Raw genomic sequence first — 52,826 nt, forward strand, 5'->3', positions numbered from 1 at the left:
AAACATCAGCTATTAGGCTGGTGTTTTTTTGTATGTAATTATGTATCCTTAATTTCGATTCAATTGTAGAGTTTAATAGTTTTCCTTTAATAAGACTTATCAAATTCTGTTTGCCGGATAACAAAGACATAAATCAAGATGAGTAAAAGGAAAGTAAATCATATTATAATGGATGTTTAAATTTGGCAGGTCACGCTACCAAGAGAACACACCATACTAAATGTATTTGAAATAGTTTAAGCAAGTAAAGGAGTGGCTGATGAATTATGAATGATAACACCTTTTATAGTTTCGACTTTTTCACGAGTTACTTATGTACTAAAATGACTGCATTTATTCGAAATTTAAGAATGCTCACTAAAGGATCGCTTTTTTTTTTAGCTTTGCCCATTACTGTTCAGAGTAATATTTCTTCTAATAAGGCTTTACGACTCAAATACAAGCGCCAGCGCCGAAAAATCAAGCTTTATGGACTTTGTCTATACACTGAGACTACATTTACTTGTAGTCCTTTTTTAGTGGTTTAAAGAGAAAACCTTAAAATCTAGGAAAAAAATCTTTTTTAGTAAAGCACAAAATTAGAACTATTTTCATATATTACAAAAAAATAGGCACTAAATTGTATAAAAAGTTTTTAATTTGCAAAACTAAATAATAAATGAAATTGTTTAATCAATATGAAAATTAAGTCGTAACTATATTTAGAGGAGGAAATACAATGAAATCTTCAAAGTGTATAGTTTGTGAAGAGAAAAAAGAGCAAGGAATTCATATTATCGAGGCATTTGTATGTGAAGAATGTGAAAAGAAAATCGTAACAACAGAAACAGATGCACCTCTATACAATTCCTTTGTAGAGAAGTTAAGAAGTATTATTACGGTGAAAGAAGAAATTGCAAATTAAAGATTAACATAAACATAGTAGACTAATAGTAGTTTTATAAGTTGTTGTAAGATAAAATAAAGTATAAAATGAAGGACCGATTACTGTATACAAGGACCTCTGCCATAATAAATTACTGTTTGGTTACTCTTAAGTGACTAGACTTTTTAAGTAATGGAGAGAGCTTGTAAATGTAATCGGTTTTTATATTGCGTATTTATTAAAACTTAGTGATTAAGTGCTGTTAAGAAGTGGTTTGGAATCAATTGATTGTCTTTAAATGTTGGACAGCATTTTGATTATTTTTATTTTAAATTATCACTAAAAAAATATATTAATATAACGATATATAAATAACTTGTGTAATCAAAGGAAGCGTTAATCATGAATAAAATGCCATTACTAAATGCATTGAAAGAGTTTGTTACTAAAGAAACAATATCTCTACATGTACCAGGACATAAAAATGGAAAGCATACATACATAAAGGATTTAGAATTACCAAATATATTAAGTTATGATGTGACAGAATTAAACGGACTGGATGACTTACATTATCCTTCAGAGGCAATTAGTGAGGCTCAAAACATTTTAGCCGAAGTTTATAATGCAGAAGAGAGTTTCTTTTTAGTGAATGGATCAACTGTAGGTAACTTAGCCGCTATTTTAGCTTTATGTAGTGAAAATGAGGAAGTATTTGTTCAACGTAATTGTCATAAGTCGATTTTTCATGGTCTATTACTTGCTGGAGCAAAGCCTATATTCTTGCCTTTAGATATTGATGAAGAGTTAGGACAACCGCTTGGAATTAACATTGAACAATCACTGGAAGTAATAAAAGACTTTCCCAATGCCAAGGCAATGATTTTAACGAATCCTAACTACTATGGAATGTCTCAGTCTTTAGGAAATATAATTGAATTCGCCCATAGTATGGGAATCCCTACGATAGTTGATGAAGCCCATGGAGCACATTTTATCATTGGAGCACCATTTCCAGAAGACGCGCTTTCTATGGGTGCGGATATCGTCATTCAGTCAGCGCATAAAACCTTACCTGCAATGACAATGGGCTCATATCTACACATAAAATCAAATCTTGTTTGTAAAGAAAAGATTAAAGAAATGCTGAGAATGCTACAAAGCAGTAGCCCTTCTTATCCAATCATGGCTTCTTTAGACTACGCAAGGAACTTTGTCGAAACATTTTCTTCTAGTAAAGTGATAAAGCTTCAGAAGAAAATTGAACAGTTTATTGAAGGTGTAAATGAGTTAGCTAGTTTAAAAATTGTTACTACAGATCATTTAAACTATAAGAAGGATTTATTAAAATTAATCGTAAAAAGCGAAAAAGGACATACCGGTAAGCAATTACAGGATCTATTTGAAACTGAGGGGATCTATACGGAGCTTTCTGATTGGGGACATGTTCTATTTATTTTACCTCTAGACGAAAAATATGATTTTAGTGACCTGATTTATCGTATAAAAAAAGTAACTGATGACATTGATTTTATTGAAAATAAAGTGCCTAAGCTTACCGTACCTAATTTTTCTAGTACAGTTTCTTATAGTTATTCCGGTTTAAAGAAAAAAAGAAAGATGGTAAAAGATTTAGCAGATTCTGTTGGAGATATTTCGGCAGAAAATATTGTTCCATATCCACCAGGAGTACCAATTTTATTAAAAGGTGAACTGATCACGACTAAGCATGTTGATTATATTTACGATATACACCAATATGGAATGACAATTCATAGCTTAATTGAAAATAAAAATTTACAAATTGAAGTATTGATTTAGGAGGAAATAGGTTGAAATCTTTATTTATTACATTTGAGGGACCAGAGGGTGCTGGTAAAACAACGATTATTAATATGGTATCAGAAGAACTTCGAAATAAGGGCGTAAATTTTATATCTACTCGTGAACCTGGTGGTATCCGAATAGCTGAAAGTATAAGAAATATTATTTTAAACACTGAAAATGTTGAAATGGATAAGCGTACGGAGGCGTTGTTATACGCAGCAGCGAGGAGACAGCATTTGGCGGAAAAGGTAATTCCGGCATTAGAAGAAGGAAAAATTGTATTATGCGATCGATTCGTAGATAGCTCACTTGCATATCAAGGAGTCGGTAGAGGGATCGGTATAGATGAAATTTATAATATAAATCAGTTTGCAATCGATGGGTTAATGCCGGATTTAACAATTTATTTTGATTTAGATCCTAAAGTTGGGCTGAACAGAGTTCACCAAGCGGATGAGAGAGAAGTTAATAGACTCGATTTAGAAGAGCTAGATTTTCATTTAAAGGTTCAAAGCGGATATGCTGAAATAATGAAAAGGGAACCAGGACGTTTCAAAAAAATTGATGCATCGAACTCAATCGATCAAGTATTTAAGGACACATTAGAAGTCGTTTTAGAAAAGATTGAACAAATTTAATTATTAACAAGAGTTGATTCCATGACCAATAAATTTACTGAACTGGTATAATAGAATGAGAATAAGTTTTGTAAATTTACTGGAACTTGCATATGAACTTAATAAATTGTATTTATAAGATTATGGTTAAGTAATTTAGAACACGAAACATTCGGAAACAAAGAAGCGTTTTTATTCAATTTATAGATATGAGAAGGTGTAAACATGAGCACATCTTGGGAGGAATTAACCGAGCGTCAGCCAGTTGCTACAAAAATGTTAAAAAATGCCGTTATTAAGAACAGGGTGGTTCATGCTTACTTATTTGAGGGCCCAAGAGGAACCGGTAAACGAGAACTTGCATTATATTACACAAAAGTATTACTATGTGAGAATGTAAGTGACGCTACACCTTGTGGAACTTGTCGTAATTGTAAGCGTGTCGATTCCGGTAATCACCCAAATGTTTACTTAATCGAACCTGAGGAAACCTCTATAAAAAAGCAACAAATTCAACAACTACAAGAGGAATTCTCTAAAACGGCTGTTGAATCGAATCGAAAAATTTATATAATAGACCACGCTGATCGAATGACTACGAATGCAGCAAATTCATTATTAAAATTTTTAGAGGAGCCTGTTTCAATTACAACCGCGTTTTTATTAACTGAGCAAGTACAACAAATTTTGCCAACAATACAATCTAGATGCCAATCAATTCATTTTAATCCATTGCCAACAAAGTATTTTGAGGAACATTTAACAAAAATTGAACTACAATCAAATTTAATCCCTTTATTGGCAAGAATCACAAATAGTGAAACTGAGGCAGTTCAAATTGTTGAAGAAGAATGGTTTGCACAAGCTAGAGATTTAGTGATAGAATTATATGAAGCATTATTAACGACGAAAAAAGATAGTCTTTTGATTATACAGCAAAATGTTTCTCGTCATTTCAATACGAAGGAACAGTTACAAATGATGCTTGATATGCTTGTATTAGCCTTTAAAGATATGTTATATATATATGCTGAACAAGATCAAAACGTTGTTTTTAAAAATGAAGAATCATTAATGAGACAAGCAATAAACCGCATTTCATTAGAGAAAATAACTACTTGTTTAGAGATCATCCTTGATGCTAAAAAACGACTAACATCAAACGCAAATATGTTAATGGTTTTAGAGCAAATGACTATAGAGCTACAGGAGGGATTGTAGATTGTGTACGAAGTAGTCGGAGTACGTTTTAAAAAAGCTGGTAAAATCTATTATTTCGACCCAAATGGATTAGCAATCCCTAAAGATACATTTGTCATCGTTGAAACGGTGAGAGGGATTGAATTTGGAAAGGTAGTTGTTCCAAATAAAAAGGTCGGAGAAAATGACGTAGTCCTTCCATTAAAGAAAGTTATGCGATTAGCTGATGAGCATGATCGTACGATTGTTGAAGAGAATAAGCATTCAGCTAAAGAAGCTTATGAGGTTTGTTCTAGTAAAGTTATGCAACATGAACTAGATATGAAATTAGTTGATGTCGAATATACGTTTGACCGAAATAAAGTCATCTTTTATTTTACTGCAGATGGTAGAATAGACTTTAGAGAATTAGTTAAGGATTTAGCTGCAGTATTTCGTACTCGAATTGAATTAAGACAAATAGGTGTACGAGATGAAGCAAAAATGCTCGGTGGAATAGGCCCCTGTGGTAGAATGTTGTGTTGTTCTACATTTTTAGGAGATTTTGAACCTGTATCTATAAAAATGGCTAAAGATCAAAATCTTTCCCTTAACCCAGCAAAAATTTCAGGACTTTGTGGCCGTCTAATGTGCTGCTTAAAATATGAGAATGATGAATATGAGGCTGCAAAGGAACAACTTCCAGACTTAGAGGATATCATTCAAACAACAGAAGGTCCTGGAAAAGTAGTAGGATTGAACATCCTAGAACGAGTTATTCAAGTAGAATTGATCAAAAAAGAACGCGTTGTGGAGTATACCCTGGATGATTTAATTCATGAGGGAGTTGTGTCAATACAAACCACAGATTAAGAGGTGGTAAGATTGGACAAGAAGAATATATTCTTATCTCTTTCCAATATGGAAGAACAAATTCAAGATTTATCAACACAGCTTAGTGACTTAAAACAATATATTGCTGAGCTTCTAGAAGAAAACCACTATACGAAAATTGAAAATGACCACTTACGTGAACGATTAGGTCTAGAAAAGCGTGTAGAAGAAAAAGAACAAATAAAAGATTCAAAGAAGAAAAAGGTACAAAAGGATAAGGATCTTGGTGAAGGCTACGATAACCTAGCGAGACTTTACCAAGAAGGTTTCCATATTTGTAATCTACATTATGGAAGCGTGCGTCATGGTGAAGACTGTCTGTTTTGTTTATCCTTCTTTGATAAAAAGTAACGGTAGGCTATTCCCTAAGAAGCGAACGATTACCTTAGAAACAGCTATTATGTGAGCTGGTTTGAAAGGTAATATGACGTGATTTCAATGGGAATAGCTTCTTTTTATGCATTCATAGTTAATTAAAAGGCAATTAGGCAATGATAAGAGATACATATTGCCTAAGATATTTGAAAGGAAAAAAATATGCTTAAAGGTGACGAACGTTTAGATTACTTATTAACTGATGATATGAGGATTATTCAAAGTCCTTCAGTTTTTTCATTTTCATTAGATGCGGTTCTTTTATCAAACTTTACATATGTTCCAATTCAAAAAGGCACAATTGTTGACTTGTGCTCTGGAAATGGCGTTATTCCTTTGATGCTACATCGAAGATCAAAGGCAAATATTATTGGGGTAGAAATACAAGAACGATTGTACGATATGGCTAAAAGAAGTATTGAATACAACAAGCTAGAAGAAAAAATATCAATGATTCATGACGATTTAAAAAATGCACCAGACAAAATCGGGAGAGAATTCGTGGATGTTGTTACGTGTAATCCACCATATTTTCAAGATATTCCTACATCTGAACAGAATATTAATGAGCATTATGCAATTGCGAGACATGAAATCAAAACGAATTTAGAAGAAGTAATCATTGCAAGCAAACTGCTTTTGAAGCATGGAGGAAAATTGGCGATAGTTCATCGTCCGGGTCGAATGCTGGATATTGTTACTTTGATGCGAAAGCACGGCATTGAACCGAAGAGAATTCAATTCGTCTATCCGAAAGTAGGGAAGGAAGCAAATACACTTCTAATTGAAGGAATAAAAGGAGGCAAAGCAGACCTAAAGATTTTGCCACCGATTTATGTATATGAGGAAAATAATGAGTACACGCCAGCACTAAAGGAAATTCTATATGGAAAATAAGCATTATTTATATGTGTTAGAATGCGCTGATGCGACCTTTTATGCAGGCTATACAACTAATATTGAGCGTAGAATTAAGCAACATAATGATGGAAAAGGCGCAAAATATACTAGAGGCAGAGTACCTGTAAAATGCATATTCTTTAAGGAGTATTCAACTAAGCGAGAAGCAATGCAAGCTGAGTATGCGTTTAAGCAATTATCAAGAGAAAATAAAGTACGATATATGAGAGAAGGAACGTGCAATGATAAAAAGCCAAAAGAGCTTTTTAAATGAAGAATTAGGCTGTCTTTATTTAATACCTACGCCTATTGGTAATTTAGAAGATATGACCTTTAGGGCAGTTCGAATACTAAAAGAAGTAGATTATATTGCAGCGGAAGATACTCGGAACTCCAAAAAGCTCTGTAATCACTTTGAAATTCCTACACCATTAGTAAGCTATCATGAACATAACAAAGAAAAAGCGGGATTAAAAATCATTGAAGATCTAAAACAAGGGTTGAAAGTTGGGCTAGTTAGTGACGCGGGTATGCCATGTATTAACGATCCAGGTTATGAGCTTGTACAACTTTGTTTAGACGCAGGAATATCCGTTATACCTTTACCAGGTGCAAACGCTGCTTTAACTTCCTTAATTTCATCTGGACTCCCTACAGATTCATTTTTATATATAGGATTCTTAGCGCGTCAAAAAAGAGATAAGAAAAAACAACTTGAACCGCTAAAAGGTCAACGAAGTACAGTTATTCTATATGAGTCACCACATCGTTTAAAAGAAACATTACAAGTCATTCTCGAAATACTAGGCGACAGAAAAATTGTACTTTGCAGAGAGCTTACAAAGAAATTTGAAGAATTTTTGCGTGGAACTGTTAGTGATGCAATTGAGTGGTCAACTAATGAAGAAGTACGTGGAGAGTTTGTTGTTATTTTAGAAGGTGCCTCCGAGGAAGACGTGAAAAATAGTGAGGACTGTTGGTGGGAAGAACTGACTATAAACCAACATGTTGATTGGTACATAAATGAGAAAAAGGAAAAAAGTAAAGATGCAATAAAACTTGTTGCAAAAGATCGCTCATTAAATAAAAGAGATGTTTATGCAGAATATCACGAAATTTAATAAATATAAAGTTAGGCTGCCGTATTTAAATGTGAAATTCTCTAATCATGATTTTAATTAATTGATTAGTTAAAGAATGCAATTTAAATGGGCAGCCTCTTCTATTTAATTATGATCAGCTATAAATTGTTCAATTTCGAATTTTAAAAGCTCTGCGCCTTTTTTACTTAATACAATTTTGCCATCAGCAACCTCGAGATTATTTTTAGATATTTCTCCAGTCATCATACAAGTCATATTAGGCTCATATTTTTTTAGGATAATTCGATCATCTTGAACAAATATTTCAAGTGTGTCTCTTTCAGTGATGTTTAGTGTTCTTCTAAGTTCGATTGGGATTACTACGCGACCAAGCTCGTCTACCTTACGGACAATTCCTGTTGATTTCATCATTAATCCTCCTATTAATTGTTTATAAAAATAAAATGGTTAGATTGTTTTGGAACTACTCTAACTAAATGAGCTAATAAACGAGAAAATATATGTATATTTAAGAGAAATAATAGAAATAGATGTTACTATTGTGTAAAATTTAACTTGTAAAATAAGTGTGAAGTTGTAAAAGTAGATGGAATATGCAGATAACTCATTTTTCATTTTATAATGAAATGCAAAATCATGCGAATAATTTAGTGTCAATATTTAGAAATTTTTGAAGGAGGAGTATTGGTAAATGAGTAATAAAACTTTTTATATTACAACCCCAATTTATTATCCGAGCGGAAAACTACATATAGGTCATGCGTATACAACTGTTGCTGGGGATGCAATGGCTAGATATAAAAGACTTCAAGGCTTCGATGTTTTTTATTTAACGGGTACAGATGAACATGGTCAAAAAATTCAACGTAAAGCTGAGGAGTTAAATGTATCGCCTCAAGAATACTTGGATAATATCGTTGTTGGTATTAAAGACCTTTGGACTAAATTAGATATCTCATACGATGATTTTATTCGTACAACAGAAAACAGACATAAAGAAATTGTTGAAAAGATTTTCAAACAATTATTAGATCAAGGTGATATTTATTTGGACGAGTACGAAGGATGGTATTCAGTTCCAGATGAGACATTCTATACTGAGACACAAATAGTTGATCCTATTCATAATGAAGAAGGAAAAATTGTTGGTGGAAAGAGTCCTGATAGTGGCCATCCTGTAGAGTTAGTTAAGGAAGAGTCATACTTCTTTAAAATGAGTAAATATGCCGACCGATTATTGAAGTATTATGAAGAGAACCCAGAATTTATTCAACCTGAATCAAGAAAAAATGAAATGATCAATAATTTCATTAAACCAGGTTTAGAGGATTTAGCTGTTTCTCGTACGTCATTTGACTGGGGTGTAAAAGTACCTGGTAATGCTAAACATGTTATTTATGTTTGGATTGATGCGTTATCTAACTATATTACAGCACTAGGATATGGATCAGACCAAGAAGAAAACTATAAAAAGTATTGGCCAGCGAATGTACACTTAGTTGGTAAGGAGATTGTTCGTTTCCATACGATTTATTGGCCAATTATGCTAATGGCATTAGATTTACCATTACCTAAAAAGGTATTTGCTCATGGATGGTTATTAATGAAAGACGGTAAGATGAGTAAGTCAAAAGGGAATGTTGTAGACCCAGTAGTACTAATCGACCGATATGGATTAGATGCTTTAAGATATTACTTATTACGCGAAGTTCCTTTTGGATCAGATGGAATATTTACGCCGGAAGGTTTCGTTGACAGAATTAACTTTGACTTAGCGAATGACTTAGGTAACTTATTAAATAGAACAATTGCAATGATTGAAAAGTATTTTAATGGAAAGATTCCTTCATTAAATGGAACAGTTACGGAATTTGATGAGAGTCTTCAACAAATGGCGAAGAGCACAAGAGAATCTGTGGAAGCAGCAATGGATAACATGGAATTCTCAGTTGCGTTAACAAATATTTGGCAGTTTGTTAGCCGTACGAATAAATATATTGATGAGACGCAACCATGGGTGCTAGCAAAGGATGAAAGCCGTGTACAAGAGCTAGCTTCTGTAATGGCGCATTTAGCTGAATCTTTACGTCATGTTGGAATTTTATTAAAGCCTTTCTTAACTCAGACACCTACAAAAATATTCACTCAGTTAGGACTAACTGAAGAAGGAATATTATCATGGGATAGTCTAAATGAGTTTGGAGCAATTAGTGAAGGTACAAAAGTCCAAAAGGGTGACCCAATTTTCCCTCGTTTAGAAACAGAAGTTGAAGTTGCATATATTAAAGAGCAAATGCAAGGCACTGTTAAACCTGTGGAAGAAGTGAAAGTTGAAGAAGAAGCTATTCCTGAGATCACAATTGATGAATTCTTCAAAGTTCAACTAAAGGTTGCTGAAGTGAAAGAAGCTGGTTCAGTAAAAGGGGCAAAAAAACTTCTTAAACTTCAGTTAGATTTAGGAAATGAATCAAGACAAGTTGTTTCAGGTATAGCTGAACACTATAAACCAGAAGACTTAATTGGTAGAAAAGTGATTTGTGTAACGAATTTAAAACCTGTAAAGCTAAGAGGCGAACTTTCTGAAGGAATGATTCTTGCGGGAAGTATTGAAGGTAAACTATCACTTGCAACAATTGATCAATCATTACCGAACGGTACGATTATTAAATAATGTTACTAAGAAAAGTACTTCGTGTAAAAACTAGCATGAAGTACTTTTCTTTTTTTGTTTTATTTTACTGAAATAATTGTTGGATGATGCTGAAAATTGTAAAAATATCATAGAAATCACAAATATGATAATATTTTGTTGGATTATGGCATGTATTAACAAGACATTGTTAAAAAATGTCATTATATGAAGAAAATATTACAGATAGATTACAACGGTAAACTTAAAAAATTATCTGATTTTATTTTAAAGTGACAGAAAGTCCTGTTATTGCATGGGATTTATTTAAAAGACCTTTAAAAATTTATTAGAAATCACTTAAATTTGCCTGTTTCTTTTTGTAACGGAATTGTTAACTGCGCGTTAGGTAAGAAATTTTACGGTATGCTAGACTAAATCTCAGATGAGCAAAGGGGAAGTAAAAATGCTTTTTGATACACATGTACATTTAAATGCAGATCAATACAAAGAAGACCTTGAAGAAGTAATTAGTAGAGCTCTAGAAGCAGGAGTTGTTCATCAAGTAGTTGTTGGTTTTGATCGACCGACAATTACGAAGGCTATGGAATTAATTGAGAAATATGACTTTCTTTATGCGGCAATTGGTTGGCATCCAGTCGATGCGATTGATGCAACTGAAGAAGATTTTAATTGGATTAAAGAACTATCAAAGCATCCTAAAGTAGTAGCGATTGGTGAAACAGGATTAGATTATTACTGGGATAAGTCTCCAAAAGAAATTCAAAAAGAAGTATTTCGTAAACAAATTCAATTAGCAAAAGAATGCGGACTACCGATTGTTATTCACAATCGTGACGCAACAGAAGACATTGTAACTATTTTAAAAGAAGAAAATGCATCTGAAGTAGGCGGAATAATGCACTGCTTCGGCGGAAGTGTGGAAACAGCAAGAGAATGTATTAATATGAACTTCTATATTTCATTAGGAGGACCAGTTACATTTAAAAATGCAAAAAAACCTAAAGAAGTTGCGACAGAAATTCCGTTAGAAAATCTATTAATCGAAACGGATTGTCCATACTTAACACCACATCCGTATAGAGGAAAAAGAAACGAACCTAGCTATGTATCACTTGTTGCTGAGGAAATTGCACGTTTAAAGAATATATCAGTTGAGGAAGTTCAAAAAAGAACTTTTGAAAATGCGTGTAATATTTTTCAGATTAACAAATGATTTCATGAACTAGTACGAATACATATTATTCGTCACAGTTCGCGTATGAAGAGTTGAAGAATTTGTCGAAAGAAAACTCTTCTACTTCTAAATCTAGTAAACATACATTCAGTAGAGTAGAAGCACTAGTTAATAGGTTTGGAGCTAGTCAATCTTTTTTCTCAGGCAAAAAGGAGGAGTAAAATCGTGATAGACGCGAATAGGTTACTTTCTAGACTTGGGAGTAGTAAAAAACTAGCAGTACAACTTGCAGGAGCTTTAGTTTTCACTGGATCAGTAGGTACAGGAGCATATGAGGGACTTAAAGAACAAGTAACTCTTGAGGTAGACGGGAATAAACAGGTTATTCAAACACATGCAAGTACTGTGGCTGAATTATTGAAAGAACAAAATTTTAAAATTACAAATGAAGATGAAGTATATCCGTCAGCCAAAACGAAAATATCAGATGATATGGATATTACAGTACATCTAGCAAAACCTGTTAAACTTACGATCGACGGGCAGGAACAAGTCATTATGACAACTGCTCAAACAGTAAAAGAATTATTAAAAGAACAAAATATTAATATTAAGCCTGATGATGTAATAATGCCTGCACTTTCGACACCGTTAGAGGAAAATGGTAAGGTATCTTACGAGAAAGCATTCCCTATGGTTTTAAATGACGGAGGGGTTTCTAAAAAAGTTTTTGCAACTTCGACTACTGTCGCTGACTTTTTAGAAAAGCAGAACATTACTTTAAACGAATTTGACCGAGTTGAACCAGGTGCTGGAGAAATGATCAAACAAAACGATACAGTTCGAGTTATCCGTGTCGAAAAAGTCAACGATGTGGTGGAAGAGCCTGTAGATTTTAAAGAAAAACAAAAAGAGGATTCTTCTATGAATAAAGGTGAATCTTCGGTCATTTCAGAAGGTGTAAAAGGTCTTGTTAAACGTAACTTCGAATTAATTAAGGAAAATGGTAAAGTAGTTTCTAAAACACTTGTTGACGAAACTCTATTAAAGGATCCAGTTGATCGTGTAGTTGCAGTTGGTACAAAGACTGTACCGTCATCTAGTGCATTAGTAAAATCTAGTGCTCCAAAATCAAATAGTAAGGTAAAAGAAATGTATGTTGAAGCAACTGCATATTCGCCTTATGATGCTGGTATGTCAGGTACAACAGCTTTAGGTATTAATGTTCGCAAAAATCCTAATACGAAGCTAATTGCTGTCGATCCAAACGTTATTCCATTAGGATCTAAAGTTTGGGTTGAAGGATATGGTGTTGCGATTGCTGGTGATACTGGTGGTGCAATTAAAGGGAAAAGAATTGATATTTTAATGCCTACAAAAAATGAGTGTTTTAATTTTGGTCGACGTACTGTAAAAATTCGTATCATTCATTAATCATTTTAAAAATAATATAGAAGATAAAAGAAAAGTGGAAGGATAAATCCTTCTGCTTTTTTTCATATTAAGAAAATATAATTGGGAATGGTGAAGTTGTGGTAGATTCCAAATTTAGGTGCAGCTACAACTCTGTCTTCTCCAATGGGGAGTTTACTTTAAAACTATTTTTAACAGAGTATGAAGTTTTTTTATCCATATGGTATGATTACATATACTTGTAATGGTTGGAGGAACAAATGAAAATTAAAGAAATCATTGTTGTTGAAGGTAAAGATGATACAGCGGCTATTAAAAGAGCTGTGGATGCAGATACAATTGAAACAAGTGGTTCTGCTATAAATAAGGATACTTTAAAATTAATAAAGCATGCTCAGGAGACTAGGGGAGTAATCGTATTTACAGATCCCGATTATCCTGGCCAGCGTATACGTTCGATTATAAAAGAACATGTACCAGGATGTAAGCATGCATTTTTACCAAAGGAAGAAGCTGTTCGTTCAGGTAAAAAGGGATTAGGAATCGAGCACGCTACTAGAGAATCTATTCGAAATGCCTTAATTCATGTTAAGCAAGAATTTATCGAAGTTGAGTCTGAAATTACGAAAGAAGATTTAATCGATGCAGGATTAATTGGACATCCTTCATCAAGCATAAGACGAGATAAACTTGGTAAAATTCTTAATATAGGCTATACAAACGGAAAACAGCTAGAGAAAAGACTGCAAATGTTTCAAATTTCAAAAGACGAATTTGGACAAGCAGTAAAAAAAGTTTTAATGGAGGAAAAGTAATGAAGGATATCGCAACTCCTAGTCGTACGAAAGAGATATTAGCAAAGTACGATTTCTTCTTTAAGAAGAGTTTTGGACAAAATTTCCTAATTGATACAAATATACTTGAGAACATTGTAAGTTATGCAGATTTAACAGAAGAAAGTTGTGCAATTGAAATTGGACCGGGAATTGGAGCATTAACTGAGCAGATTGCTAAACGCGCTAAAAAAGTATTAGCCTTTGAAATAGATAATAGATTAATTCCAATCTTAGAAGATACTCTTTCACCGTACGATAATATACAAATCATTAACGAAGATGTATTGAAGGCGGATGTTGAAAAGGCAATCAATGAATATTTACCAAATGAGAATGATATTATGGTAGTCGCAAACTTGCCATATTATGTAACAACGCCAATTATCATGAAGCTATTAACAGAAGGTTTACCAATTAGAGGGATTGTATGTATGCTACAAAAAGAAGTAGCAGATCGTATCGCTGCAAAACCAGGAACAAAAGATTATGGCTCATTATCAATTGCGATTCAGTTCTATACACAAGCATCAACAGTTATGACTGTACCTAGAACGGTATTCATGCCACAGCCAAACGTTGATTCCGCTGTTATTAAGCTAATAAAACGTGACAAACCAGCAGCAGAGGTAGTAGATGAATCATTCTTTTTTGAGGTAGTCAGAGCGAGCTTTGCCCAAAGAAGAAAAACATTAAATAATAATTTATTAAATAATTTCTCTAAACTGAAGAAGGATAAATCAATTCTTGAAGTTTGCCTTTTAGAAGCCGGTATCGAAGGAACTAGAAGAGGGGAAACATTATCAATTCAAGAATTTGGTACTTTAAGTAATATTCTATACAAACACATAAAATAAAAAGATGGGGATTATGAACAATTATTTCTATTGTTTATAATCCTATTTTTTATGTAATGGTTTAAATTCGTTTCGTTTAATAAAGCTTCTTTTCACCCTTTTTTTTGTCCATACATAATCTAAAAAAAGAAAGCTAACTCGTGGTGTGTATTTAAGCAATTTTGGAGGGGAAGGCATGTGAATATTAATATAGGAGATATTGTAGAACGAGCATCTTATAAATATGACTTAGTTTTTCGAGTAGTAGAGGTAAAACAAATCGGAGATGAAGTCATTGCTGTTTTATATGGTGACGATTTTCGTTTAATAGCTGATGCGCCTTTATCCGACCTACGAGTAATTATTGAATCAGAATATCGAGAAAAAGGCAAAAGATCATCTGTTCAAATTGAAGAAAACTATAAATTGTTTAAGAAAGAAAACCAAGAACAAAACGAGAAAAGACGGTTTCAAGCAACTAATGGATTTCGAACAGATGTAAATCTTTTTCAAATTCCAGGTCGGGTTCTTCACATTGATGGAGATCCAGTTTACTTAAAAAAATGTCTTGAAATGTATAATAAGATGGGCGTTCCAGTTGAAGGGATCTATTGTAAGGAAACAGAATTACCGACGAAAATCGGTCATTATATAGATCATTATCGTCCTGATATTTTAGTTATTACTGGTCATGACGCATATACAAAGGCAAAAGGTGTTGTGACTGATTTAGAAGCTTACCGACATTCAAGATATTTTGTTGATGCTGTAAAAGAAGCAAGAAAAAAAGTACCTTCTTTAGATCACCTTGTTATTTTTGCTGGTGCGTGCCAATCGCATTTTGAAGCGATTATACGTGCTGGAGCAAACTTTGCAAGCTCACCAACTAGGGTCAATATACATGCTTTAGATCCAGTTTATGTAGTCGGAAAAATAAGCTTCACATCCTTTATGGATAGGGTAAATGTTTACGAAGTAGTACGTAATACAATTACGGGTGAAAAAGGTCTAGGAGGAGTAGAAACAAAAGGAATACTAAGAACTGGGCTTCCGTTTCAATCAATGGATGAGGAATAGAAAAGAGATTTTCTACATGAACGAAATGAATTGTTTCGTTTGTAGAAAATCTTTTTTTTATTATGATACATAAATTTCTATTTTCTACAAATAATAGACGAGTATTGCAAAAAAACGTTGACAGGTATCCTATATCGTTGGTATAATTTTATCTTTTTTGACTTAGTTTACATAAGATGGTATACTTGTCATAGTGAGGTGGTATGAAATGGCAAAAAAATTATCTGAAATAAAGGATACTTTAGATAGTCATGTTGGACAACGACTTACATTGAAGGCAAACAGCGGGCGCAGAAAGACTGTAGAACGTTCCGGTGTATTAGCAGAAACATATCCATCCATATTCGTAGTACAATTAGATCAAGAAGAGAACGCATTTGAACGCTTATCTTTTAGTTATGCAGATATTTTAACAGAAACAGTTGAATTGTTTTTCTGTGATGACCATACAAGTGGACTGATGGCGAATGGACAGTAGAATTATCTACTGTCCCTTTTCTTTATATTAGTATTCATGAAATTAAAAAATTTACACATACTAAAAATGTCGAAGTAGTAAAAGGGGGTTGCTTTATTTGGGTAGAAGAAGAAGTATGATGTCACAGAGCTTTAAAGAGGAACTTGCAAAAGATCTAGGTTTCTATGACGTTGTTCAAAAAGAAGGCTGGGGAGGCATTCGAGCGAAGGATGCCGGCAACATGGTTAAAAGAGCAATCGAATTAGCTGAGTTACAATTATCTAATAAGCAACAATAACAATCTTCACTTCGACAAATAAATTTATCTTCACAAAAACCGAAGCAAAATGCTTCGGTTTTTGTGAATTATCATAAAGAAATTCTAATATATTGGTCACTTTCAATGGGGTACATTTTTCTTATGAGGTAATTATGATACAATAGCAAAAAAGTAAGTGTTCATAAGAAGGTGAGAATATGAAATTAATGGTGAAGGCTCCTGCGAAAATTAATCTTTCATTAGACGTTGTAGGAAAGAGAGGCGACGGTTATCATGATGTAAAAATGATCATGACAACAATTGATTTAGCCGATCGAATTGAGTTAGAGCTTATTCAAGAAGATAAGATTGTTGTTACATCACATAATCGTTATGTGCCAGATGATCAACGCAATTTAGCCTATCAAGCTGCAATGCTTTTGAAGGAAATGTTCGGAGTTAAATTAGGAGCGCATATTTTTATTACAAAAAATATACCTGTTGCTGCCGGTTTAGCAGGTGGTAGTTCAGATGCGGCTGCAGTGTTGAGAGGGCTAAATAAGCTTTGGAATTTAAATTGTACTTTAGATGAATTAGCTGTGATAGGTTCTAAAATTGGATCAGACGTATCATTTTGCGTGTACGGCGGAACAGCTATTGCGACAGGTCGTGGAGAAAAAATCGAACATATCGATACACCACCGCCTTGTTGGGTAATTTTAGCGAAACCAACGCAAGGAGTGTCAACTGCAACTGTTTACCAAAAGCTTAAATTAGATAATGTTCAACATCCTGATGTAGACCGTATGGTCAGTGCCATTTCAAATAAAAATTATGATGATATATGCATGTCCTTAGGGAATGTATTAGAAACGGTTACACTGCATTTACATCCAGAAGTTGCAATGCTTAAGGATCAAATGAAACGTTTTGGTGCTGATGCTGTTTTAATGAGCGGAAGTGGTCCTACAGTATTTGGATTAGTTCGACATGATTCTAGAATGAATCGTGTTTATAACGGATTAAAAGGTTTCTGCGATCAAGTATACGCTGTTCGGATGTTAGGTGAAAGGGAAAAACTTGATTAAAAACGAATATTATTATAAAATTTTTATAAAACATTCGTGATTTGAGGTGCTGCATGAAAATTAGAAGAAGCTCTCGTCTTGTAGGTATGACACACTATTTGTTGCATCATCCACAACAGTTAGTATCATTAACATTTTTTGCTGAATTATATACTTCTGCTAAATCATCAGTTAGTGAGGATTTAGGAATCATTAAACAGACATTTGAACAGCAAGGAATTGGAACTCTAATGACTGTACCAGGAGCGGCTGGTGGTGTAAAGTATATTCCTAGTATTAGTAATCAAGAAGTAAACACATTGATTGAAGAGCTTTGTGATTTACTTCAAAAGCCAGACCGAGTATTACCTGGTGGATATTTATATATGACAGATATTTTAAGTAATCCTAACTATGTTAATAGTGTAGGTCGTATGTTTGCATCAATATTCGGTAATCAAAAAGTTGATATCGTAATGACAATTGCAACAAAAGGGATTCCATTAGCATATGCAGTTGCAAATTTTTTAAATGTACCAGTTGTAATTGTTCGTCAGGATAACAAAGTTACAGAAGGATCGACTGTGAGTATTAACTATGTTTCTGGTTCTTCAAAGCGTATACAGACAATGTCATTGGCAAAAAGAAGCATCGAGGCCGGTTCAAATGTATTAATTATCGATGATTTTATGAAAGCCGGTGGTACGATTACTGGTATGAAAAACTTGCTTAAGGAATTCCAGGCAAATGTGGCAGGTATTGGTGTATTAGTTGAAGCAGTTAATATTGAAGAAAGATTAGTTGAAGATTATATTTCGCTTGTAAAATTATCTGAGGTAAATGAAAGAGAACAACTTATAAGAGTTGAACGAGGCAATTACCAAGAAGAATCATTTATTAAAACTGAAAGCTTATAATCATAATATAGATAAGCTATTTTGTCATAATAAAGAAGGGGAAGATACATAATGCAATTAATTCATACGAATAATGCACCAAAAGCAATTGGACCATATTCTCAAGCAATAATCGCTAATGGCTTACTTTACACTTCTGGACAAATTCCATTAACTGCAGACGGGAATCTCGTTGAAGGTGGGATTGAGGAACAAACTAAACAAGTGTTTGCGAACCTTAAAGCCGTTCTAGAAGAAGCTGGTACAGATTTATCTAAAGTTATTAAAACAACAGTCTTTTTGAAGGATTTAACTACTTTTGTTGATTTTAACGCTATTTATGAAGAATATTTCAACGGACATAAACCTGCAAGAAGCTGCGTTGAAGTTGCAAGATTGCCTAAAGATGTACTAGTGGAAATTGAGTGCATCGCAGTTATTTAAAGAATTTGCGACGAAGTTTGTGGTTGGATTGAAAATTAACTATATATACTTATAATAAAAAACCTGAAAATTTTTTCAGGTTTTTTTTATTTTCATTAAAAACTAATTAAAAAATTCCGATAAATTAGTTGAAACCTTAAATTTAGTAAACATTTTTAAAAATTAAATAATTTACATAAAAAATTTTCCAAAAAGAAGGAAATTATTGATAATTGTTGAAACTTACTAATTATGGTTTAAGTTGAAAAAGGTGGTGAACAAGATGGAAGTGACAGACGTAAGACTACGCCGCGTAAACACGGAGGGTCGTATGAGAGCTATTGCATCAATTACTTTAGATCATGAATTTGTAGTTCATGATATTCGTGTAATCGATGGTAACAACGGATTATTTGTAGCAATGCCAAGTAAACGTACTCCGGATGGAGAGTTCCGTGATATCGCTCATCCGATTAACTCTTCAACTCGTAGCAAAATACAAGATTCTGTATTAGCTGAATATCACCGTGTAGGTGAGCTGGAAGAAGACTTTGAAGAAGCAGGTGCTTCTTAAAAATATGACCAAAAAGAACCCATTAATGTATAATGGGTTCTTTTTTTATGGTATAATAAAATGGATGTATTTTGTAAAAAAATATAAAAATTAGCAAATTGACCTAACAGGTATTGGTATTTAGATTGATGGAGGTTGACTATGTCAAATAAATATGCGATTGTTCTAGCTGCAGGAAAAGGTACTAGAATGAAATCAAAATTATATAAAGTACTTCACCCTGTCTGTGGAAAACCTATGGTTCAGCATGTTGTAGACCACGTAAAATCAGTTGGTGTACAAAATATTGTAACTGTTGTAGGTCACGGAGCAGAATTAGTTAAAACACAATTAGGTGACGATAGCGAATATGCTCTTCAGGCTGAGCAATTAGGTACTGCACATGCTGTGATTCAAGCAGCGCCATCTTTAAAAGATAAAGAAGGAACCACTTTAGTAATCTGTGGTGACACACCATTAATCTCCCCAGAAACAATTGAAGCTTTATTTGCTGAACATGATCGATTACAGGCAAAAGCTACCATTTTAACAGCTCATATTGAGGATTCAACTGGTTATGGTAGAATAATTAGTGGCGAAAATGGATCTGTATTAAAAATTGTTGAGCATAAGGATGCAAATCCGGAAGAGCTTGCAGTGAAAGAAATTAATACAGGTACATATTGTTTTGATAATAAGGCATTATTTGATGCACTAAGCGAAGTGAATAATGATAATTCTCAAGGTGAGTACTATTTACCGGATGTTATTGAGATACTAAAAGCAAAAGGTGAAATCGTAGCTGCATATAAAACAGCGAACTTTGATGAAACATTAGGTGTAAATGATCGATATGCTTTATCGATTGCGGAATCATTAATGCAAAAAAATATAAATAAAAAGCATATGTTGAATGGAGTAACGATTATCGATTCATCAAGCACATATATTTCAGCAGATGCAATTATTGGTTCGGATACTATTATTTACCCTGGTACAATGATCTATGGGAATAGTATAATAGGGTCTGATAGTACAATTGGCCCGAATACAGAAATTATCGATAGTGTAATTGGTAATGATACTATCATTAAGCAATCGGTTGTACATGAGAGTAAGATTGGTCATTCAACATCAGTTGGGCCTTTTGCTCATATTCGTCCTGCGTCAACATTAGGTGATGAAGTTCGAATTGGTAATTTTGTTGAGACTAAGAAAGTTACTTTTGGTAATAGAAGTAAAGCTTCTCATTTAAGCTATATTGGTGATGCGGAAGTAGGTCAAGATGTTAATCTTGGTTGTGGCTCAATCACTGTAAATTACGACGGTAAAAACAAGTTTAAAACAACGATTGAGGACAATGTTTTTGTTGGTTGTAATTCAAACTTAATTGCACCTGTAACTGTGAAAAAAGGTTCATACATTGCAGCTGGTTCAACAATTACTGATGAAGTTCCAGAAGACTCACTGGCAATTGCGAGAGCAAGGCAAGTGACAAAAGAAGGTTACTATAAAAATTAATTATAGATAAATAAAAAGAAAAGAAAAAAGCGGAGGGTACACGAAACATGCCTAATCATTATCCAGACAAGCATTTAAAAGTATTTACTCTAAACTCAAATCCTAAATTAGCGGAAGAAATTGCAAAGCATATTGGTGTAGAGCTTGGTAAATGTTCGGTTTCTCGTTTTAGCGATGGAGAAGTGCAAATTAACATTGAGGAAAGTATTCGTGGTTGTGATGTATTTATCATTCAATCAACAAGTTTCCCAGTAAACGAAAGTATTATGGAATTGTTAATCATGATTGATGCTTTAAAACGTGCATCAGCAAAAACAATTAACATCGTAATTCCTTACTACGGTTATGCTCGTCAAGATCGTAAAGCTCGTTCACGTGAGCCAATTACATCTAAGTTAGTTGCAAATCTTCTTGAGACTGCTGGTTCTACTCGAGTGATTACACTTGATTTACATGCTCCACAAATTCAAGGATTCTTTGATATCCCGATTGATCACTTATTAGGTGTACCTATCCTTTCAGATTATTTTAGAAAAAAACAGCTTGAAGATATCGTAATTGTTTCTCCTGACCATGGTGGAGTAACAAGAGCTCGTAAAATGGCTGATCGTCTTAAAGCTCCAATTGCTATCATTGATAAACGTCGTCCAAAACCAAATGTTTCCGAAGTTATGAACATCATCGGTAATATTGAAGGTAAAACGGCTATTTTAATCGACGATATTATTGATACAGCGGGTACAATTACACTTGCTGCTAATGCATTAGTAGAGCACGGTGCAAAAGAAGTATATGCATGTTGTACACACCCTGTATTGTCTGGACCGGCAATTGATCGTATCGAAAACTCTTGTATTAAAGAATTAGTTGTAACAAATTCAATTTGTCTTACTGACGATAAAAGAACTGATAAACTTGTTGAATTATCAGTTGCAGGCTTGTTAGGTGAAGCGATTATTCGTGTTTATGAAGAGCAATCAGTAAGTACATTATTTGATTAATAGTAAAATTACATCTTTGCTTTAAAACTTATAAGAGGACGTAACCAGAAGTGGTTACGTCTTTTCGCAATATAACCAGAGATTAAGAATGGAGGAATAAAATGAAATTGTTTGTAGGATTAGGCAATCCGGGTAGAGAATATGAGAGAACGCGACATAATATAGGTTTCATTGCGATCGATGAATTGGCTCACCGTTGGGGTATTTCATTAAACCAACAAAAATTTAATGGTATTTATTCTTCTGGGATTGTAAATGGTGAAAAAGTCTTTTTGTTAAAACCTTTAACATACATGAATTTATCAGGTGAAAGTGTAAGGCCGTTCATGGATTATTTTAATATTGATATAGAAGACCTTGTTGTACTTTATGATGAAATGGATATTCCAACTGGTAAGCTGCGTTTGCGCACTAAAGGAAGTGCTGGTGGTCATAATGGGATTAAGTCATTAATTCAGCATTTAGGGACACAAGAATTCCAACGTATTCGCATCGGAGTGGACCGCCCTTCTAATGGGATGAGCGTTGTAAATCATGTACTCTCAAACTTTTTTGAAGAGGAAATTGCTGAAGTTGTTGATGGTGTAAAAAAAGCAGCGGATGCATGTGAATACTTTTTAAATCATTCTTTTGTAGACGTGATGAATCAATATAATAAAAAATAAAAAACAGGAATTTACGCCTTCATATTGAATAAGTATAGTTAGTACAAACCATACTGTATATATGAATTTTTGTAGTATGGAGGCAGTAATGGAATTATTAGAATGTCAGTGTCGATATTGCAGTAAATGCATGGGTAGTATTGAAAAGGATCAACTTTTACAAGTATCATCTTCTTATTGTCATTCATTTGACGAGGAGCTAAGTGATTTTGTAAATTTTATTCAATCTCCTAATCAAGTAATTTATATCGTGTGTGAGGATTGCGAAATGACCCTATCAGAGTTTCCGCATTACCATGAATATAAAAATTTTATAAACTAAAGTGCCTTTGGTTAATAACTGAGGCGTTTTTCTGTTTTTACTAGGCTCACTATTAAGGTGTTTTGATTAAAACGTAAAACAAAACATTTGTGAAATGTGATTTAAGTATTCATTATTTTTTGCACTTTTCATCTACAGGCCTAATTTTAAAAAAACTATAAATATAAACTTCAACTAAGGGTATTGTTTACTTAGATTGACTGTTAGGGGAGATTGACTTCGTGATTGGTTTGATTGAACAATTTAACCATTATAAAGATATTAAAAAGATAATGCAGGGCCTTAAAAGCGGGTTGAAAGAGCAGTTGGTTACAAACTTAACTGGGTCTGCAAAAACATTGCTAGCGGGTGCTGTTTTTAAAGAAACTGGACAAACACAGTTAATTGTAACGAATAATCTTCTTCAAGCTCAGAAGGTAGCGGAAGATTTGAGAGCAGCTGTAGGTGAAGAAAAGGTATTTCTATATCCTGCAAATGAATTAATTGCATCAGAGATTGCGGTATCAAGTCCAGAGCTCAGATCACAAAGACTAATCGCACTAAACAGTTTGATGTCAGAAAAACCAGCGATTGTAGTTACACCAGTCTCTGGATTAATCGGATATTTACCATCTCCTGAATTATGGGCTAACAATCAAATTAATTTTGAAATCGGCGAAGAGATCGATTTACCGAATTTGATATCAAAATTTGTCCAAATGGGCTATGAGCGTGTTGGAATGGTAGAAAGTAAGGGAGAATTTAGTGTACGTGGTGGAATTCTTGATATTTATCCACTTACATATGAAGACCCTATTCGTATAGAGCTCTTTGATACAGAAATCGATTCAATTCGTTCGTTTTCTCCTGATTCTCAAAGGTCGATTACAAAATTTGAAATTGTGCATATTGGTCCGGCAACAGAAAGAATTATCTCTAAGACTGATTTACAATTAGGTGTTCAACGTATAGAGCAAGCTTTTAAAACGACTCTATCAAAAGTAAAAGATCAACAATTAAAAGAATCATTAGCTGAAAAGGTCACCTATGATCTTGAACAGTTAAAACAAGGGCAGTTGATTGATCAAATATATAAATATTTTGGCCTAATCTATGAAAACCAATTTAGTTTACTAGATTATGTTCCAAAAGAAGCTATTGTTGTAATCGATGAGATTTCCAGGGTTCATGAAATTGTTGAACAGCTTAAAAAAGATGAAGCAGAGTGGTATACATCTTTATTGGCAGAAGGAAATGCTTTACAGGGCGTAACGTTTTCTCATGATTTTTTCGAATTATTACAATCAAGAAAGCGCCAACAAATTCATACGAGTCTTTTTCCAAGAAGAGTTCCTCATACGCATCCTGAACAGGTAGTGTCGATGCAATGCAAATCGATGCAAGAGTTTCATGGACAAATGGGCCTATTAAAAAATGAACTAGATCGTTGGAAGAAAAATAAATACACGATCGTTATGCTTGGTGAAAGTGATGATAGAACAAACAAAATTGAAAATATATTAGCAGATTACAAAATTGAAGGTAAAATTATCTCTTCTATTGAGCAAATCAAAAATGGTGAAGTTTACATCATGAAGGGTGATCTTCGTTCTGGATTCGAACTTCCGTTAGAGAAATTTGTTCTCATTACGGAGCGAGAGCTATTTACTAAAAAAGCTAAGAAGAAAAAGAGAATTAATACAAAGCTATCGAATGCAGAACGAATAAAAAATTACTCGGAATTAAAAGTCGGAGATTATGTTGTTCATGTTAATCATGGTATCGGTAAATTTTTAGGAATTGAAACATTAGAGATTAATGGAATCCATAAAGATTATTTACATATTCGATATCATGGTGACGATAAATTATTCGTACCGATCGAACAAATTGACCAAGTACAGAAGTATGTGGGTTCTGAGGGTAAGGAACCAAAGATCTATAAACTTGGCGGGACTGATTGGAAAAAGGTTAAGAAGAAAGTTGAAGGCTCAGTACAGGATATTGCTGATGATTTAATTAAACTTTACGCAGAGCGTGAAGCATCAAAAGGTTATGCATTTTCTCCTGACGGGCTAGAGCAACAAGAATTTGAGTCTTCGTTTCCATACCAGGAAACTGACGATCAGCTTAGATCAATTCATGAGATTAAAAAGGATATGGAAAGAGAACGTCCAATGGATCGACTGCTTTGTGGAGACGTTGGATATGGGAAAACTGAAGTTGCTATTCGTGCTGCCTTTAAAGCAATTGTTGAAGGTAAGCAGGTTGCTATTTTAGTTCCTACTACAATTTTAGCACAACAGCATTTCGAAACATTAAGAGAAAGATTTCAGGATCACGCAATTAATATCGGCCTGTTAAATCGTTTCCGATCTCGTAAGCAGCAGCTTGAAACGATGAAGGGATTAAAAGAAGGCTCTGTTGATATAGTAGTTGGAACTCATCGTTTATTATCAAAGGATATTATTTATAAAGATTTGGGCCTTTTAGTTATTGATGAAGAGCAACGATTTGGTGTATCTCATAAAGAAAAAATTAAACAGCTAAAAGCAAATATAGATGTTTTAACGCTAACTGCAACTCCGATTCCTCGTACATTGCATATGTCAATGTTAGGAGTAAGAGACTTATCAGTTATTGAAACGCCTCCAGAAAATCGTTTTCCAGTTCAAACATATGTAGTCGAGTATAACGCTGCATTAGTGAGAGAGGCGATTGAAAGGGAGCTTGCTCGTGATGGACAGATTTACTTCTTATACAATCGTGTAGAAGATATCGAGCGTATGGCTGAGCAGATTTCAATGCTTGTACCAGACGCGAAGGTAGCCGTCGCACATGGTCGAATGAATGAAGGGGAACTGGAATCAGTTATGTATGCCTTCTTAGATGGGCAATATGATGTATTAGTCAGTACAACGATTATCGAAACAGGTGTGGATATTCCAAATGTTAATACATTGATTGTGTATGATGCGGACCGAATGGGTCTTTCAACACTTTATCAATTAAGAGGGCGTGTAGGACGCTCAAATCGAGTAGCTTATGCCTATTTCACCTATAAGCAGGATAAAGTATTAACTGAAGTTGCCGAGAAGCGTTTACAGGCAATTAAAGAGTTTACAGAACTAGGTTCCGGCTTCAAAATTGCTATGCGTGACTTGTCGATACGAGGTGCAGGGAATCTACTTGGTGCACAGCAACATGGATTTATTGATTCAGTTGGATTCGATTTATATTCTCAAATGTTAAAAGATGCAATCGAACAGCGTAGAGGAGTTAAGAAAGAAGATTTAATTTCAATCGAAATTGACATTGAAGTAGATGCTTATTTACCTGATACGTATATTCAAGATAGTAAGCAAAAAATAGAGATGTACAAACAATTTAGAAGAATTGAAACGTTTGAGGAGTTAAATGACCTGCAAGAGGAATTAATGGACCGCTTTGGGGATTTCCCTGTGGAAGTAGGCTACCTATGCCAAGTGGCTCATATTAAGCTTTTAGCCATTGCTGAGAAGATTGAACTGATCAAGCAAGCTAAGTCTGAAGTGAGTGTTTATTTCTCTGAGGTGGCAAGTACAAATATTGACGGCGGGAAGCTATTCCAATTATGTAATTCCTTTGGTAGAGGAATCGGCCTAGGAATGGATGGGTCGAAATTAAAAGTTACGCTAGACGTAAAAGGAAAGAATCCAGCGGAATGGCTAACTACACTAGAAGGTTTAATTAACGGATTAAAAAATGTGAAAAAAGAGAGCGTTAATGCTTAAAGTGTAGAAGCTAGAAAATAGAGGAGAATATGGGTTAATTTAATCTAAATTCTTCTGTGATTTAAATAAAAGTTACCAAAAAGTGCTTACAATACTATATTTTTAGTAAAGGTGTTAAAAAATCTCACTTATTTTGTATAGAACTTTCGTTGTGTAGGATACTATCATTAATTAAGGGTGACCTTACCTCATTGTCACTCGGGTATCTTTATCAACGTAGACATGCAAGTAAGTGAGGAGGCGCTTTACAAGTATGAAAGCAACAGGTATTGTTCGTCGAATTGACGATTTAGGTCGAGTAGTAATACCAAAGGAAATTAGGAGAACTTTACGGATTCGTGAAGGCGATCCATTAGAGATATTCGTTGACCGAGATGGAGAAGTTATTTTAAAGAAATATTCACCTATTAGCGAGTTAAGTGATTTCGCAAAGGAATACGCAGATGCACTATATGACACACTTGGACACACAGTCATTATCAGTGATCGTGATTCAGTAGTGGCAGTTGCAGGTGCTTCGAAGAAAGAATACTTAAACAAAAATATTGGTGATATTATCGAAAAAACGATGGTGGAGCGTAACTCAAAGGTAGTTAGTGAGCCAGGAGAAGCTTCATTTATCGAAAGTGTTATTGAAAAATATCATTCCTACGCGGTAGGAGCAATCATAGCTAGTGGGGATCCAATTGGAGCCGTAGTGATCTTTTCAAAAGACAAAACAATTTCTGAAGTTGAAAAGAAAGCGATAGACACTGCTACTAATTTCTTAGCTAGACAAATGGAGCAATAATCATACATTTAGTAAGCAAAGGCCAGTAAAGGTTAATTTATACCTTTACTGGTCTTTGTGTTTTTATTATTTTTTTACTCAACAGTAAAGTTAAATCTTACCAAAAATGGAAAAGGGGAGTTTTTTCTTTCGACAACTCTTTACATAAGGCCTAATAATGTAATACATTAAAGGGTGAACCGTCTATCAAAGGAGTTGTAATCCTTTTGCAAAATGCTAAACAAAAAGCAGCCTTACAAGGCGCATTATTCATAACAATAGCATCATTATTATCAAAAGTATTGAGTGCATTTTATAAAATACCCTATCAAAATATTGCTGGAGATTTAGGTTACTATATTTACCAACAGGTTTACCCTGTTTACGCAATTGCTTTAGCTTTTTCAACATACGGCTTTCCTTTAGTTTTATCATCTTATGTAGCTGAAAGAGTGGCGAAAAAAGATGATAAGGGGGCTAAAGATTTAGTTTATGCAACATTTATGATGTTGCTAGTCATTGGGATATTATGTTTTTTAACTTTATACATAGGCAGTAATAGTATAGCAAAGTTTATGCGGGATGATCATCTAGCGATGTTAATTCGCGTTGTCAGTGTTGGCTTTTTATTTGTTCCAATAACTTCAGCGTTTCGTGGATATTACCAAGGTTTAGGAGATATGGGACCTACATCAGTCAGCCAGGTAATTGAACAGTTTATTCGAGTGATCACGATTTTAGTACTGTCACTTTATTTAATGGAAACGACTGATAATCTTTATATTGTAGGTGCGGGTGCTGTTTCAGGTTCAATACTAGGTAGTATAGCAGCGATACTTTACTTCTTTTATTGGGTTTCTTTTCGCGGCTCCGGATTAACAATCCCATCGTTTGGTTTAATTAAAACCTATCGTTTAGAATTAAAAACGATTTTATATCAAGGAATCTTACTCAGTCTAAGTAGCTTAGTACTTGTATTTATTCAGTTTATCGATTCAATCTCTTTTTACCCTTTATTAGTACAATATGGGTATCATGTTGAAGGTGCTAAACTTGTGAAGGGAATTTATGACCGTGGATTTCCTTTAATTCAATTAGGTTCTGTCATTGCTTCATCCTTTTCGCTTGCCTTAATTCCTTATTTATCTAGTGAATTAGTTCGTAAAGAACATAATTCTATAAATAATCGTATTTCAGGTGCCATTAGGGTGAGTATTGTAGTAGGAGCTGCTGCAACAATCGGTCTAATTTCGATTATCCATCCGACGAATATCATGCTTTATCGAAATGATTTAGGAACAGATGTCCTAACGGTTTTATGTGCATCGATTTTCTTCGCCGGGGTATCCATTACGACATCTTCAATAGCACAAGGGTTAGGCAAAAGTTTAATTCCTGCTTTAAATGTGTTAGCAGGTGGTTGTGTGAAATTTGTTGGTAATGTTATTTTAATGGAGCAAATAGGTTCAAAAGGGGCAGCCTATTCAACGGTGATTGCTCTAATTATCGTTACGATATTGAATTTGGCTTATATTTATAAATTGTCGAAAACAACATTTTTTGGCTTTACGTTTATTGCGAAATTACTAGTTGCCCTAGCTGTTATGTATGGCTGTGTATATGGATATGAGCATGTTTTTGAAAAGTATGCAATGTTTATAAACCCACTTCGTTTAAGAATGTTAGTGGAGGCATTATCATCAGCGGTTGTAGGAGCAATGGCATTTGGAATTGTTTTAATTAAAATTAAGTTATTTACAGTAGAAGAGCTAAGCTCATTAGTTAAAAGTGAAAAACTACAAAAGTGGCTCTCTTAAAAGAACAGGAGGAGGAAAATGAACAAGATTACAGTTTTAGGTTTAGGAGCAGGAGACCTTAATCAGCTTCCATTTGGAATTTATAAAGTGTTACAAAAAACTGACAATCTTTATTTACGTACAAAAGACCACCCTGTTATAAGCGAATTAGAAAAAGAAGGTCTAACTTTTCAATCATTTGACGAAATATATGAAAAACACGATCGTTTTGAAGAAGTCTACCAAGAAATTGTACAGGCGTTAGTGAAAGCTTCTGAAGTGGAATCCATTACATACGCGGTACCAGGACATCCCCTTGTAGCGGAAAAAACGGTTCAGCTATTAATCGAACTTGCGGATAAGGGTACTATCCAGCTAGATATTAAAGGTGGACAGAGCTTTTTAGATGCGATGTTTACTAGCTTGAAAATTGATCCTATCGAAGGATTCCAGTTTGTGGATGCAACAGATTTAGAGCAAGAGCAAATTACATTTAGGCAGCATTTGATCATATGCCAAGTTTACGACCAAATGACTGCTTCACATACGAAATTAAAATTAATGGAGCAGCTTCCTGATGATTATGAAGTGGTAATTGTGACAGCAGCGGGTAGCGCAGATGAGCTAATAAGTAGAGTGCCTTTATATGAGATGGATCGCAATACGACTATCAATAACATGACAAGTGTGTATGTACCGCCTGTTAAAAATGAAGAGGATCTATATCACCAATTTGAGACTCTTCGCTCTGTTATTGCTACTTTAAGAGGCCCTGACGGTTGTCCATGGGATCAGAAGCAAACACATGTATCATTAAAGAAATACCTTTTAGAAGAGGCGTATGAGCTTATTGAAGCAATCGACGAAGAGGATGACGATCATATTATTGAAGAACTTGGTGATGTATTACTTCAAGTGATGTTACACGCTCAAATAGGAGAAGATGAAGGTTATTTCTCTATTCAAGATGTTATCCAAGGGTTAGTGAGTAAGCTAATTTATCGTCATCCTCATGTCTTTTCAACTGTTCATGTTAATAATGAAGAGGAAGTATTAAAAAATTGGCAGGAATTAAAGCAAGCTGAAAAGGGCCATGTGGTTGAATCTGTTCTTTCAGGAATTCCAAAGGAACTTTCTGGATTATTAAAAGCAGAAAAACTTCAAAGAAAAGCGGCAAAAGTGGGATTTGATTGGAAAGAATTACCTCCGGTGGTGGATAAAGTTAGAGAAGAACTAACTGAAGTTCTTGATGCAATTGAATCAAAAGACCAGTCTAAAATTGAAGCAGAACTAGGTGATTTATTATTTAGTATTGTTAATTTAGCTCGTTTTATTGATGTAAACCCTGAAGAAGCAATCTTAAAAACGAATATGAAATTTACTAAACGTTTTCAATATATTGAAACAAGACTTAATGAAATTAATAAAACCTTTTCAGACGTATCTCTAGAAGAAATGGATGAGATATGGAATGAAGCTAAAAAATTCGAATGATCAATGAGGATTAAGGAGAATAAAATATGAGACTTGATAAATTTTTAAAAGTATCGAGAATTATTAAGCGTCGAACACTTGCTAATGAAGTGGCTGATCAAGGAAGAATAACAATAAATGGAACGGTAGCAAAAGCATCTACAGAAGTAAAAGTAAATGATGAATTAAAAATTCGCTTCGGGCAGAAAATTGTGACGGCAAAGATCAATCTACTTAAGGAAACTGTACGAAAAGAAGAAGCAGATGCAATGTATACAATCATAAGCGAGGAAAAACTGTCAGATAGCTTGTTCTAAAAAAGTTGTCCCTTCATATACTTGTACAAATAACACTGTATTAAGAACTTGTTGTAAAGCGATACAGTTTATGTAAATGGAGGGACTAGTATGAATAATCCGTATGACTTAAATGCGAAAAATACAAGCCAAATAATCGAGCAGGATTTGTCCTTAAAAAGTAGAAGATATCTTGAAATCACTGGAGTTAAGCAGGTAGAGAGCTTTGATAGTGAAGAATTCCTTTTAGAAACAGCTTTAGGCTTTTTGCATATTAAAGGTCATAATTTACAAATGAAAAACCTCGATGTAGAAAAAGGTCATGTAGCTATAAAGGGAAAAATTAATGAACTTTGTTATATTGACGAGTACAACTCAGGGAAAGCTAAAGGGATCTTTAGCAAGCTATTTAAATGAGCTTAAACGTTCAGTTCTACTCAATGATAGCGATGGTCGGTATGGGTGCTTATCTTGGTATGGCACTAGATACATACCATCGTTTTTTATATCGAGGTACTCGTAATCGACTGATCGTGTTCGCTACCGATATTTTATTTTGGGTATTTCAGGCTCTACTAGTTTTTTATGTTTTATACTTAGTTAACGAAGGTGCACTAAGGTTTTATCTCCTGTTAGCTCTACTATGCGGTTATGCAGCATACCAAAGTCTACTGCGAACTATTTATAAAAAAGTTTTAGAATTTATTATTCAACTAGTTATTAGAATCTACCGCATTATAGTAAAATTAATCATAATATTTATTTTTAAACCTATAAAGGGTATTATTCAGTTAATAATCGTGATACTTTTGTTTATTTATGGTCTCCTTATTCGACTGATCCGATTACTTTACAACGTTGTCTTATCTATTCTTTTGTTTTTCGGCAGAGTATGTTGGTTTTTTGTGCCAAAACGAGTCAAAAACTATTTAATACAATTTAAAGGAGTTTTCGGAAAATTCAAGAATATCTTCCTTACTACTATTAAAAAAGTAAAAGATTTTTTAGATAGGAGGAAGAGATAGGTGGAACATGCGAGACAGTTGGACCTAAGTAGACAAGTTCAGGATAAACAAAATATTACTTTAGTTGAAGAACAGGGGATGAAACCTAAGAGAAGAAGTTTTAAAAAGTTTTTAATACGTATGTCATTATTTTGTTTTTTAACAGTGCCAGTATACTTTTTATTACAATCTCACTACGTAGCGCAGCAGCACGTTTATTCTTCTAAAGTAAAGCAATTAAAACTAGCAAAGGCTGATTTAAAGAAGACAAAAGATACGGTAGAAGATTCAAAACGTATGATTGACCAATTGAACGATGATCAATATATTATTGAGCTTGCTAGGAAAAACTTATTTTTTTCTAAAAAAGGAGAAATAATTTTCCCAAATATTAAGTAATTATCGTTTCATTGACACTTGTTTTTATAATTTTATATAATATAGTAAATCCAGTTAAACATTTTAAGGAGGAGCATTTTTTTTATGTCAATTGAGGTAGGCAGCAAAGTTAGTGGGAAAGTTACAGGTATTACAAATTTTGGTGCTTTTGTAGAGCTACCAGAAGGAGTAACTGGACTTGTTCACATTAGTGAAGTAGCTGACAACTATGTTAAAGATATTAACGAACATTTAAAAGTTGGCGATGAAGTCGAAGTAAAAGTAATCAATGTTGAGAAAGACGGTAAAATCGGCCTTTCAATTAAAAAAGCAAAAGAACGTCCACCGGTTAAAGAGGGAGAACGTGAGCAAAGACCTCGCACTAGCAGACCTTCATATGGAGGAAACAATGGTGGAAATCGTGGTAGAAGTCAAAACCGTTCAGATCAACGTCCAGTCAAAGAAACATTTGATCAAAAAATGAGTAAATTTTTAAAAGACAGTGAAGATCGTCTAGCTTCTTTAAAACGCAACACAGAATCTAAGCGTGGTGGCCGTGGAGCTCGTCGAGGTTAATTTACTACCTTGCTTGGACATAAATGCTTATATAGAACACGCACTCTTAATGGGTGCGTTTTTTGTATGAAAAAAACTATAAAATAAAATATGAAAAAACTGTTGACGGTCGATTGGTACCATGGTAAGATAAATCTTGTCGTTTAAAGATAATGGCGGTGTAGCTCAGCTGGCTAGAGCGTACGGTTCATACCCGTGAGGTCGGGGGTTCGACTCCCTCCGCCGCTACCATTCCCTTTGACGGCCCGTTGGTCAAGCGGTTAAGACACCGCCCTTTCACGGCGGTAACACGGGTTCGAGTCCCGTACGGGTCATCATCAAAAACGCCTGGTCTCTTTAAAAGAGGCTAGGCGTTTTTTTCTTTTCACTCCCACTTAACTTCTAAAAAAGAATCTCAAATCAATTAAGCTTTCCAGATCTAAACTATTTAAATCTATTCCCGCCCTTAACCTGATTTTTAATCCTGACCTTACTAGTTCTTAAAAACTGCCACTTTCGCTCTTAAACCTTTCTATCCCACATTTCGATTGACATAAAATTTAATAATTGCGTTTCTTTTACCCTATTAGAGAAATTATGCTGCTAGCTTTACTCATATTTTGTAAAACAGTTGTACGTAAAAGCTTTTTCCGTCGAAGAAAACTTTTTTTTACCTTTGTCATTTTGACATATTCCTTCAAATGGACAAGTTAAAATATGTTCAATAAACCAAATCGGATGAGGTGGAAATATGACGAAACTGGAAAGAGGATCTTCAAATTCTTCGGCTAGCTTGGTCCCTACTAACGGGTTTCAATCAGTTTTTCGGCAATCTTCTAAATCAATCAAGACTAAACTAGAAAAAGCATTTTTTGATTGGGGTCTTCTAATCTTTTTAACGGGATTTTTATTAGGGAGAGCGTTGATCTTATCGCATATTCTTCCGTTTGTCTTACCGTTTTTTGCTTCTGTTTATATGATGAAAAGAGAACGGACGGGAGTAGCGTTTGTCGCTCTTATGGTTGGTTCACTAACGGTGTCGATTGAAACGGTTAGTTATGCTTTTGCCACTGTTATCTTATTTTTTATCCTCAACATATTCTTTGCTAGAGTTAAACGACATTATATAGGTCTAGTACCTTTTCAAGTATTTTTATCAGTATTTATTAGTCACTTATTAATCGCATATGCTTTCCAACAAGAAGTACTAATGTATGATGTATTAATGGCTTCTGTGGAAGCAGGATTAAGTTTTATCCTAACAATGATCTTTTTCCAAAGTGTACCTTTACTAGCGATTCCTAAGAGAAAACAGCTTTTAGGTGTTGAAGAAATCGTGTGTTTAGTTATTCTTTTAGCTTCAGTTGTGACGGGGACAACTGACTGGTATATTCAAGATTTATCAATTCAGCATATCGTTACTAGATATATTGTTTTACTATTTGCCTTCGTAGCGGGAGGAACGGTAGGGTGTACAGTAGGAGTTGTAACGGGCCTAATATTAAGTCTAGCAAGTGTTTCAAGCTTATACCAAATGAGCTTATTAGCATTCTCTGGATTGCTAGGAGGCTTATTAAAAGAAGGTAAGAGATTAGGTGCAGCGGCTGGACTATTAATTGGGACATGCTTAATAAGTTTCTATGCAGAAAAGCAGTCTGATATTATCTTTTCAATTATTGAATCTGTCATTGCGATTGTATTATTCTTACTAACGCCATCTTTCCTATTAAAGCAATTAGCTAAACTAGTCCCGGGAACAGAGGAGCATTCTACAGATCAGCAGCAATATTTACGTAAAATCAGAGATTTGACTGCTAATCGTATTACACAATTCTCAAATGTGTTTGAAGCATTGTCTGCGAGCTTTTCACAGCCTAGTCAATTTGCACAAATTGAGGACGAATTGACTGATGAAGAACTATTTATTTGTAGCATTTCCAATAAATGCTGTAGTAGTTGTATGAAAAAAGATCATTGTTGGTCTAATAATGGAGACCGAACATATCAATACATGGAGAATATGATGCATTTAGTAGAAAAGGATCAGCTTATTAAGAACGGTCAATTTATGAGAGAATGGGAAAAATATTGCCAGCGTTCCTCTAAAATGGCGGATTTAATGAAGCAAGAGGTTTTCTATTTCCGTGCAAACCAAAGACTAAAAAAACAAGTTCAGGAGAGCAGAAGATTAGTAGCAGAGCAATTGCGTGGGGTATCGAAAGTAATGGTTGATTTTGCAAAAGAGATTCAACGAGAAAAAGAGAATCATCAATTGCAAGAGGATCAAATTCTACAGGCTTTATTAAACTTTGGTATTGATGTTAGCCAAGTTGAAATCTATAACCTAGAACAAGGAAACATTGATATTGATATTTTAATTCCTTTTGAAAATGAATATGGAGAGTGTCAAAAGTTAATTGCGCCAATACTATCTGATATTTTAAAGGAGACAATTGTCGTTTTAAAAGAAGAATCGGCAACAATTCCAAATGGAGGGAATTACTTAGTTACATTTGGTTCCGATAAGGCATTTGTTATTGAGACCGGAGTAGCAACAGCAGCTAAAGGTGGAGGATTTATATCTGGTGATGCTTTTAAAATAATGGATGTAGGAGCAGGGAAACAGGCCATCGCAATTAGTGATGGAATGGGTAATGGTGAACGTGCTCATATTGAAAGTAATGAGACATTAAAACTACTTCAAAAGATATTAAATTCAGGCATAGAGGAAACTGTCGCAATTAAATCTATTAATTCGATCCTTTCCTTACGTACTACTGAAGAGGTATTTGCTACGCTAGATTTGGCAATGGTAGATTTACATGATGCCTCAGCGAAATTCTTGAAAATTGGCTCTTCGCCAAGTTTTGTTAAACGAGGAAAGCAAGTTATAAAAATAGAAGGCAGTAATTTACCAATTGGCATCATTGATGAATTTGACGTAGAAGTTGTAAGTGAGCAACTTAAAGCTGGTGATTTATTGATTATGATGAGTGATGGAATTTTTGAAGGTCCTAGACATGTCGAAAACTATGAAATGTGGATGAAACGTAAAATTAGTGAACTTGAAACAGATGATCCGCAAGCAGTAGCAGAGTTATTACTTGAAGAGGTAATTCGATCAAATACAGGCGATATTAATGATGATATGACAGTCGTAGTTGCTGTTGTAAAGCGAAATATGCCTGAGTGGTCATCAATTGCATCATATAGTGCGATGGCTTAGTAAAATAAATTAAATAAAGGTTTATCCCCTCCCGTATTTGGACAAAATGGTAACAACTTTTATGCGGAGGGGATTTTAGTATGTATAAGGGAAAATTAAAGCAAATTTTATTAATTACAGATGGTTATTCAAATCATGGTGAAGATCCACTAGCTGTTTCAAGCCTGGCGCAAGAATATGGTATCACTGTCAATGTAATCGGAATTTTAGATGAAAATGTCCAAAATGGCGATGGATTGAAGGAAATTGAAGAAATTGCTAGAGCAGGTGGAGGAATTAGTCAGGTTGTTTATACGAAACAACTCTCACAAACTGTTCAAATGGTTACTAGAAAAGCAATGACACAAACAATTCAAGGGTTTGTTAATAAGGAATTAAAGCAAATTTTAGGCTCAAGTAATTCAATTGAATCACTACCTCCTTCAAAGCGAGAAGAAGTTTATGAGGTTGTAGAGGATATTGGAGAAACTGTAGGTTTAGAAGTTATTATTTTAGTAGATACGAGTGCTAGTATGAAAGATAAGCTAGAGACTGTTAAAGAATCATTATTTGATCTGCAAATTAGCTTAAACTCTAGAACTGGCGAAAATGCCTACTCGTTATTTATATTTCCCGGGAAACGTGACGATGTTGACAAGTTGTTAGACTGGACACCTAAATTAGAAAAGCTCAACACGATCTTTCCTAAATTAACAATGGGTGGTATGACTCCAACTGGTCCTGCGATTCGCGAAGCATTGAATTATTTTAACGAACAAAATTATGATAGAGGTAATAATGGTGATGATGAACAATCAATTGAATGGGCAGATTAGTCTAGCACCTGGGACTCTCATTACTGGAAAGTGGAATAAAAACCAATACGAAATTAAAAGTTTACTTGGAAATGGCGCTAATGGTACAGTTTATCTTGCTTCTGGGAAAAATGGCAATGTTGCCATTAAGCTGAGTAAGGATTCCACTAATATTACGAATGAAGTGAATGTACTAAAAAAAATCACACAGGTCCAGGATACTTTCCTTGGGCCTTCTTTTATCGATGTAGACGATTATGTAGATTCTGTATCAAGAGAATGCTACTACTTTTATGTAATGGAGTACGTAAATGGAGTTAGTTTACCAAAATTTATAGAGAGAAATGGAATTGAGTGGAGTAGTATATTTATCATTCAAGTGCTATCTCTATTAGATAAATTGCACCATAAGGGGTATATATTTGGGGATTTAAAAACTGATAATCTTCTAGTAACGAAAGAACCAAATAGAATCCAGTGGATTGACTTTGGAGGAGTTACCCAGATCGGACGAGCGGTTAAAGAGTTTACTGAGTTCTTTGATCGTGGTTACTGGGGGTTAGGAACTAGAAAAGCAGAAATCTCCTATGACTTATTTGCTGTGACAATGATTTTTATTCACCTGCATTGTAAAAAACAGTTCCTAAAGAACGGCCAAGGCATAAAGCAAATTGAACAAGTGATCGATCAAACACAGGCCCTTACTCCATATAAAGAGTTTCTGATGAGAGGGTTAAAAGGCGAGTATGTCAGTGCAAACGCAATGAAACAGGCGCTACTGATGTATGAACAAAAGATAAATGCTACAAAAAAGAAAAATAAAGTGCAACAAGCTACAGCGGCACAAAACAACTCGGTCAATCAAACGAGACAGTCAAAACAGCAAAACCAAGCAGCAAATCAATCAAGGCACTCCAAAAAACATAACCAAGCAGCAAATCAAACTACGCAATCAAAAAATCAGAATCAAATGCCTAACCAATCAACTCAGTCAAGATCGGCGAACAATGTGTACGTGAAGAAAAAGAAAAAAAGAAGTCATTGGTTCGAAACATCTACAATTCTATTATTAATGGGACTAGCATATGTTTTATATTTTTATTATCAGCTTTAAATCATAGTACTCCATGAATGGGAATGTTAACATATAGATATGAATTATACTTTCATTTAGGAGTATGGGTAAATGGTAACTAATCAATTAAAGGAATTTATAAAGAAAAATAATATTATTAGTGGCGGTAAAATTGTCATTGGTGTTTCCGGGGGCCCAGACTCGATGGCGTTGGCTCATGCTTTTTTATCAGTTAGAGATGAATACGATTTTACAATTATTCTTACACATGTGGATCATATGTTCAGAGGACAAGAGTCTCTAGATGATATGGAATACGTCAAGAATTGGTGCATTTTGAATAACGTACATTTTGAAGGTAAGAGCATAAATGTAAATCAGTATATCGAAGAAACGGGATTAAGTAGCCAATTAGCAGCGAGGGAATGTCGATATCGTTTTTTTGAAGAGATAATGATGAAATACCAAGCAGACTATTTAGCGCTCGGTCATCATGGAGAGGACCAAGTTGAAACAATTTTAATGCGATTAGTAAGAGGTAGCTCACCGATGGGCTACGCGGGAATTAGAGAAAAACGGCCGTTTAGTACAGGTGAAATTATTCGTCCATTTTTAGAACTGAGGAAGCACGACTTAATTACATATTGTCACGAAAAAAATATAATTCCAAGACAAGATCCAAGTAACGAGAAAGACGTATACACTAGAAACCGATTTAGACATCATCTATTACCTTTTATTTTTGAAGAAAATCCAACTGCACATAAACGATTCCAACACTTTAGTAGACAACAGATAGAAGATGAACTATATTTAATGGAATTAACTGAAGATGCAATGAATACAGTTATAAAACATAAACAAATACAAGCAGTCACGATTGATGTTAAACAGTTTTTAAATGTGCCTATATCTTTACAAAGAAGATGTATTCAACTAATATTAGAATATGTCTACCTATCTATACCTGAAGGCTTGACACAAGGGCATCTTAATTCAATTCTGACTTTATTACAAAATGAGAAATCCACATGGGAACAGCATTTACCTGAAGGACTTTTTGTCACACGCTCATATAATGAATGCACATTTACATTCGAGCAAGTGAATGTGAAGTATTATACTATTTCTATTAATGAGCCAGGCGTATATGAACTACCAAATGGTTTTTCGATTAAAGTTGAATTAAACAATCAATGTCTTGAACCAAAAAACGACACGTTTATTTGTTCTGCCAAGGATGTTTCTTTTCCACTCGTTGTTCGGAATCGAAAGAATGGTGATCGAATGTCATTAAAGGGTATGAATGGGTCAAAAAAGTTAAAAGATATATTTATTGATGAAAAAATGAAACAATCATTACGTGATGAATGGCCAATAATTACGGATAGTCAAAATAATATATTATGGGTACCTTTCGTAAAAAAATCTGTATATGAAAGAAATTTTTCGACAGATGAGTCACTCATTGCAATACAGGTGGTTTCTAAGAGTTTCTAGGAGGAAAAGATGAAACAAGACATTCAACAAGTATTAGTAAGTGAAGAGGCAATTCAACAAAAGGTAATAGAATTAGGCGCAGTACTAACAGAAGAGTACAAAGAACGCTTTCCATTAGTAGTAGGTGTTTTAAAAGGAGCTCTTCCGTTCATGTCTGATCTGATCAAGCATATTGATACATATATCGAAATTGATTTTATGGATGTTTCTAGTTATGGACATAGCACAGTTTCTTCTGGTGAAGTTAAAATTGTGAAAGATTTAAATACTTCTGTAGAAGGAAGAGATGTCATCATTCTAGAAGATATTATTGATAGCGGTCTTACTTTAAACTATTTAGTTGAACTATTTAAACATCGAAAAGCTAATACAGTTAAAATCGTAACTTTATTAGATAAGCCAAGTGGACGTAAAGCAAATATTGAGGCTGATTTAGTTGGCTTCGAAGTACCTGATGCTTTCGTAGTAGGATATGGTTTAGATTATATTGAACGTTATCGAAATCTGCCGTATGTTGGCGTTTTAAAGCCTGAGGTATACACGAAATAAGTCAAGTTTTATTCGTTTGTTTACATAGTATAACTATGCTACTATATAAAGTAATTAAATCGAAAGAGAGGAGGTTTGGAATTGAATCGAATTTTCCGTAATACAGTCTTTTACATATTAATCTTCTTAGTTGTGATCGGTGTTGTTACATATTTCAATGGGCCAGAATCTCAAGTTAAGAAAGTAAGTTACGATACATTTTATACTAAGTTACAAAGTGGAGATGTTAGCAGCTTAACATCTATCCAACCTAAAAATGGAGTGTACATAGTAAGAGGTCACTTTACAGATGTAAAAAAAGGCGAATCTTTCCAAACTCAAGTACCAATTAGTGACGAAACGACAAAAATAGTTAACAAAGCGGTTGCTGACTATAAAATCAAGGCTAATTGGGATCCAGCTGAAACGACAAGTGCATGGGTGCAAATCTTCACTTCACTCATTCCATTTGTAATTATTTTCATTCTATTCTTCTTCTTAATGAATCAAGCACAAGGTGGCGGAAGCCGTGTTATGAACTTTGGGAAGAGCAAAGCTCGTCTTTATAATGATGAGAAAAAGAAAGTACGATTTAAAGATGTTGCAGGTGCAGATGAAGAGAAACAAGAACTTGTTGAAGTTGTAGAGTTCTTAAAAGATCCTCGTAAATTTGCTGAGTTAGGTGCAAGAATACCTAAAGGGGTACTTTTAGTAGGACCTCCTGGAACAGGTAAAACATTATTAGCAAGAGCTGTTGCTGGGGAAGCTGGAGTTCCATTCTTCTCAATCAGTGGTTCTGATTTCGTTGAAATGTTTGTTGGGGTTGGTGCTTCTCGTGTTCGTGATTTATTCGAAAATGCGAAGAAAAACGCTCCATGTATCATATTTATAGATGAAATCGATGCTGTAGGTCGTCAACGTGGTGCCGGTTTAGGTGGAGGTCACGATGAGCGTGAACAAACATTAAACCAATTACTTGTTGAAATGGATGGTTTCGGTGCTAACGAAGGTATTATTATCATCGCAGCAACAAACCGTGCTGATGTATTAGACCCAGCGTTATTACGTCCAGGTCGTTTTGACCGACAAATCACTGTTGATCGCCCTGATGTAATCGGACGTGAAGCGGTATTAAAAGTTCATTCAAGAAATAAACCATTGTCTCCAGAGGTAGACTTGAAGGCTATTGCTCAAAGAACACCTGGATTCTCTGGTGCAGACTTAGAGAATTTATTAAACGAAGCGGCATTAGTAGCTGCTCGTCGTGATAAAAAGAAAATCGATATGCTTGATATTGATGAAGCAACGGATCGTGTAATTGCTGGTCCTGCTAAGAAAAATAAAGTTATATCTGAAAAAGAGCGTAAAATTGTTGCATTCCATGAAGCTGGACACGTGGTTATAGGCCAAGTATTAGACGATGCTGAAGTGGTGCACAAAGTTACAATCGTACCTCGTGGTCAAGCTGGCGGATATGCTGTTATGCTTCCAAAAGAAGATCGATACTTTATGACGAAACCAGAATTACTTGATAAAATTGCAGGTCTACTTGGTGGACGTGTAGCTGAAGAAGTAGTATTTGGTGAAGTAAGCACTGGAGCTCATAACGACTTCCAACGCGCGACAGGTATTGCTCGCCGAATGGTTACAGAGTTTGGTATGAGTGATAAATTAGGTCCACTTCAATTTGGTCAATCTCAAGGTGGAAATGTATTCCTTGGTAGAGACTTTAACAATGAGCAAAATTACAGTGATAAGATTGCTTATGAAATCGATGTGGAAATCCAAACAATTATTAAAGAGTGTTATGCAAAAGCGACGGATATTATCAAGGAAAACCGCGATAAACTGGATCTGCTTGCAAACACATTATTAGAAGTTGAAACATTAGATGCAAAAGGAATTAATAGTCTTTGGAACCAAGGTACACTTCCTCCATCTCCAACTTCAAATGATGAGATTAAGGTCAACATCTCTAAAAAAGATGATCAACCAACTGAACCGAAAATCACTGAATAATAGTAAAGAGTGTCTTCCAAGACACTCTTTCTTTTGTTTATCGGTATTAATAGCGTTATAAAAGCTCTTTCGATTTTATTTCAGGCTTTCATTAATCCAGCTCTGAAATAGGAGTCATCTATTTTTAAACTACGAACAACTTGTGTTATCATTATTTTTATAGTGATAAAAAATGTACTTGAAACTAAAAATATAAAAAGTTTAATTTTCGAAATGGAGAGACGATGGATTATGTTATTTGTAATCGATGTAGGTAATACAAATACCGTTTTAGGTGTTTACCAAGAAGATGAGTTAATACATCACTGGAGAATTGAAACGAACCGATATAAAACAGAAGATGAGTATGGTATGATGATTGGTTCCTTACTTGAATATGCAGGGATCGAATTCGATGAGTTTCATGCAGTCATTATTTCATCAGTTGTTCCACCAATTATGTTTTCATTGGAGAGAATGGCTACGAAGTATTTCAAACAAAAACCACTAATCGTAGGTCCTGGTATAAAAACAGGTTTAAACATAAAGTATGATAATCCGAAAGAAGTAGGAGCTGACCGAATTGTTAATGCGGTTGCTGGTATAGCACAATACGGAAGTCCGCTTATCATTGTAGACTTTGGAACGGCTACTACATATTGTTATATAGATGAAAATAAAAATTATATCGGCGGTGCCATAGCACCAGGGATTAATATTTCAACAGAGGCACTTTATACAAAGGCTTCAAAATTACCTCGTATTGAACTTTCGAGACCGTCTAATATTGTAGGACGTACAACTGTAGAGGCAATGCAAGTAGGAATTCTTTATGGTTACGTAGGACAAGTTGAAGGTATAGTAAAACGAATGAAAGCTCAAGCGAAAGTAGAACCTACTGTTATAGCGACAGGTGGCCTAGCATCATTAATATCTAAGGAATCAGATATTATTGATATAATGGACCCGTATCTAACGTTAAAAGGTCTGCATTTAATATATAAACGAAATTCTTAAAAAGGGGTATATCATGAAGGATTATTTAGTAAAAGCATTAGCTTTTAACGGTGAAGTCCGTGCATATAGTGTGAGATCAACTAATATCGTAAGAGAAGCTCAGGAGCGTCATGATACGTGGAAAGATGCTTCAGCTGCACTAGGTCGTACCCTAACGGCTGCCGCGATGATGGGTGCAATGTTAAAGGGTGAGGAAAAATTAACATTAAAGGTTGAGGGGAATGGCCCCCTTGGCTATATTCTTGCTGACAGTAATGCAAAAGGTGAAGTACGTGGATTCGTATTGAATCCTCATGTTCAATCCGAACGTAACAAACACGGAAAAATTGACGTTGCTAAAGCTGTTGGTACTGTAGGTACAATCTCTGTTGCTAAAGATATTGGTATGAGAGAGCCATTTACAGGGGCAGTGCCGATTGTGTCAGGTGAACTTGGTGAAGACTTTACTTATTATTTTGCTGTATCTGAACAAACTCCTTCATCTGTAGGTGTAGGTGTATTAGTAAATCCAGATCATTCAATTTTAGCAAGTGGTGGGTTTATTATTCAAATCCTACCAGGTGCTAGTGATGAATGTATCACAAAGATAGAAAACCGATTAAAATCAATTAAGCCAGTGTCTACACTAATTGAAGAGGGGCTTTCTCCGGAAGAAATACTATATGAAGTATTAGGGAAGGAAGAAGTTAAAGTATTGGAGACAATGGATGTTAAATTCCAATGCCAATGTTCAAGAGAAAGAATTGAAGGTGCTCTTTTAAGTGTAGGAAAACATGAATTACAATTAATGCTAGAAGAGGACGGAGAGGCAGAAGTTAAGTGTCATTTTTGTAATGAGCCTTATCACTTCACTGGCGAGCAACTACAAGGATTAATTAACCAATTGTAGGTGAAGAACGAAGAATTTGTCGAACTTTCTTTTCATAATTAATGATGATATTCATACAAGTTATGTATAGAAGAAAGTAATTGACAGATTCTTTTGTTTTTAACATAATGTATATTAAACAGGTCAATATACTAGGAATTAGGAGTGGATGAAATGAAAGTTGCAAATTCAGTATACGAATTAATCGGTAGAACTCCAATCGTTAAACTTAACAGATTAGTAGATGAAAACAGCGCGGATGTTTACTTAAAATTAGAGTTTATGAATCCTGGTAGTAGTGTTAAAGATCGTATTGCTCTTGCTATGATTGAGGATTCTGAGAAAAAGGGTTTAATTAAACCTGGCGATACAATTATCGAACCAACTAGTGGAAACACTGGAATTGGTTTAGCGATGGTAGCAGCTGCAAAAGGATATAAATCAATACTAGTAATGCCTGAAACAATGAGTATTGAAAGAAGAAATCTTTTACGTGCTTACGGTGCCGAACTAGTGTTAACCCCCGGACCTGAAGGAATGGGTGGAGCGATTCGTAAAGCAGACGAACTAGCAAAAGAAAATGGCTACTTCGTTCCACAACAATTTAATAATGCTGCAAACCCAGAAGTTCACCGTTTAACAACTGGTCCAGAAATCGTTGAACAAATGGGCGATCAGCTTGATGCGTTTATTTCAGGTGTTGGTACTGGAGGAACGATCTCTGGTGCAGGATCTGTTTTAAAAGAAGCTTATCCTGGCATTAAAATTATTGCTGTTGAGCCTGTAGATTCTCCTGTACTATCTGGAGGTAAACCAGGTCCTCATAAAATTCAAGGTATCGGAGCAGGATTTATTCCTGAAACTCTTGATACTGAAATTTATGATGAAATTATTCAAATTAATAATGATGATGCAATGGAGACAGCTAGAAATGTAGCAAAAGCAGAAGGGTTACTTGTAGGAATATCATCAGGTGCTGCAATTAGTGCTGCGCTGCAAGCTGCTAAAAAACTTGGAAAAGGTAAAAAGGTACTTGCGATTATTCCGAGTAATGGGGAACGTTATTTAAGTACAGCTTTATTTCAATTTGAATAAATAATACGATCATTTTTTAAAATCCCTTTGCTTTGTGCAAGGGATTTTTTATTTTTCCATAAAATGCTTTGATGTATAGTTCTTACTTTTTGTGTAAAATGAAAAAAGAAGCGCTATCAGAGGGGGATATTTACGTGAATTATGAAATCTTTTCAAAAGTAATCAATTATACAACACCTTTCTTTAAACACTTTGTAGAAACGGCAAAAGAGAAAAAGAATGCCGTACTACTTGAAAGCGGTCGAGACGGGCAATATTCAATCATGGCATCAAATCCTATTGCGAAGTTATACGGTAAGAATAATAAATTAATGATAGAAGAAGAAAAAGGGAAAGTCGAATATACAGGAAATCCAATCGACTTAGCTAAAAAGTATTTATCTAATTACACAGTGGAAAAAAGAGATGACCTACCACCATTTCAAGGCGGGGCAATTGGTTATTTCACATATGATTGTAATCACTATATTGAGGAACTACCATCGTTAACCGAAGATGTATATAACATACCAGATGTTTATCTTTTAATTTTTCATGAAGTAATTATTTTTGACCATCAAAAAAATGAACTATATTTTATCGTATTAGATGAATCGGAAAATGCACAAAAAGCACAGGGACGTTTAGAGTCACTTGAAGAATTCTTCATACATGAAGTGGAAAATATAGATATAACTAAACAAACTTCGAAAACGGAAGTGGAAAAAACAATTTACATGTCCGAACAAAAATTTACAGATGCAGTTGGAAATGTAAAAGAATATATCAGTGCAGGAGATGTATTCCAAGTGAATTTATCAGTACTGCAGTCTGAGACATTAGTTACAGATCCTCTTTATATTTATGAACAGCTTAGAGAGATTAACCCATCACCATATATGTCGTATTTAGACTTCGAAGAATTTCAAATCGTAAGTTGCTCTCCTGAGTTATTAGTCGCAAAGCGTGATCAAGAAGTTTGGACAAGGCCGATTGCGGGTACTAGATCACGTGGTAATACAATTGAAGAAGAGCAACAGTTAATGGAAGAATTACGTTCAAATGAAAAAGAACAAGCTGAGCATATTATGCTAGTTGATTTAGAGCGTAATGACTTAGGTAGAGTATGTGAATATGGAACAGTTGAAGTAGACGAATTATTAGTTATTGAAAAATATTCACACGTAATGCATCTTGTTTCAAATGTAAGAGGGAAATTGCAAAAGGACAAAGATTCATTTGATTTATTAAAAGCGGTATTCCCTGGCGGAACAATTACTGGGGCACCTAAAATACGCACAATGGAAATCATCGAGGAACTAGAACCAACTAAACGCGGTATTTATACAGGGTCAGTTGGATGGATTGGCTTTACTGGTGATATGGAACTAAATATTACGATTCGAACGATGATTACAAAAGACGAGCAAGCGTATGTACAAGCAGGCGCTGGTATCGTAATCGATTCTAATCCGAAACACGAGTATTTAGAAAGCCTAAAAAAAGCTCAAGCTTTATGGACAGCTAAGAAAGTAAGTGAAGAAAAAGCTAAGTTGGGTGGTAATGTAAAATGATATTAATGATTGATAACTATGATTCATTTACCTATAATCTTGTTCAATATCTAGGTGAATTAGGAGAAGAGTTACTTGTAAAGCGAAATGATGAAATTACATTGGATGAAATTGAAGAGTTAAATCCTTCTTACTTAATGATTTCACCTGGTCCTTGTACACCGAATGAAGCTGGAATCAGTTTAAAAGCAATTGAACACTTTGCTGGGAAAATACCGATTTTAGGTGTTTGTTTAGGTCACCAATCAATCGCTCAAGTATTTGGAGGAGATGTAGTACGCGCTGAACGCTTAATGCACGGAAAAACATCGGCGATTACGCATGAAGGTCTAGGGTTATTTAGTGACTTACCATCACCGATTGATGTGACGAGATACCACTCTTTAATTGTTAAGAAAGAGACATTCCCTAAAGAACTTGAAGTAACTGCATGGACAAATGAAGGAGAGATTATGGCTTTAAAACATAAGTCATTACCAATAGAAGGCGTACAGTTTCATCCGGAATCAATTATGTCGCAGTTCGGTAAAGAAATGCTTAGAAACTTCCTAAATGCATACAAACCATCTAGGAGTACAATATGAAAATTTATTACAATGGAGAATTCTTAAATGACAATGAAGTGAAGATTTCTCCATATGATCATGGTTTTTTATATGGCTTAGGTGTATTTGAAACATTTAGAATCTATAACGGACATCCATTCTTGTTGTTTGATCATTTAAAACGCTTAAGAAAGTCGCTAACGAATTTAAGCATTGAATGGAATCAATCGGACGAGGAAATACAATCAGTTTTAAGTAAGTTAATGGAGCTAAATGATTTAAAAGATGCTTATATCCGTTTGAATGTTTCAGCGGGGGCAGGAGAAATCGGTCTATATACGGGGAATTATACAAAACCAAATACGATTATTTTTATTAAACCTATGCATGAAAGTAAGATTGTGGAGAAGGAAGGGGTAATTTTAAATACCCCTCGAAACTCTCCCGAGGGCAGAGAACGTTTAAAGTCGCATCATTATTTAAATAATATTATTGGGAAAAAAGAAATCGGCAATTCACCAAGCATAGAAGGAATTTTCTTAAATAAAGATGGTTATCTTTCAGAAGGAATTGTCTCAAATTTGTTCTTTATTAAACAAAATAAACTATACACGCCACATGTTGATACAGGAATATTGAATGGTATAACGAGGCAATTTGTAATCCATTGGGCAAAATTAAAAGGTGTTTCAGTTGAGGAAGGCTATTTTACAGAGCAAGAGTTGAACAAAGCGGATGAAATATTCATCTCAAACTCGATTCAAGAAATTATTCCTGTTACAGTAATTGGCGAGCGTTACTATAATGTTAGTGAAAGTAGTATCATTAGAGATTTGCAGAAAGATTATCAAGCTTATCGTAATTCTTTATTATGTATGAATGAAATGGAAAGAAGTGAACTAACTTGAGAAGAGCAACAAAACCGTTGATTTGTGGAGACTATTCATTACCAATTCAGAATGAGACGATTGTGATGGGTATTTTAAATATGACACCAGACTCTTTTTCTGATGGTGGTCGATATAATGAAATTGAATTAGCGATAAAGCGTGCAAAGAAATTAATTGCAGATGGAGCAAAAATTATTGATGTTGGCGGAGAATCAACAAGACCTGGAGCTGCCATAGTTGATGAGGAAGAGGAATTAAAAAGGGTAGTTCCTATTATTAAAGCTTTGTCGACGGAAATTAATGTTCCGATTTCAATAGATACATATAAATCTGAAGTAGCTAAACAAGCTGTTGAAGCAGGAGCTACAATCATTAATGATGTTTGGGGTGCGAAGAAAGACCCTAAAATCGCAGAAGTTGCGGCAGCATACAATGTTCCAATTTGCTTAATGCATAATCGAACTGACGAAAATTATTATAGTTTGATGAGTGATGTTGTCTGTGATCTAGTTGAAAGTATTCAAATTGCAAAGCGCGCAGGTGTAAAGGATGAAATGATTATATTGGATCCTGGTGTCGGTTTCGCGAAATCTGCTGAGCAAAATTTAGAAGTTTTAAATCAGATGGAACAAATCAAAGCATTGGATTATCCAGTGTTACTTGGTACGTCACGAAAAAGATTTATTGGAGAAGTTCTTGGTACGGATGTGCATGAGCGGATGGAAGGAACCGGTGCAACAGTTTGTTTAGGCATTACGAAAGGATGTGAAATTGTACGAGTACATGATGTACTAGCAATTTCTCGTATGACTAAAATGATGGATGCAATGTTAAAGATTGGAGTAAATAATGGATAAAATTTATGTAACTGGTATGAAATTTTATGGATACCATGGTGTCTTTAAAGAAGAGAAAACATTGGGCCAACGATTTAATGTTGATTTAATTGTCGAATTAGATACAAAAAAAGCAGGAGAAACAGATGATTTGGCGTATTCAGTAAGTTACGCAGACTTATTTAAAACATGTGAGGAAGTTGTTCAAGGTAAGTCTTATGATTTGGTTGAATCTGTAGCTGAAGAAATTGCTAAACAAATATTAAATACATACGAATTAATCCAACAATGTACTGTAAAAGTGATAAAACCAGACCCGCCAATACCAGGACATTATGATTTCGTAGCAGTTGAGATAACAAGAGGTCGCATATGAAAAATGAGTCGTATTTAAGTTTAGGAACGAATATAGGCGATCGAGAAGGATTTCTTACAAAGGCCATTAAGGAATTAGTGGAGCATTCCGATATTCAAGTAGAACAAATATCTTCTATATACGAAACGGACCCGGTTGGTTACGTAGACCAAGATCCGTTTTTGAATCTAGTCATTAAAATTTCTACCAATTTGACTCCACTACAATTACTTGATGTTACTCAAGGAATCGAAAATAGTCTTGGTAGAAAAAGGGAATTGCGTTGGGGTCCTAGGACTATAGACCTTGACATTTTACTCTTTAATCACGAGAATATAGAAGTTGAGAACCTAAGAATACCGCACCCTAGAATGTTTGAAAGAAGCTTTGTATTAATCCCTTTAAACGAAATAAACCAATCATTGGAGATTGAAACTAAATTTTTAGAGGATAAAGGAGTTCGATTATGGAAGCTGAAAAGTGGGGGAGACGGATTAGGGCTTTTAGAAAATTAAAAGGTTACACCCAAGAAGGCTTTGCGAAAGATCTTGGCGTTTCTGTTTCGGTACTAGGTGAAGTAGAGCGAGGAAATCGTATGCCAACTGAACAGTTTTTGCATGATTGCGCAAAACAGTTAAAAGTAAGTGTTGAGGAATTATCAATATAGATGGTTAAAGTATTGTAAGAAGGAGGATGGGATGTGCTTAAAATTGGTGACATCGAGATGAAAAATCCCGTCGTATTAGCGCCGATGGCCGGAGTTTGTAATTCAGCCTTCCGTCTAACTGTAAAAGAGTTTGGTGCAGGTTTAGTATGCGCAGAAATGGTAAGTGATAAAGCAATTCTTAACAATAACAAGAGAACGTTAGAGATGCTTTATATGGATGAACGAGAAAAGCCATTAAGCTTACAAATTTTTGGTGGCGAAAAGTCTTCGCTAGTTGAAGCTGCTAAGTATGTTGATGAAAACACGAATGCAGATATTATAGATATTAACATGGGGTGTCCCGTCCCAAAGATTACAAAAGTAGACGCTGGAGCTAAATGGCTATTAGACCCAAATAAGATTCATGAGATGGTCTATGCTGTAGCACAGAATGTAAGTAAGCCAGTTACGGTTAAAATGCGTCTTGGTTGGGACGACGACCACATTTACGTTGTAGACAATGCAAAAGCAGTAGAAGCAGCGGGCGGTAAAGCTGTAGCCATTCATGGTCGCACACGCTATCAAATGTACGAAGGAAAATCTGATTGGAGCTGGATTAAAGAGGTTAAAAGTCAGGTTTCGATTCCTGTAATCGGTAATGGTGATGTAGAGACTCCTCAGGATGCTAAACGTATGTTAGATGAAACTGGCTGCGATGGTGTAATGATCGGTCGCGCTGCATTAGGAAACCCATGGATGATTTACCGTACAGTTAAGTATTTGGAATCTGGTATATTAATGCCAGAACCAGCCGCGCGTGAAAAAATTGATGTATGTCTATTGCATTTAGACCGATTAATTGATTTGAAAAATGAACATGTAGCTGTATTGGAAATGAGAAAACATGCAGCTTGGTATTTAAAAGGCTTGAAAGGTACTGCATTAGTACGCAACCAAATTAACGAGGCTAGCACTCGTGCTCAAATGGTTGAACTATTAATGGCGTACGTAAATGAAGTTGAAACAAAAATGGAAGCTGCCCAAGCTTTGTAAGTTTGACAGGTTTCGCTTGACAAAATATAATAAGTTATAGTAAACAAAACTGCCAGATCGAATTACTGGCAGTTTTTCTATTAAATTCATATTGTATTTAAATACTTAAAATAGCGTGGAGTTGAGAAAATGAGTCACGAAGAATTAAATGATCAGGCCCTAATACGTAGGGAGAAATTAAAAACACTTGAAGGAAAAGGTATCGATCCATTCGGTAAAAAATTTGTGCGCACACATTCATCAAATGATTTATTAGCACAATTTGATCAATTTTCTAAAGAAGAATTAGAAGAAAAAGCAATTGTTGTATCTTTTGCAGGTCGAGTAATGACTAAACGTGGAAAAGGTAAAGCTGGATTTGCACATGTTCAAGATTTAAATGGACAAGTTCAAATCTATGTACGTAAAGATGCTGTAGGCGAAGAGCAATATGAAATCTTTGATATTACTGACTTAGGTGATATTGTTGGGGTTTCTGGTGTGGTATTTAAAACAAATGTAGGAGAATTATCTATTAAAGTTAAAGAATATACTTTCCTATCGAAAGCGTTATTACCACTTCCTGATAAATTCCATGGTCTACAAGACGTTGAACAACGCTACCGCCAAAGATACTTAGACTTAATGAATATGGATAGCCGTCAGACTTTTATTGCACGTAGCAAGATTATCCAATCTATGAGACGCTATTTAGATGACCAAGGTTATTTAGAAGTAGAAACACCTATGCTACATGCAATTGCAGGTGGAGCTTCTGCAAGACCGTTTATCACACATCATAACGCGCTTGATATGGAATTATATATGCGTATTGCTATTGAGCTACACTTAAAACGATTAATCGTTGGTGGATTAGAAAAGGTTTATGAAATCGGTCGTGTATTCCGTAATGAAGGTATTTCTACTCGTCATAACCCTGAATTTACGATGATTGAGCTATATGAAGCTTATGCTGACTATGCTGATATTATGGAGCTAACTGAAAATCTAATTGCACATATAGCTAAAGAAGTTTTAGGTACTACTACTATTCCATATGGCGAGTACACTGTAAACTTAGAGCCAAAATGGACTAGACTTCATATGGTAGATGCTATTAAAGAAGCTTGTGGAGTAGATTTCTGGCCTGAAATGTCAGTTGAACAAGCAAGAGCATATGCTAAAGAACATAATGTAGAAATTAATGCGAATATGTCTGTAGGTCATATTATTAACGAATTCTTTGAGCAAAAAGTAGAAGAAACGTTAATTCAACCAACTTTCATTTACGGCCACCCAGTTGAAATTTCACCGCTAGCGAAAAAGAATGCAGACGATCCGCGTTTTACTGATCGTTTTGAATTATTTATCGTAGCACGTGAACATGCTAATGCATTTACAGAGTTAAACGATCCAATTGATCAAAAAGAACGTTTTGAAGCACAGCTTAAAGAACGTGAACTTGGTAATGACGAAGCTCATATGATGGATGATGATTACATCGAAGCATTAGAGCATGGTATGCCACCAACTGGTGGTCTAGGAATTGGTATAGACAGATTAGTTATGTTATTAACTAACTCTCCTTCAATTCGTGACGTTCTATTATTCCCGTTAATGAGACATAAATAAATAAGTTGAAAAGCTGGCTAAAAGAGTACTTTTAAGCCAGCTTTTTTTATGTTTTGATGTATCTTTTTAGAAGAATAAGGACATCATTTATTTATTGGAATCTGATTATAAATATCAGAATAAAAAGAATTTAAATTTACCTATTGTATTTTGTTTTTATAGGTGGTATATTATTAAACGTTGTCACGTTAATACGAAACAACAACGAAAAAAACTTTTAAAAAAACATTGACAACATTCGAAAGAAAATGTTAAGATGTTTAAGTCGCCTCAGAGCGACAAGGTGAACTTTGAAAACTAAAC

General features: G+C 34.6%; 53 protein-coding genes and 2 tRNA genes. 54 read left to right on the forward strand and 1 reads right to left on the reverse strand.

Going from position 1 to position 52,826, the window contains the following annotated elements; all coding sequences use genetic code 11:
* Positions 1 to 718 precede the first annotated feature (718 nt).
* From CN601_RS14055 to rsmI, 9 genes are all read left to right on the forward strand, one after another.
* On the forward strand, positions 719 to 904 hold the full coding sequence (locus tag CN601_RS14055; RefSeq protein WP_098117883.1) for a sigma factor G inhibitor Gin: 186 nt from the start codon (positions 719 to 721) through the stop codon (positions 902 to 904).
* 363 nt (positions 905 to 1,267) lie between these two features.
* Positions 1,268 to 2,686, forward strand: a complete 1,419-nt coding sequence (locus CN601_RS14060; RefSeq protein ID WP_098171379.1) for an aminotransferase class I/II-fold pyridoxal phosphate-dependent enzyme — start codon at positions 1,268 to 1,270, stop codon at positions 2,684 to 2,686.
* A gap of 11 nt (positions 2,687 to 2,697) precedes the next feature.
* Positions 2,698 to 3,330, forward strand: coding sequence for a dTMP kinase (gene tmk, locus CN601_RS14065; RefSeq protein ID WP_098171380.1), 633 nt, complete (start codon positions 2,698 to 2,700; stop codon positions 3,328 to 3,330).
* Between the two features lie 204 nt (positions 3,331 to 3,534).
* Positions 3,535 to 4,530 carry a DNA polymerase III subunit delta' gene (gene holB, locus CN601_RS14070; protein ID WP_098171381.1) on the forward strand — a complete coding sequence of 332 codons (996 nt, stop codon included), beginning with the start codon at positions 3,535 to 3,537 and terminating at the stop codon, positions 4,528 to 4,530.
* Between the two features lie 3 nt (positions 4,531 to 4,533).
* Positions 4,534 to 5,361 (forward strand): PSP1 domain-containing protein, encoded by an 828-nt coding sequence (locus CN601_RS14075; RefSeq protein ID WP_098117887.1) that lies wholly within the window; start codon positions 4,534 to 4,536, stop codon positions 5,359 to 5,361.
* 12 nt (positions 5,362 to 5,373) lie between these two features.
* Positions 5,374 to 5,733 carry a DNA replication initiation control protein YabA gene (gene yabA, locus CN601_RS14080; protein ID WP_142317352.1) on the forward strand — a complete coding sequence of 120 codons (360 nt, stop codon included), beginning with the start codon at positions 5,374 to 5,376 and terminating at the stop codon, positions 5,731 to 5,733.
* Positions 5,734 to 5,919: 186 nt separating this feature from the next.
* Entirely contained in the window at positions 5,920 to 6,654 is a 735-nt protein-coding gene (locus CN601_RS14085) for a tRNA1(Val) (adenine(37)-N6)-methyltransferase (protein WP_098171382.1), read from the forward strand.
* On the forward strand, positions 6,644 to 6,931 hold the full coding sequence (locus CN601_RS14090; RefSeq protein WP_098117889.1) for a GIY-YIG nuclease family protein: 288 nt from the start codon (positions 6,644 to 6,646) through the stop codon (positions 6,929 to 6,931). The genes CN601_RS14085 and CN601_RS14090 overlap by 11 nt, the downstream gene beginning before the upstream one ends.
* On the forward strand, positions 6,903 to 7,778 hold the full coding sequence (rsmI, locus tag CN601_RS14095; protein ID WP_098171403.1) for a 16S rRNA (cytidine(1402)-2'-O)-methyltransferase: 876 nt from the start codon (positions 6,903 to 6,905) through the stop codon (positions 7,776 to 7,778). The genes CN601_RS14090 and rsmI overlap by 29 nt, the downstream gene beginning before the upstream one ends.
* Positions 7,779 to 7,883: 105 nt before the next feature.
* Here the strand turns inward: rsmI and CN601_RS14100 are convergent, their stop codons facing one another.
* On the reverse strand, positions 7,884 to 8,168 hold the full coding sequence (locus CN601_RS14100) for a transition state genes transcriptional regulator AbrB (RefSeq protein ID WP_098171383.1): 285 nt from the start codon (positions 8,166 to 8,168) through the stop codon (positions 7,884 to 7,886).
* Between the two features lie 283 nt (positions 8,169 to 8,451).
* Here CN601_RS14100 and metG point away from each other — a divergent pair, with 283 nt between their 5' ends.
* The 45 genes from metG (at position 8,452) to lysS (ending at position 52,523) form a co-directional block, all read left to right on the forward strand.
* On the forward strand, positions 8,452 to 10,431 hold the full coding sequence (gene metG, locus CN601_RS14105; protein WP_098171384.1) for a methionine--tRNA ligase: 1,980 nt from the start codon (positions 8,452 to 8,454) through the stop codon (positions 10,429 to 10,431).
* Positions 10,432 to 10,855: 424 nt separating this feature from the next.
* A complete protein-coding gene (locus CN601_RS14110) occupies positions 10,856 to 11,626 on the forward strand; it encodes a TatD family hydrolase (protein ID WP_098117892.1) in 771 nt (256 codons plus the stop codon).
* A 186-nt stretch (positions 11,627 to 11,812) separates the two neighbouring features.
* A complete protein-coding gene (locus CN601_RS14115; protein ID WP_142317353.1) occupies positions 11,813 to 13,021 on the forward strand; it encodes a G5 and 3D domain-containing protein in 1,209 nt (402 codons plus the stop codon).
* Positions 13,022 to 13,260: 239 nt separating this feature from the next.
* A complete protein-coding gene (gene rnmV / locus CN601_RS14120) occupies positions 13,261 to 13,815 on the forward strand; it encodes a ribonuclease M5 (RefSeq protein WP_098117894.1) in 555 nt (184 codons plus the stop codon).
* Positions 13,815 to 14,690: a 16S rRNA (adenine(1518)-N(6)/adenine(1519)-N(6))-dimethyltransferase RsmA gene (gene rsmA / locus CN601_RS14125; RefSeq protein ID WP_098171386.1), complete on the forward strand. Its 876-nt coding sequence runs from the start codon at positions 13,815 to 13,817 to the stop codon at positions 14,688 to 14,690. The genes rnmV and rsmA overlap by 1 nt, the downstream gene beginning before the upstream one ends.
* Positions 14,691 to 14,867: 177 nt before the next feature.
* The gene (yabG, locus tag CN601_RS14130; protein ID WP_098171387.1) at positions 14,868 to 15,746 is read left to right on the forward strand and encodes a sporulation peptidase YabG; all 879 of its coding nucleotides are present in this window, start codon (positions 14,868 to 14,870) and stop codon (positions 15,744 to 15,746) included.
* A gap of 208 nt (positions 15,747 to 15,954) precedes the next feature.
* Positions 15,955 to 16,224, forward strand: a complete 270-nt coding sequence (gene veg, locus CN601_RS14135) for a biofilm formation stimulator Veg (RefSeq protein WP_069033953.1) — start codon at positions 15,955 to 15,957, stop codon at positions 16,222 to 16,224.
* 97 nt (positions 16,225 to 16,321) lie between these two features.
* A complete protein-coding gene (locus tag CN601_RS14140) occupies positions 16,322 to 16,501 on the forward strand; it encodes a small, acid-soluble spore protein, alpha/beta type (protein ID WP_098117897.1) in 180 nt (59 codons plus the stop codon).
* 179 nt (positions 16,502 to 16,680) lie between these two features.
* Positions 16,681 to 17,550 (forward strand): 4-(cytidine 5'-diphospho)-2-C-methyl-D-erythritol kinase, encoded by an 870-nt coding sequence (gene ispE, locus CN601_RS14145; RefSeq protein WP_098171388.1) that lies wholly within the window; start codon positions 16,681 to 16,683, stop codon positions 17,548 to 17,550.
* 53 nt (positions 17,551 to 17,603) lie between these two features.
* Complete coding sequence (gene purR, locus CN601_RS14150; RefSeq protein WP_098117899.1) at positions 17,604 to 18,446, forward strand: pur operon repressor; 843 nt, start codon at positions 17,604 to 17,606, stop codon at positions 18,444 to 18,446.
* A 51-nt stretch (positions 18,447 to 18,497) separates the two neighbouring features.
* The gene (locus CN601_RS14155; RefSeq protein WP_098117900.1) at positions 18,498 to 18,869 is read left to right on the forward strand and encodes a RidA family protein; all 372 of its coding nucleotides are present in this window, start codon (positions 18,498 to 18,500) and stop codon (positions 18,867 to 18,869) included.
* Positions 18,870 to 19,131: 262 nt separating this feature from the next.
* On the forward strand, positions 19,132 to 19,422 hold the full coding sequence (gene spoVG / locus CN601_RS14160; protein ID WP_056474486.1) for a septation regulator SpoVG: 291 nt from the start codon (positions 19,132 to 19,134) through the stop codon (positions 19,420 to 19,422).
* 141 nt (positions 19,423 to 19,563) lie between these two features.
* Positions 19,564 to 20,922, forward strand: coding sequence for a bifunctional UDP-N-acetylglucosamine diphosphorylase/glucosamine-1-phosphate N-acetyltransferase GlmU (glmU, locus tag CN601_RS14165; RefSeq protein ID WP_098171389.1), 1,359 nt, complete (start codon positions 19,564 to 19,566; stop codon positions 20,920 to 20,922).
* A 47-nt stretch (positions 20,923 to 20,969) separates the two neighbouring features.
* A complete protein-coding gene (locus CN601_RS14170; RefSeq protein WP_098117902.1) occupies positions 20,970 to 21,923 on the forward strand; it encodes a ribose-phosphate diphosphokinase in 954 nt (317 codons plus the stop codon).
* 101 nt (positions 21,924 to 22,024) lie between these two features.
* Positions 22,025 to 22,588 carry an aminoacyl-tRNA hydrolase gene (gene pth, locus CN601_RS14175; RefSeq protein ID WP_098117903.1) on the forward strand — a complete coding sequence of 188 codons (564 nt, stop codon included), beginning with the start codon at positions 22,025 to 22,027 and terminating at the stop codon, positions 22,586 to 22,588.
* Positions 22,589 to 22,676: 88 nt separating this feature from the next.
* Positions 22,677 to 22,910, forward strand: coding sequence for an anti-sigma-F factor Fin (locus tag CN601_RS14180; protein ID WP_172446599.1), 234 nt, complete (start codon positions 22,677 to 22,679; stop codon positions 22,908 to 22,910).
* Between the two features lie 221 nt (positions 22,911 to 23,131).
* Positions 23,132 to 26,662: a transcription-repair coupling factor gene (gene mfd / locus CN601_RS14185; protein WP_098171391.1), complete on the forward strand. Its 3,531-nt coding sequence runs from the start codon at positions 23,132 to 23,134 to the stop codon at positions 26,660 to 26,662.
* Positions 26,663 to 26,915: 253 nt separating this feature from the next.
* Positions 26,916 to 27,452 carry a stage V sporulation protein T gene (gene spoVT, locus CN601_RS14190; protein ID WP_098117906.1) on the forward strand — a complete coding sequence of 179 codons (537 nt, stop codon included), beginning with the start codon at positions 26,916 to 26,918 and terminating at the stop codon, positions 27,450 to 27,452.
* Between the two features lie 206 nt (positions 27,453 to 27,658).
* Complete coding sequence (locus tag CN601_RS14195; RefSeq protein ID WP_098171392.1) at positions 27,659 to 29,248, forward strand: putative polysaccharide biosynthesis protein; 1,590 nt, start codon at positions 27,659 to 27,661, stop codon at positions 29,246 to 29,248.
* Positions 29,249 to 29,266: 18 nt separating this feature from the next.
* The gene (gene yabN, locus CN601_RS14200; protein ID WP_098171393.1) at positions 29,267 to 30,721 is read left to right on the forward strand and encodes a bifunctional methyltransferase/pyrophosphohydrolase YabN; all 1,455 of its coding nucleotides are present in this window, start codon (positions 29,267 to 29,269) and stop codon (positions 30,719 to 30,721) included.
* 26 nt (positions 30,722 to 30,747) lie between these two features.
* Positions 30,748 to 31,017, forward strand: coding sequence for an RNA-binding S4 domain-containing protein (locus CN601_RS14205; protein WP_098171394.1), 270 nt, complete (start codon positions 30,748 to 30,750; stop codon positions 31,015 to 31,017).
* Between the two features lie 90 nt (positions 31,018 to 31,107).
* Positions 31,108 to 31,413 (forward strand): sporulation protein YabP, encoded by a 306-nt coding sequence (gene yabP / locus CN601_RS14210; RefSeq protein WP_098171395.1) that lies wholly within the window; start codon positions 31,108 to 31,110, stop codon positions 31,411 to 31,413.
* Positions 31,410 to 32,021, forward strand: a complete 612-nt coding sequence (gene yabQ, locus CN601_RS28010; protein ID WP_098117910.1) for a spore cortex biosynthesis protein YabQ — start codon at positions 31,410 to 31,412, stop codon at positions 32,019 to 32,021. Before yabP ends, yabQ begins: the two co-directional genes overlap by 4 nt.
* The gene (locus tag CN601_RS14220) at positions 32,022 to 32,399 is read left to right on the forward strand and encodes an FtsB family cell division protein (protein ID WP_098117911.1); all 378 of its coding nucleotides are present in this window, start codon (positions 32,022 to 32,024) and stop codon (positions 32,397 to 32,399) included. It abuts the gene before it with no gap.
* An 84-nt stretch (positions 32,400 to 32,483) separates the two neighbouring features.
* A complete protein-coding gene (locus CN601_RS14225) occupies positions 32,484 to 32,954 on the forward strand; it encodes a S1 domain-containing RNA-binding protein (RefSeq protein WP_098117912.1) in 471 nt (156 codons plus the stop codon).
* A 154-nt stretch (positions 32,955 to 33,108) separates the two neighbouring features.
* Positions 33,109 to 33,185: transfer RNA gene (locus CN601_RS14230), tRNA-Met, on the forward strand.
* Between the two features lie 11 nt (positions 33,186 to 33,196).
* Positions 33,197 to 33,268 (forward strand) — tRNA-Glu (locus CN601_RS14235).
* Positions 33,269 to 33,684: 416 nt separating this feature from the next.
* Complete coding sequence (gene spoIIE / locus CN601_RS14240; RefSeq protein ID WP_098117913.1) at positions 33,685 to 36,159, forward strand: stage II sporulation protein E; 2,475 nt, start codon at positions 33,685 to 33,687, stop codon at positions 36,157 to 36,159.
* A gap of 80 nt (positions 36,160 to 36,239) precedes the next feature.
* A complete protein-coding gene (locus CN601_RS14245; RefSeq protein ID WP_098117914.1) occupies positions 36,240 to 36,974 on the forward strand; it encodes a VWA domain-containing protein in 735 nt (244 codons plus the stop codon).
* Positions 36,943 to 38,067 carry a protein kinase domain-containing protein gene (locus CN601_RS14250; protein ID WP_098171404.1) on the forward strand — a complete coding sequence of 375 codons (1,125 nt, stop codon included), beginning with the start codon at positions 36,943 to 36,945 and terminating at the stop codon, positions 38,065 to 38,067. The genes CN601_RS14245 and CN601_RS14250 overlap by 32 nt, the downstream gene beginning before the upstream one ends.
* 72 nt (positions 38,068 to 38,139) lie before the next feature.
* On the forward strand, positions 38,140 to 39,528 hold the full coding sequence (gene tilS, locus CN601_RS14255; RefSeq protein ID WP_098171396.1) for a tRNA lysidine(34) synthetase TilS: 1,389 nt from the start codon (positions 38,140 to 38,142) through the stop codon (positions 39,526 to 39,528).
* Positions 39,529 to 39,537: 9 nt separating this feature from the next.
* Complete coding sequence (gene hpt / locus CN601_RS14260) at positions 39,538 to 40,077, forward strand: hypoxanthine phosphoribosyltransferase (RefSeq protein ID WP_098117916.1); 540 nt, start codon at positions 39,538 to 39,540, stop codon at positions 40,075 to 40,077.
* Between the two features lie 81 nt (positions 40,078 to 40,158).
* Complete coding sequence (gene ftsH, locus CN601_RS14265; protein WP_098171397.1) at positions 40,159 to 42,075, forward strand: ATP-dependent zinc metalloprotease FtsH; 1,917 nt, start codon at positions 40,159 to 40,161, stop codon at positions 42,073 to 42,075.
* A 231-nt stretch (positions 42,076 to 42,306) separates the two neighbouring features.
* Positions 42,307 to 43,071, forward strand: a complete 765-nt coding sequence (locus CN601_RS14270; RefSeq protein ID WP_098117918.1) for a type III pantothenate kinase — start codon at positions 42,307 to 42,309, stop codon at positions 43,069 to 43,071.
* Between the two features lie 13 nt (positions 43,072 to 43,084).
* Positions 43,085 to 43,960 (forward strand): Hsp33 family molecular chaperone HslO, encoded by an 876-nt coding sequence (gene hslO, locus CN601_RS14275; protein ID WP_098171398.1) that lies wholly within the window; start codon positions 43,085 to 43,087, stop codon positions 43,958 to 43,960.
* A 153-nt stretch (positions 43,961 to 44,113) separates the two neighbouring features.
* Positions 44,114 to 45,034: a cysteine synthase A gene (cysK, locus tag CN601_RS14280; RefSeq protein WP_098117920.1), complete on the forward strand. Its 921-nt coding sequence runs from the start codon at positions 44,114 to 44,116 to the stop codon at positions 45,032 to 45,034.
* Positions 45,035 to 45,168: 134 nt separating this feature from the next.
* Entirely contained in the window at positions 45,169 to 46,587 is a 1,419-nt protein-coding gene (locus CN601_RS14285; RefSeq protein ID WP_257131714.1) for an anthranilate synthase component I family protein, read from the forward strand.
* Complete coding sequence (pabA, locus tag CN601_RS14290) at positions 46,584 to 47,171, forward strand: aminodeoxychorismate/anthranilate synthase component II (RefSeq protein WP_098117921.1); 588 nt, start codon at positions 46,584 to 46,586, stop codon at positions 47,169 to 47,171. Before CN601_RS14285 ends, pabA begins: the two co-directional genes overlap by 4 nt.
* On the forward strand, positions 47,168 to 48,040 hold the full coding sequence (gene pabC / locus CN601_RS14295; RefSeq protein ID WP_098171399.1) for an aminodeoxychorismate lyase: 873 nt from the start codon (positions 47,168 to 47,170) through the stop codon (positions 48,038 to 48,040). The genes pabA and pabC overlap by 4 nt, the downstream gene beginning before the upstream one ends.
* Positions 48,041 to 48,105: 65 nt before the next feature.
* Entirely contained in the window at positions 48,106 to 48,879 is a 774-nt protein-coding gene (gene folP, locus CN601_RS14300; protein WP_098117932.1) for a dihydropteroate synthase, read from the forward strand.
* On the forward strand, positions 48,872 to 49,234 hold the full coding sequence (gene folB, locus CN601_RS14305) for a dihydroneopterin aldolase (protein WP_098117923.1): 363 nt from the start codon (positions 48,872 to 48,874) through the stop codon (positions 49,232 to 49,234). Before folP ends, folB begins: the two co-directional genes overlap by 8 nt.
* Complete coding sequence (gene folK / locus CN601_RS14310) at positions 49,231 to 49,728, forward strand: 2-amino-4-hydroxy-6-hydroxymethyldihydropteridine diphosphokinase (RefSeq protein ID WP_098171400.1); 498 nt, start codon at positions 49,231 to 49,233, stop codon at positions 49,726 to 49,728. The genes folB and folK overlap by 4 nt, the downstream gene beginning before the upstream one ends.
* Positions 49,680 to 49,880: a helix-turn-helix domain-containing protein gene (locus CN601_RS14315; RefSeq protein ID WP_098117925.1), complete on the forward strand. Its 201-nt coding sequence runs from the start codon at positions 49,680 to 49,682 to the stop codon at positions 49,878 to 49,880. Before folK ends, CN601_RS14315 begins: the two co-directional genes overlap by 49 nt.
* Positions 49,881 to 49,913: 33 nt before the next feature.
* Entirely contained in the window at positions 49,914 to 50,912 is a 999-nt protein-coding gene (gene dusB, locus CN601_RS14320) for a tRNA dihydrouridine synthase DusB (RefSeq protein WP_098171401.1), read from the forward strand.
* A 129-nt stretch (positions 50,913 to 51,041) separates the two neighbouring features.
* Entirely contained in the window at positions 51,042 to 52,523 is a 1,482-nt protein-coding gene (gene lysS, locus CN601_RS14325) for a lysine--tRNA ligase (RefSeq protein ID WP_098171402.1), read from the forward strand.
* Positions 52,524 to 52,826 lie beyond the last annotated feature (303 nt).

This window comes from Bacillus sp. AFS017336 (genome assembly GCF_002555445.1).
In the GTDB taxonomy this organism is placed as follows: domain Bacteria; phylum Bacillota; class Bacilli; order Bacillales; family Bacillaceae_G; genus Gottfriedia.

Coding starts and splice junctions, on each gene's coding strand:
- tilS (WP_098171396.1), top strand. CDS start 38,140: ATGGTAACTAATCAATTAAAGGAATTTATAAAGAAAAATAATATTATT.
- rsmA (WP_098171386.1), top strand. CDS start 13,815: ATGAAGGATATCGCAACTCCTAGTCGTACGAAAGAGATATTAGCAAAG.
- spoVT (WP_098117906.1), top strand. CDS start 26,916: ATGAAAGCAACAGGTATTGTTCGTCGAATTGACGATTTAGGTCGAGTA.
- yabN (WP_098171393.1), top strand. CDS start 29,267: ATGAACAAGATTACAGTTTTAGGTTTAGGAGCAGGAGACCTTAATCAG.
- pabA (WP_098117921.1), top strand. CDS start 46,584: ATGATATTAATGATTGATAACTATGATTCATTTACCTATAATCTTGTT.
- CN601_RS14225 (WP_098117912.1), top strand. CDS start 32,484: ATGTCAATTGAGGTAGGCAGCAAAGTTAGTGGGAAAGTTACAGGTATT.
- cysK (WP_098117920.1), top strand. CDS start 44,114: ATGAAAGTTGCAAATTCAGTATACGAATTAATCGGTAGAACTCCAATC.
- pth (WP_098117903.1), top strand. CDS start 22,025: ATGAAATTGTTTGTAGGATTAGGCAATCCGGGTAGAGAATATGAGAGA.
- yabP (WP_098171395.1), top strand. CDS start 31,108: ATGAATAATCCGTATGACTTAAATGCGAAAAATACAAGCCAAATAATC.
- purR (WP_098117899.1), top strand. CDS start 17,604: ATGAAAATTAGAAGAAGCTCTCGTCTTGTAGGTATGACACACTATTTG.
- spoIIE (WP_098117913.1), top strand. CDS start 33,685: ATGACGAAACTGGAAAGAGGATCTTCAAATTCTTCGGCTAGCTTGGTC.
- rnmV (WP_098117894.1), top strand. CDS start 13,261: ATGAAAATTAAAGAAATCATTGTTGTTGAAGGTAAAGATGATACAGCG.
- CN601_RS14205 (WP_098171394.1), top strand. CDS start 30,748: ATGAGACTTGATAAATTTTTAAAAGTATCGAGAATTATTAAGCGTCGA.
- CN601_RS14085 (WP_098171382.1), top strand. CDS start 5,920: ATGCTTAAAGGTGACGAACGTTTAGATTACTTATTAACTGATGATATG.
- CN601_RS14270 (WP_098117918.1), top strand. CDS start 42,307: ATGTTATTTGTAATCGATGTAGGTAATACAAATACCGTTTTAGGTGTT.
- folK (WP_098171400.1), top strand. CDS start 49,231: ATGAAAAATGAGTCGTATTTAAGTTTAGGAACGAATATAGGCGATCGA.
- hpt (WP_098117916.1), top strand. CDS start 39,538: ATGAAACAAGACATTCAACAAGTATTAGTAAGTGAAGAGGCAATTCAA.
- CN601_RS14245 (WP_098117914.1), top strand. CDS start 36,240: ATGTATAAGGGAAAATTAAAGCAAATTTTATTAATTACAGATGGTTAT.
- CN601_RS14180 (WP_172446599.1), top strand. CDS start 22,677: ATGGAATTATTAGAATGTCAGTGTCGATATTGCAGTAAATGCATGGGT.
- ispE (WP_098171388.1), top strand. CDS start 16,681: ATGAAATTAATGGTGAAGGCTCCTGCGAAAATTAATCTTTCATTAGAC.
- CN601_RS14060 (WP_098171379.1), top strand. CDS start 1,268: ATGAATAAAATGCCATTACTAAATGCATTGAAAGAGTTTGTTACTAAA.
- pabC (WP_098171399.1), top strand. CDS start 47,168: ATGAAAATTTATTACAATGGAGAATTCTTAAATGACAATGAAGTGAAG.
- CN601_RS14250 (WP_098171404.1), top strand. CDS start 36,943: ATGATGAACAATCAATTGAATGGGCAGATTAGTCTAGCACCTGGGACT.
- CN601_RS14090 (WP_098117889.1), top strand. CDS start 6,644: ATGGAAAATAAGCATTATTTATATGTGTTAGAATGCGCTGATGCGACC.
- CN601_RS14170 (WP_098117902.1), top strand. CDS start 20,970: ATGCCTAATCATTATCCAGACAAGCATTTAAAAGTATTTACTCTAAAC.
- CN601_RS14100 (WP_098171383.1), bottom strand. CDS start 8,168: ATGAAATCAACAGGAATTGTCCGTAAGGTAGACGAGCTTGGTCGCGTA.
- glmU (WP_098171389.1), top strand. CDS start 19,564: ATGTCAAATAAATATGCGATTGTTCTAGCTGCAGGAAAAGGTACTAGA.
- veg (WP_069033953.1), top strand. CDS start 15,955: ATGGCAAAAAAATTATCTGAAATAAAGGATACTTTAGATAGTCATGTT.
- yabQ (WP_098117910.1), top strand. CDS start 31,410: ATGAGCTTAAACGTTCAGTTCTACTCAATGATAGCGATGGTCGGTATG.
- spoVG (WP_056474486.1), top strand. CDS start 19,132: ATGGAAGTGACAGACGTAAGACTACGCCGCGTAAACACGGAGGGTCGT.
- CN601_RS14110 (WP_098117892.1), top strand. CDS start 10,856: ATGCTTTTTGATACACATGTACATTTAAATGCAGATCAATACAAAGAA.
- folP (WP_098117932.1), top strand. CDS start 48,106: ATGGGTATTTTAAATATGACACCAGACTCTTTTTCTGATGGTGGTCGA.
- metG (WP_098171384.1), top strand. CDS start 8,452: ATGAGTAATAAAACTTTTTATATTACAACCCCAATTTATTATCCGAGC.
- lysS (WP_098171402.1), top strand. CDS start 51,042: ATGAGTCACGAAGAATTAAATGATCAGGCCCTAATACGTAGGGAGAAA.
- CN601_RS14055 (WP_098117883.1), top strand. CDS start 719: ATGAAATCTTCAAAGTGTATAGTTTGTGAAGAGAAAAAAGAGCAAGGA.
- CN601_RS14155 (WP_098117900.1), top strand. CDS start 18,498: ATGCAATTAATTCATACGAATAATGCACCAAAAGCAATTGGACCATAT.
- hslO (WP_098171398.1), top strand. CDS start 43,085: ATGAAGGATTATTTAGTAAAAGCATTAGCTTTTAACGGTGAAGTCCGT.
- CN601_RS14315 (WP_098117925.1), top strand. CDS start 49,680: ATGGAAGCTGAAAAGTGGGGGAGACGGATTAGGGCTTTTAGAAAATTA.
- folB (WP_098117923.1), top strand. CDS start 48,872: ATGGATAAAATTTATGTAACTGGTATGAAATTTTATGGATACCATGGT.
- holB (WP_098171381.1), top strand. CDS start 3,535: ATGAGCACATCTTGGGAGGAATTAACCGAGCGTCAGCCAGTTGCTACA.